Source organism: Amycolatopsis sp. NPDC024027 (assembly GCF_040638975.1).
Taxonomy (GTDB): Bacteria; Actinomycetota; Actinomycetes; order Mycobacteriales; family Pseudonocardiaceae; genus Amycolatopsis.
On the sequence record NZ_JBEZYY010000010.1, the window covers coordinates 1 to 54750 of the forward strand.

Sequence of the window (54750 nt, forward strand, 5' to 3'; positions counted from 1 at the left end):
ACCCGACCACCCCGAACCCGCTACCCCACCCACCGCAAAAACAGCCGACAAGGCAAGAAGACCACCACACGTTAAAACCCAAGGACTCATTCCTGACGTCAGACGTCAGGAATGAGTCATTCACGACATGCGCTCAGCCCACGTAGCGGCGGGCCTTCGACTCACGCTGGGGTGCTTCCAGCAGGCGCAGGCCGTGTTCGACGTGGTGCGGGACCACCCGGCGGTCCCGCAGCACCGACGGGAGGCCGCGGGCCACGTCCAGCAGCGCCGCCGCCGTGGCCAAGTCCGCCGGCGCGGACCGCAGCACGTCACGGCCGCGGCGGAACACCGCCGGCCAGGGGCGGCGCAGCAGGAGCGTCCACAGCGTGTTGCGGATGCCGAGGCGGCGGCGGTGGCGCGGGTCGCGCAGCTTCGAGGGCGCGTGGTGGATCACGACGTCCTCGGCCCAGCACATCCACCAGCCCCGCGCGGCCAGGTCCAGGGCGAACAGCTCCTCCTCGCCGCCGAGCCACATCCGCGTCGAGAAGCCGCCGACCTCGCGGAACGCGCTGACGCGCACCGCCGTCAGGCCCGCCATGATGCCGAGCAGCGCCGGCCCCGGCAGCCAGTCCGGCCCCGGCACCGGCGACTCGCGCAGCTCCGGGGTGATCGGGTCCTCGGCCAGGCCGGGCTCGACCAGGCAGCGCCCGGTCACCGAGCCGAGCCCCGGATACGCGTCCAGCAGGTCGGCGGCCCGGGTCAGGGCGCCGGGTTGCCACGTCGTGTCGTCGTCGCAGAAGGCCACGTACGGCGTCGTCACCTCCTCGACGGCGATGTTGCGCCCCACCGCGCCGAGGTTCTCCGCCAGCGGGAACAGGCGGACGCCGGGGAATTCGCGGGCGACCATGCCGGCCGTGCCGTCCGCGGATCCGTTGTCCGCGACGAAGACCGGCGCGGCGTCCGGCAGGGACGTCATGTGCGCCAGCGTCTCGCGCAACTGCTCGCGGCGGTTGCAGGTGATGATCACGACCGAGATTCGCGCCATTCGGCGGTCCTTTCCAGAGTCCGGGCCTGGTGTTCGACGTGGGCGGGCAGCACGCGCCGCGAGCTCAGCGCGCGCGGCAGCCGCGGCACCGCACCGAGGACGGCGCCGGGGGCCCGCACCAGCGTCCGCGCCACCTCGCGGCGGCAGACCCGCGGTGGGCGGCGCAGCAGGGCGATGAGCAGCCGGTTGCGCAGTTCGGCCCGGCGGCGCCACGACGACGGCGGCCGCGACCGGGACGGGTGGTGGTGGGCGCGCAGGCGCCCGACGTAGCAGACCTCCCAGCCGCGGGCGGCCAGGTCGTAGGCGAGCAGCTGCTCCTCGGCCCCGAAGTGCAGCAGCGGGCTGAACCCGCCCACCTGCAGGTACGCCGTGCGGCGCACGATCGCGGAGCAGGCGAGGAAGCCGAGCACCAGGGGCCCGGGAGCGCCGGCCGGGTGGCCCAGCGGGCTGCGCTCCATTTCGGGCGTCACCGGGTCGTCCCGGCATTCCGGGCCGACGAGGGTGCGCGCGGCGAGCAGGCCGGTGCGCGGGTGCTCGTCGAAGATCCGCTCGGCTTCGGCCAGCGCGTCCGGCGCCCACCACGAGTCGTCGTCGCTGAAGGCGATGTACGGCGTGTCGGCCGCGATGACGCCGAGGGTGCGCGCGGCGGCGCCGAGGTTCTGGGGCAGCCGGATCACGCGCACGTTCTCGTGCCGTCCGGCGACGTCGGCCGTGTCGTCCTCGGAAGCGTTGTCCAGCACGATGACCGGCGGCCGGGGGTCCAAGGAGGACAACCGGCCGAGGGTGCGCGCCAGCTCGGTGGCGCGGTTGCGGGTGGCGATGACGACGGTCGTGCGCGCGCTCATCGCGATCCCACCAGCTCGTCCACCAGCGCGGCCAGGGACGCCGGGTGCGCGGGCGGCCGCACCGGGGCCGGCAGGCACCACTCCAGGCGGGCGTCGAGCAGCGCGGTGTCGCCGGCGTCCTCGGCCGCCACCACCGGCCAGTCCAGCGCCTTCCCCTGCGCGGTCACCTTCCCGCCGCCGGCCACCGGGTCGACGGCGAGCACCGGCACCCCGGCCTTGAGCCCGAAGACCAGCCCGTGCAGCCGGGTCGTCACCACGGCGTCCATTTTGGACACCAGTGCGGCGAACTGGTCCGGGGTGGCGCACCGCTCCCAGTCCGCGTGCGCGAGCCGGGTGTCCAGCGGCACGCGGGCGCAGTCCAGGCCGGCGAGCCAGCCGGTCAGTGCCTCGTGGACGTCGCCGTGGCGCCCCGCGCCGCCGTATTCCGGCTGGTGCGGCGCCAGGATCACGCCGAGCACCGGCGTGGGCGACACCGGCGCGCCCAGTGCCAGGTCGAGCTCGGCGGTGACGCCGTCGTCGCGCGCAATGACCCGGTGGAACCCGGTGACCGCCGGGTCTTCGGCATCGGGCACGGACACGCCGACCGCGATCCGGCGGCAGGAGGCATAGCGCTCGTGCAGCGAACGCACCTGCGGCCCGTGCACCGGGCCGCAGGCGAACACCACGTGCGTGTAGTCCTCGGGTGGCGCGTCGGGCAGGTGCAGGGTGCCGGGCCGGAAGCCGGGGCTCCACGCGACCCGGTGGTCGATCCCCGCCTCCGCCAGCGCGTTCCCGGCCGCGCGCAGGCTGAGGACGTCCCCCGCGGTGGCTTCGCCGTGCAGAAAACTGGCCCAACCGGTGAGCAGAACTCGCATGGTTCGGGCGTTTACCCGCTCTCCACCGCCTTACACGGTTTTGCGGCCGCCGGGGCCGGGTAGCCGCCACGGCATGACGGATCCGGGAGTGACCAGGCGGTTCGGGCGTGCGGTGGTGACCGGGGGTGCCGGCTTCGTCGGCGCGCACCTGTGCGAGCTGCTGCTCGAAGAGGACATCGAAGTCGTCGCCGTCGACAACCTCGCGACATCGTCGGCGGACAGCCTGGACCACCTGCGCCGCCACGAGGGGTTCCGGTTCGTGCGGCACGACGTCACGCAGCCGATGCCGCTGAGCTGCGAAGCCGACGTCGTCTTCCACCTGGCTTCGGCCGCGTCGCCCCGCGACTACCTGGCCCTGCCGCTGGAAACCCTGCGCGCGGGCTCGCGCGGCACCGAGAACGCGCTCGAGCTGGCCCGCCGCGACGGCGCCCGGTTCGTGCTCGCTTCGACCAGCGAGGTGTACGGCGATCCCCTGGAACACCCGCAGCGCGAAGGGTATTGGGGCAACGTCAACCCGACCGGCCCGCGCAGCGTCTACGACGAAGCCAAGCGCTACGCCGAAGCGCTGACGTCGGCCTACCGCCGCGAATACGGCGTCGACACGGCGATCGCGCGGATCTTCAACACCTACGGCCCCGGCATGCGCCCCCACGACGGCCGGATGATCCCGGCGTTCCTCGGCCAGGCGCTCAAGAACGACCCCATCACGGTCACCGGCACCGGCGAACAGACCCGGTCCATCTGCTACGTCGAGGACACCGTCCGCGGCCTGCTGGCCCTCGCGCGGGCGGACCACCCGGGGCCGGTCAACATCGGCAACCCGGGCGAACTGACCGTCCGCCAAGTGGCGGAACGCATCAAGGACATCACCGGGTCCGGCTCCCCGATCGAATACGTCGACGCCGTCGTCGACGACCCGCAGCGGCGGTGCCCCGACATCTCCCTCGCGCGGGACGTCCTCGGCTGGGAACCGAAGATCGACTCCGACGACGGCCTCCGTCGCACTGCGGCGTGGTTCCGCCGGGCGCCGTCGCGCTGAGTAGCGACGCCCAGGGCTTATGCGCGCCATCGTTTATCAACGACTTCGCCGGGTAGCGCTATAGGCGAGAGCGGGCCCCACGAGTCCGCACCGGAACGCCAGAGGCAGGTCGATGCGCATACTCGGGATCAATGCCGTCTTCCACGACCCGGCCGCCGCGCTGGTGGTGGACGGGGAGATCGTCGCCGCGGCGGAGGAAGAGCGGTTCAGCCGCCGCAAGCACGGCAAGCAGGCGGTGCCGTTCTCCACGTGGGAACAGCCCGCCCAGGCCGCCGCCTGGTGCCTGGCCCAGGCGGGGTTCTCCGCGAAGGACCTCGACGCCGTCGGATACTCCTACGACCCCGCACTCGTGGAGCCGGGCCTGGCCGGGCACGACCCGAGCGGCGAGGAGCTGCGGACGGAGTTCGCGAAGCGGGCGCCGCTGTTCCTGAAGTCCGCGCTGCCCGGGCTCGACCCGGGCATCGTCAAGTTCGTCCGGCACCACGTCGCGCACGCCGCGTCGGCCGCGCTCGCCGCGCCGTTCGGTGACTGCGCCGTGCTCGTCGCCGACGGCCGCGGCGAGAGCACGTCCTATTTGGCCGGCGAGTACCGCGACGGGCGGTTCAAGGAACTGGCGGCGCAGAAGCTGCCGCACTCGCTCGGCCTGCTCTACGAAGACCTCACCGAGCACCTGGGCTTCGCGCGATCCAGCGACGAGTACAAGGTCATGGCGCTCGCCTCCTACGGCAAGCCGGAGTTCCTCGACGAACTCTGCGAGCACGTCCACGTCACCGGCGACGGCGGCTTCCACGCCTCCGGCGTCGACCTGGCCTCGCTGGCCCCGCGCCGCGAAGCCGGCCAGGAGCTGACGTCGCGGCACGCTGATCTGGCCGCGAGTGTCCAGAAAGTCCTCGAAGACATCCTGCTGGAGCTGACGGACTGGCTGCACGAGGCCACCGGCCAGCGCGACCTGGCGATGGCGGGCGGGATCGCGCTCAACTGCGTCGCGAACAGCCGGCTGCACGCGGAAGGCCCGTTCGACCGGATCTGGGTGCAGCCCGCCGCCGGGGACGCGGGGACCGCGCTCGGCGCCGCGCTGCAGCTGGCCGCCGAAGCCGGGGAACGCGGGACTCCCATGGGGGACGCCGGCCTCGGTCGCGGGTGGACCGACGAAGAGCTCGAAGAGATCCTGATCAAGGCGAAGCTGCCCTACGAACGGCCGGACGACCTCGCCGAGACCGTCGCCGAAGCGCTGGCGAACGACGAGGTGATCGCCTGGTTCCAGGGCCGCGCCGAGTTCGGCCCGCGGGCGCTCGGGCACCGGTCGCTGCTGGCCCACCCGGGCCGCAAGGAGAACCTGGAACGGCTCAACGACGTCAAGGGCCGCGAGCAGTTCCGCCCGGTGGCGCCGATGGTGCGCGCCGAGCGGGCGGCCGAGATCTTCACCCGCGGCCCGCTGCCCAGCCCCTACATGCTGTTCGTGCACGACGTCGCCGAAGAATGGCGCGACCGCATCCCGGCCGTCACCCACGTGGACGGCACGGCCCGGGTGCAGACCGTCGAAGAACGCGAAAACCCGGTGCTGGCCCGGATGCTGGCCGGGTTCGAGCGCCGGACCGGCCTGCCGGTCGTGATCAACACCAGTCTCAACACCGCGGGCCGCCCGATGGTCGACTCGCCCCGGGACGCGCTGGAGTGCTTCGGCTCGGCCCCGATCGACCTGCTCGCGCTGGGGCCGTTCGTGCTCCGGCGTCCCCGACCCACCCGAACCGGCGCGGCGTCGCCGGAGGAGAAGGAGGTGCCGTGATGGAAGACCATCTCGCCGCGCTGGCCGAAGCCGCCGGCCGGGCCCGCGAATCCGCCCCCAAGATAACCGCGTGGGGCCGGCACCTCGCCGGGGTGTTCGAGGCCGGCGGCAAGCTGCTCGCCTGCGGCAACGGCGGCAGCGCGGCCGAGGCACAGCACCTGACCGGCGAGCTCGTCGGCCGGTTCCGCCACGAACGCCGTCCCCTCTCGGCCATCGCGCTGCACGCGGACACGTCCGCGACCACGGCGATCGTCAACGACTACGGCGACCACGAGGTCTTCGCCCGCCAGGTGCACGCGCACGGGCGGCCGGGTGACGTCCTGGTGTGCCTGTCCACCAGCGGTGGCAGCCAGAACGTCGTCGCCGCCGCGAAGGCGGCGCACGAACTGGGCGTGACGACGTGGGCGCTGACCGGGCCGGCCCCCAACCCCCTCGCCGCCCTGTGCGACGACGCGGTGACGGTCGAAGCGCCGACCGTCGCGACCGTGCAGGAAATGCACTTGGCGCTGGTGCACGGCCTGTGCGCGGCCCTCGACCACGCGCTCGGAGTGACCGCGTGAGGCCGCTGGTCGTCCTCGGCGACACGCTGCTGGACGTCGACCTCGAAGGCACCGCCGAGCGGCTGTGCCCGGAGGCGCCGGTGCCGGTGGTCGATCTGACGGCCCGGCGCCGCCGCCCCGGCGGGGCCGGCCTGGCCGCGCTGCTGGCCGCGCGCTCGGCGGCCGAGGTCGTGCTGGTCACGCCGCTCGGCGACGACGAAGGCGGCCACGCGCTCACCGGCCTGCTGGAACCGGACGTCACCGTGCTGCCGCTGCCGCTGGGCGGCACCACGGTGTGCAAGACCCGGATCCGCGCGGGCGGGCAGTCGTTGCTGCGCCTGGATTCCGGCGACGGCACGGCGACCGCCGACCCGCTGCCCGCCCGGGTGCACGACGTCCTGGCCGAGGCCGGCGCGATCCTCGTGGCCGACTACGGCCGCGGCCTGACGCGCAACCCGGACGTCCGGCGGCTGCTGCGCGAGCTGGCCGAGCGGATCCCGGTGGTCTGGGACCCCCACCCCCGCGGCGCCCAGCCGGTGCCCGGCACGCGGCTGGTCACCCCGAACCTCGCCGAGGCGCGCGCGGTGCTCGCCGGGCACGAGGAGCCGGCCGAGCTCGCCAAGCTGCTGCGCGGCCACTGGCACGCCGACGCGGTCGCGGTGACCACCGGGGCCCGCGGTGCGGTGCTGGCCGACGGCCTCGGCGAAACGACCGTCCCGATCCCCGCCGCGGCGCGGCTGCCGGGCCACACCGCGCCCGACACGTGCGGTGCGGGCGACCGGTTCGCCGCCGCGGCCGCCGCCGCCCTGCTCGGCGGCGCGGACACGACCGAAGCCGTGGTGACCGCGGTCGAGGCGGCCGCCCGGTTCGTCGCCGCCGGCGGTGCGACCGCGCTGTCCACGGACGAGGGCCCGGTGCCCGACCCGCAGCCGGCGACCGACGCCTTCGGCCTCGCCGAGCGGATCCGCGGAACCGGCGGCCGGCTGATCGCCACCGGCGGCTGCTTCGACCTGCTGCACCCCGGGCACGTGAGCCTGCTGCGGCAGGCCCGCGCCCTCGGCGACGCACTCGTCGTCTGCCTCAATTCCGACGCGTCGGTGCGGGGTCTCAAGGGTCCCGGCCGGCCGCTGGTCCACGACCGCGACCGCGCCCGGCTCCTCGCCGCTTTGTCCTTTGTGGACGCCGTCGCCGTCTTCGACGAGCCGTCGCCCACCGCCGTCCTGGAGAAGCTGCGCCCGGACGTGTGGGTGAAGGGCGGCGATTACGCGGAAGCGGACCTGCCCGAACGCGAAGTGGTCGAACGGCACGGCGGCGAAGTCGTGCTCGTCCCGACCGTGCCCGGCTACTCGACCTCCCGGCTGGTCGCCGCGGCGGCCAGTGCCTGACCCCCTCGCCCGCGAAGGAGAGCGATGCGACCCCTCGGCAACGTCCTGATCACCGGTGGCGCGTCCGGCCTCGGCGCCGCCACCGTCGACGCCGTCCGCAAGGCCGGCGGCACCCCGTACGTCCTCGACCGGGTCCGTCCCGACGACCCGGCGGAATACGTCGAGGCCGACCTGACCGACACCGCCGCGACCGAGGCCGCGGTGCGCGAGCTGGCCGAGCGCGCGGGCGGCCTGGACGGTGTCTTCACCGCCGCCGGCACCGACGCCTGTGGCCCGCTCGGCGAAGTGCCGACCGAAGACTGGGAGCGGGTCGTCAAGGTGAACCTGTTCGGCACGGCCGCGGTGATCCGCGCCGCGCTCCCCTCCCTGGAACGCTCCCGCGGCACGGTCGTCACCGTCGCCTCCACCCTGGGCATCAAGGCGGTGAGCGACGCGACCGCCTACTGCGCCTCGAAGTTCGGCGTCGTCGGCTTCACCCGGGCGCTCGCCGCCGAGCTGGCCGGGCGCGTCGGCGTCACGCTGCTCATCCCGGGCGGGATGTGGACGCACTTCTTCGACGACCGCACCGACCAGTACAAGCCGCCGCCGGACGCCAAGCTCAACCAGCCCGAGCACGTCGCGAACACCGTGGTCTTCGCGCTGCAGCAGCCGCCGGGCGCCGAAGTCCGGGAACTGGTCGTGTGCGCGTCGGAGGAGGGATCGTGGCCGTGAGTGCCGCGGTCCTCGTGCTGCGCGCGCTCGGCGTCGGGGACCTGCTGACGGCGGTGCCCGCGTTGCGCGCCCTGCGGGCGGCGTACCCCGGTGACCGCCTGGTGCTGGCCGCGCCCGAGAGCCTGCGGGACCTGGTGGAGCTGATCGACGCGGTCGACGAGCTGCTGCCGACCCCGAAGCTCGGCGAGCTCGCCTGGCCCGGCCCGCCGCCACGGCTCGCCGTCAACCTGCACGGCAGCGGTCCGGAGAGCATCCACGACCTCATGGCCGCCGATCCCGCCGAGCTGCTGACCCACCGCCACCCCGACTTCCCCGACGTGCCCGGTCTCGAGTGGCGCGACGACCTGCACGAAGTGGACCGCTGGTGCCGGCTCGTCGAATACCACCACGTGGCGGCGGACCGGTCGGCGCTGGCCCTGCCCGTGCCGCCGGGCCCGAGTCCCGCCCCGGACGCCGTCGTGGTGCACCCCGGGGCGGCGTTCCCGGCCCGGCGCTGGCCGCCCGGGCGGTTCGCGGCCGTCGTGCGGGACCTCGCCGCGCGCGGGCACCGCGTCGTGCTCACCGGCAGCGCCGCCGAACGCGACCTGGCGGTTTCGATCGCCGAGGCGGCCGGGCTCGGCGAGGACGCCGTGCTGGCCGGGCGCACCGGCCTGGCGGAACTGGCCGCGCTGGTGGCCGGGGCGGCGCTCGTCGTCTGCGGCGACACCGGTGTCGGGCACCTCGCCACGGCGTTCGGCACGCCGTCGGTGCTGCTGTTCGGCCCGACCCCGCCCCGGCTGTGGGGCCCGCCGCCGTCCGCGCGGCAGCACGTCGTGCTCTGGGCCGGGAACGTCGGCGATCCGCATGGCGAGGAGCCCGACGGCGGCTTGCTGCTGCTCGGCGAAGAGCGCGTGCTCGCGGCGACGCGGTCGGCCCTGGAAATGCGGGTGGCGCATGGCTGACCACATCGGGATCGTCGGTGCGGGCTACGTCGGGCTGACGAGTGCCGCGTGCTTCGCGCGGCTCGGGCACCGCGTCACCTGCGTGGACGCCGACGAGTCCAAAGTGGACGATCTGAGCCGGGGCGTGGTGGCCATCGCCGAACCCGGCCTGGCCGAGCTGGTCGGCCATGGCCTCGCCGACCGGACGCTGAGCTTCACCACCGCCCAAGCGGAGCTGTACGGCACGGACCTCGTCTTCCTGTGCCTGCCCACGCCGCCCGCCGAGGACGGCCGCCCCGACCTGGGCGTGCTCGAACACGTCGTGCCGCAGCTCGGGCGGCTGCTGCGGCCCGGCTGCGTGGTGGTCACCAAGTCGACCGTGCCGGTCGGCACCGCGGCGCGGCTGCCCCGCCTGCTGGGCCGCGACGACCTGCCGGTCGTGGCGAACCCCGAGTTCCTCCGCGAAGGGCACGCCGTCGACGACTTCCTGCACCCGGACCGGGTCGTGGTCGGCACCGACCCGGCGGACTCACCGGCGGCCCGGCGGGTCGCCCGGCTGTACGAGCCGACCGGCGCCCCGGTGGTGGCGACCGACTCGGCCAGCGCCGAACTCGCGAAGTACGCGAGCAACGCGTTCCTCGCCGTGAAACTGTCCTACGTGAACGTCCTGGCCGAACTGTGCGAGCGGTTCGGCGCGGACGTCCGCGAGGTCTCGCGCACCATGGGCCTCGACGCGCGGATCGGCCCGGAGTTCCTCGCCCCCGGCCCCGGCTGGGGTGGTTCGTGCCTGCCGAAGGACACCTCGGCCCTGCTGCACGCGGCCGAGGCGGCGGGCGTCGACTTCGGCATCCTGCGCGACGCGGTCCGCGTCAACGCCCGGCAGCGCGCCCGGGTGGTGCGGGCCGTGCGGCAGGCCGTGACGGGTACTCCCGCCGGGTCCCTCGCCGGAGCCCGCATCGGCCTGCTGGGCCTGGCCTTCAAGGCGGGCACCGGCGACCTGCGCGACTCCCCCGCCCTCGCCGTGGCGGCCGAACTCGCCCGCGCGGGCGCCGAACTGACCGCGCACGACCCGGCCGTCAGGTCCGTGCCCGACACCGAAGCGGTCCAGGTCGTCGACGACCCGTACCTGGTGGCCAAGGCCGCCGCGGCCCTCGTCGTGCTCACCGAGTGGCCCGAGTTCCGGGAGCTCGACTGGGCCCGGCTGGCGGCCGCGGCCGACCGGGCGGTCGTCGTCGACACGCGCAACCTGCTCGATCCCGATGCCCTCGCCGAGGCCGGGTTCGCCCACATCGGCGTCGGCACCCATCCCAGGAGGCAGTCATGACCCTGCGCGTCCTCGCGCTGACCTGCACGCTCAAGCCGTCGCCGTCGAAGTCGAGCAGCGATCTCATCGCGCGGCAGCTGCTCGACCTCTTCGCCGAACGCGGCGCCACCGGCGAGCTGGTCCGCGTGGTCGACCACGACGTCCGCCCGGGCGTCGAGGCCGACATGGGCAACGGCGACGAATGGCCGGGCATCCGGCGCAAGATCGCCGCCGCCGACGTCCTGCTGATCGCCACCCCGACGTGGGTCGGCCACATGTCGAGCGTGGCGCAGCGGGTCCTGGAGCGCCTCGACGCCGAGCTGTCCGAAACGGACGACGAGGGCCGGCCGGCGATGTTCGGCAAGGTCGGGGTGGCCGCGGTCGTCGGCAACGAGGACGGCGCCCACAAGATCATCGCGGACCTGTTCCAGGCGCTGAACGACGTCGGTTTCACCGTCCCGGCCCAGGGCGCGACCTATTGGAACGGCGAAGCCATGCAGGGCGGCGACTACCAGGACCTCGACGAGACGCCGGAGGCCGTGGCCTCGACGAACGCGACCCTGGTGCGCAACGCCGTCCACCTGGCCACAGTGCTGCGCGAACAGCAATACCCGACCAAGTGACTACGCCATTCGAGTGATATCGCTGCGCCGGACGAGTGTGGCGCAGGCCACGTGGGCAACCCCCCGGCGTCGTCCGTCCGCGTCAGGGGGTTCCACCATGCCGAACCGTGTCATGATCAGCCGCGACAGCAAGCCGATCCCCTGCGAAGAATGCGGGCTGCCCACGTTGCACGTCGCGCGGCTGGTGTCCGGTGACGGCACGCTGCTGGGCCAGACGATGGTGTGCACGGCCTGCCGCCGGCACCGGTCCGAAGCCGAAGCGGTCGCGGTCCAGTAGCTTTCAGCGTCTCTCCAGCTGCTCCAGGAGCAGCCGCGCGGGCAGCGTCAGGGTCCCCAGGCCCAGCCGGGCCGGGACGCCGTCTTCTTCCGCCGTGACCAGGCGCTTCTCGAGCTTTTCGAGCAGTGCGCGGCATTCGTCCAGCTCGACCGGTTCCCCGGCCATCGCCACCGACTGCACGGCTCCGGCCAGGTGGTGCATGAGGTCGGCCAGCAACTCGCGCGCGTCCGGCCAGGGGTACTCGAACGGGTGCTCCCGCCGGCCCGCCGTCGTGCGGACCGCGGCGAGCAGCTGCGACACCGCGGGCCAGAGCCCGATGAGCGTCCGAAGCGGACGTTCGTGGCGCGTCCCGGCGGAGGGCCGCGTGCGGCGCAGGTTCAGCATCCGCCCTTCCCGCGTCAGGCCGACGGCCTCTTCGGCCGCCAGCACCTGGCTGCGCGTGTCCTGCTCGTGGGACAGCAGGCCGTCGAGGTCTTCCGGCGGCTCGTCCCGGCGGATCAGGTCGGACAGCGACTCCAGGAGGTCGGCCAGCGCTTTCCCGAGCCGCCCGGCCGCCGCGGCCAGCCGTTCGCCGTAGAGGGGCGGGAAGATCAGGGTGTTGACCGCGACGCCGATGGCCGCGCCCAGCGCCGTTTCGAGCAGGCGGTCGCCGAGCAGGACGGGTTCGCGGGCGGTGCCGTAGGAGATCACGAGCATGCCGGTGACGCCGACCCAGACGCCGGAGTCGCCGAACCGCCGCCAGCTGCCGGCGAGCAGGCCCAGGAAGACAACGGTGGCGAGGGCGACGGCCTGCCACGGGATGAACTGGCCGGCCACGGCGGCGAGGACGACACCGGAGGTGACCGAGCCGACCTGCTGGAGCCACCCCCGCAGCGACCGGTAGACGGTGGCTTCCACGAGGAAAACGGCCGCGTAGGGAGCGAGAAAGGGTTGCGGCAGCCGGAGGACGAGGGTGGCCAGCAGCCAGGCGGCGGTCGCGGCGAGGGTGGCTTTGGCGCTCTGGACGAGGATCCGGCGTTCGCGGCCGGGGACGCGGAGAGCGCGGGCGACCCAGCCGACGGGGGTCCGGTCGTGTCGCTCGTCGTCCGATGAGGAGTTTTCGGGGCGCGGCAGCCGGAGCATACGAGCGAACCGGCGCGCTGGGGTGCGGCCGTGGCGCTGCCCATCCGGCGAGGAATCGGGGGTCCGCTCATCCTGGGCCGCGCGAGCAGCCCCGCCGCCGGAAGTCGGATCGTGCCGCTCCCCTACCGGGGAGGAACTGCCGCTCCGCTCATCCCGGACCGCGCGGGCAGCCCGGCCGCCGGAGGCTCGATCGTGCCGCTGCCCATCCGGCGGGGAATCGCCGCTCCGCCCATCCGGCACCGCGTGGCCCTCCCTGCCGTCAGAACCCAGGCCGTGCCGCTCGCCCTCGGGCGAAGAGCCAGCGCTGCTCTTCGCGCGGCCTCCCCGATCCGCCTCCCCCGGCGAACCGGGCCCTTCCTCCTCCGCCGGCCGGTCCTCGCCCGGTCTTTCGCGCTGTCCGGTCATGCGGGCGGGGCGATGTGCACGAGCTTCGTCTGGGTCATCTCGTCGAGCAGCTCCGGCCCGTAGCCGTACCCGTTGCCGCTTCGGGCGCGTGGGTGCGCCGCTCCGCCGGGGGCGCCGCCGAACACGTTGTTCACCTTGACCGTGCCCGCCGGCAGCTCGCGCCACGCTCGCTGCGCGTGGGCCATCGAAGCCGTCAGCACCGTCGCCGCCAGTCCGTAGTCGCCCGTGGCCGCTTCGGCCAGGCCCTCGTCGAAACTCTCCACCACCCGGACCGGCGCCACCGGGCCGAACGTCTCTTCCGTCATCACGCGCAAGTCCGGCGCGCAGCCGGTCAGGACCGTCGCCGGGTAGTGCGCTCCGGGACCGTCCGGAACCGAACCTCCCGTCAGCAGCCGGGCGCCGCGGGCGACCGCGTCGGACACGTGGGAATGCACGTGATCGCGGTGCCGGCGGTCGACCAGCGGGGCCAGCGTCCGCGACTCGGCCTCCTTCACCAGGGCCGCCAGGAACGGCTCGGCGATCGCCGCACACACGTAGATCCGCTCGACCGCCACGCAGATCTGGCCCGAGTTGGCGAACGCCCCCAGCGCCGCCTGGCCGGCCGCCCACGCCGGGTCGACGTCCTCGTCGATCACCAGCGGGTCGTTGCCGCCGTTCTCCAGCAACGTCTTCGCGCCCGTCGCGGCCGCGCTGGCGGCGATCGACCGGCCGGTCGCCGTGCTGCCGACGTGGGCGATCACGTCGACGTCGTCACGCATCGCGAGGATCGCGCCGACCCCGCCGTCGCCGTGCAGGGTCTGCAGCACGCCCTCCGGGAAGACGCCGCCGAGCACCTCGCCGAGCAGCTGCCCGGTGTGCGGGGCACGCTCGCTCGGCTTGTGCACCACCGTGTTCCCGGTGGCCAGCGCCGCGCCCAGGAGCCCGCAGGCGACCGCGACCGGGTCGTTCCACGGGGTGAGGGCCACGACCACGCCGTGCGGCTCGGGCACCATCAGATCCGTCGCGCCGACGTCGCCGAGCAGGCTGCGGCCGCGGTGGACCGGGCCGAGCTCGGCGTACTGGGCCAGCGTGCCCGCCCCGGCGAGCACGCCTTCGCGGGCTTCGTCCCGGGGCTTGCCGGTCTCCGCTTCGTTCGTCTTCGCCAGCTCGTCGGCGTGGGCCCGCAGCCGCTCCGCCGCGGTGTGCAGCAGCGCCCCGCGTTCGGCGGCCGGGGTCCGGGCCCACTGCGCGCGGGTCCGGCGGGCCAGCGCGAGCGCCGCGTCGATCTCGGCTTCACCCGCGGCCGGCACAGTGCCCACCACGCTGCCGTCGGCCGGGTTCCGGATTTCGATCGTCCCCGCGGTCATCCGCACCTCCTTCTCGTCGCTCGCCGGTTACCCGCGCGCGACGGCTTCGACACGCCGTTTGATCACCCCCGCCCCGGGTATCCGGTTCCGGTGACTGCTTCGCTCGACTACACCGTGGTGATCCCCACGACGGGCCGCGAGACGCTTCGGCCACTCCTGGAAACCCTCCTCGGCGGGCCCGACCCGCGGCCGGCGGAAATCCTCGTCGTCGACGACCGCCCTGGCGGGTCCGATCTCGACGTCCCCGGTGGGGTCCGCGTGCTCCGCTCCGGCGGGCGCGGGCCGGCGGCGGCGCGGAACCTCGGCTGGCGCACCGCGAAGAGCGAGTGGATCGCGTTCGTCGACGACGACGTCGTGCTCGCCGCCGACTGGGCGCGGCAGCTCGCCGCCGACCTCGGCTCGCTGCCGCCGGACGTGGCCGCCTCCCAGGGCCGCATCACCGTCCCGCTGCCGGCGGACCGGCGGCCGGCCGACGACGAGCGCGGCACCGCCGGCCTCGAGCACGCCCGGTGGATCACCGCGGACATGGCCTACCGCCGTCGCGCACTCGTCGAGGCGGGCGGTTTCGACGAGCGGTTCCCACGCGCCTTCCGCGAAGACTCCGACCTGGCGCTGCGGGTCGCCGAGGCCGGGCACCGGATCGACCAGGGCGAACGGCTGACCACGCACCCGGCCCGGCGGGCCGGGTTCTTCTACAGCCTGAAAGCCCAGCGCGGCAACGCCGACAACGCGCTGATGCGGGCCAAGCACGGCGTCCTCTGGCGGCAGCGCACCGGCGCCGGGCACGGCCGGCTCGGGCTGCACGTACTGTCCACAGTGGCCGGTCTGGCCGCGCTCGCGCTGCCGGTGCTGCGCCAGCGCGGCAAGGCGCTGCTCGCGGCCGGGGTCTGGGCCGGGCTGACGGCGGAGTTCGCCACCCGCCGGATCCTGCCGGGCCCGCGGACACCCGGCGAAGTGGCGCGCATGGTCGTCACCAGCGCCCTGATCCCGCCCGCCGCGTGCTACCACCGGCTGCGCGGGGAGATCGCGGCCCGGCGGCCGCGGCCCGAGGTCGCGGTGCTGTTCGACCGGGACGACACGCTGATCGTCGACGTCCCCTACCTCAACGACCCGGACGGCGTCCGCCCGGTGCCCGGCGCGGTCGAGCTCGTCCGCGGGCTGCGGGAGCGCGGCATCCCGATCGGGGTGGTGAGCAACCAGTCCGGTGTCGCGAAAGGACTGATCACGCCCGAGCAGCTCGACGCGGTGAACGCCCGCGTCCAGGAGCTCTTCGGCCCGTTCGGCACCTGGCAGGTCTGCGTCCACGACGACGGCGACGGCTGCGCGTGCCGCAAACCCGCGCCCGGCATGGTGTTGCGCGCCGCCGGGGAGCTCGGCGTCGACCCCGCCTCGTGTGTGGTCATCGGCGACACCGGCGCCGACGTCGAGGCCGCGCTGGCGGCCGGCGCCCGAGCGGTGCTGGTACCGACGCACCGCACGCTCGAACCGGAGATCGCCCGGGCCCGCCGGCACGCCGCCGTCGCGCGGGACCTGTCCGAGGCGCTGCGCGTCGCCGGGGTCGCCGGATGACCCGGGTGCTCGTCGCCCGCCAGGACAACCTCGGGGACGTCCTGCTCGCCGGGCCCTGCGTCCGCGCGGTTGCGGCGTCCGGGGCGCAGGTCACGCTGTTGACCGGACCGCACGGCCGCGCCGCCGGCGAACTGCTGCCGGGCGTGGCCGAGGTGCTCACCTGGACCGCACCCTGGATCGACCCCGACCCGCCGCCGGTGACCGCCGAGGACACCGGCGCGTTCGTCTCGCTGATCCGGTCGAAGTCGTTCGGCCGCGCGCTGATCCTGACGTCGTTCCACCAGTCTCCGCTGCCGCTGGCGCTGCTGCTGCGGCAGGCCGGGGTGCCGTGGATCGGCGCGATCTCCGAGGACTACCCGGGCAGCCTGCTCGACCTGCGCCACCGCGTCGACGGCGATCCGCCGGAGCCGGTCCGCATGCTGTCGCTCGCCGAAGCAGCCGGGTTTTCGCTGCCACCGGACGACCACGGCGCCCTGGCGCTGCGGCGCCCGCTGCCGAACACCGCCCGGCTGACCGGCGGCGGGGCGTACGTCGTGGTGCACCCCGCGGCGTCGGTGCCCGCCCGCCAGCCGTCGGCGGCCTGGAGCCGCGAAACGGTACAGGCGCTGGCCGCCGACGGGCACCGGGTGCTCGTGACGGGCGCGCCGTCGGAGCGCGCGCTGACCCAGGAGGTGGCCGGGACGTCGGCGGTCGACCTCGGCGGCCGGACGACCGTGGCGGAGCTGGCGGCGGTGCTGTCCGGCGCTCGCGTGGTGGTGGCGCCCAACACCGGCCCTGCGCACCTCGCCGCGGCGGCGGGCACCCCGGTGGTGTCGCTGTTCGCCCCGGTCGTGCCGCAGGAGCGGTGGGCGCCTTACGGTGTCCCCACGGTGGTGCTCGGCGACCAGCACGCCCCCTGCCGCGCCACCCGCGCCCGCGTCTGCCCGGTCCCGGGCCACCCCTGCCTCGACACGATCGACCCCGCCGACGTCTGCCGCGCGGTGACGGCCCTCGCGCTGCCGGGGGTCGTCTCGCCGGTCCCGGCCGCCGCAACGCAATGAATGACTCATTCCTGGCGTCGGACGCCAGGAATGAGTCATTCAAGACGACCGGCGTCAGCCGCCGATCTCCTTGCTCACGCCGCTGGGCCCCTCGTAGGTCCGGTCCGGCAGGCCGCGCACGACGTCCAACGTGGCCGGGTCGGCGCCGTTCTTCTCGGCCGCCCGCACCAGGTCGGCCCGCTTCGCCGGGTAGTCGACGCCGGAGAGGTACTTCTGCAGTTCGATCGGGTTCGGCTTGCTCACGGGAACTTTCCTTCCGTTCGGGAGCGGCGCGGTTACCCCGCTGTCCGGCCGACACACGCCGGCCGCCGGGGTTTAGTCCCCGGCGGGGGTGGTAGCCGACCGGGAACGAAAGGAGCCGCCCGTGTCGCTCCCGGCGCCCCTACCCGCCGAAGCCGCTTCGCCGCGGCGTGCCGTCGTCACCGGTGCCGACTCCGGGATCGGCCGCGCGGTCGCCGCCGCCCTCGCCGGCGGCGGCCTGGACGTCGGCATCACCTACCACTCCGACGCCGACGGCGCGGAGGAAACCGCCGCGGAGGTCCGTTCGCACGGCGTGACCGCGCACGTCCGGAAGCTCGACCTGACCGAGTTGCCCGGCGCCGCCGACGTCGTCGACGCGTTCGCCGAGGACCTCGGCGGCATCGACGTCCTGGTCAACTGCTCCGGCACGGGCAGCAGCGAACTCGCCGTGGACCTCGGCTACGAGAAGTGGCGCCAGGTCCTCGACGTCGACCTCGACGGCGTCTTCCTGCTTTCGCAGCGCGCGGCCCGGCACATGATCGACGCCGGGCACGGCGGCCGGATCATCACGATCACCAGCGTCCACGAGCACGTGCCCCGCGTCGGCGCCGCGCCCTACTGCGCCGCGAAGGCCGGCGCGGGCGCGCTGACCCAGGTGCTCGCCCTGGAGCTGGCCCAGCACGGCATCACCGTGAACTCCGTGGCCCCGGGCGAAATCTCGACGCCGATGACGGGACAGGCCGACGCCGACCCGCGCGAGCAGGACCGGCCAGGCATCCCACTGGGCCGCCCCGGCCACGCGGCCGAAGTGGCGGCCGCGGTCGCGTTCCTGGCGACCCCGGCGGCCGGCTACATCACCGGCACGTCGCTCGTCGTCGACGGCGGCCTGCTGCTGATGGGCGCCCAGCACGGGACCGCTTACCGCGGTCACGACTGGCGTTCCCCCTGAGACCAGGGGCCCGCGTCCTGGCTGCAGGGACCGGCGCGGGCCCCGGCCGTGGGCCGGACGGCGGACCCCCCAGCCCGCCGTCCGGCCCCTTCCACTTGTCCGTTTTCCGCACGCGTGACGGGGTATCCGGCCGCGAAGGAAGGAGACCCCCATGTCGTCCGCCGAAATCCGCTCCCGGAGCGCAGCGTCCTGGCTCCGCCCGGTCGTCGCCGTCCTCGGGCTGCTCTACCTCGCGCTGGGCATCGCCGGGTTCCTGACCCCGGAAACCGCCGCGGTCGGCCACGAGACCGGCCGCGCCGTCTGGATCTTCAGCGCGACCCCGCTGCTCAACCTCGTCCACACGGCGGTCGGGGCGCTCGGGCTGCTCGCCGCGACCCGGCGCAGCGGAGCGCTCATCTACTGCTGGGTGCTGTTCGTCGGTTTCACCGGGATGACCGCCTACGGCATCCTCGCCACCGCGCTCGTCAACCCCGAGGACCCGATCAACCTGAACTGGGCGGACAACTGGCTGCACGGGCTGACCGCGGCCGCCGCGCTGGTGCTCGGCATCGTCGCGGCGCGAGCGGTCAACCGGACCGCCGCGCGCTCGCGGTGATCCCGGTCGTTTCGGCCCGTGGTCACCGGGTAGCCGGGGAAGGACACCGCGTCAAGGAGGTTCCCCATGCACCGCGAACCAGACTTCCCGCCGCGGGGCGGCGGCGCATGACCACGAGTGAGGCGGCGGTGGGTGAACCCGCCGTCGTCGTGCACTACCGGCTGCACGCGGGCTTCGCCGTCGGATTCCCGTGGGTGCGCCGGATCCTGGGCGCGCGAGCCGGGCTGGAGCTGGACGCCGCCGGCCTGCGGGTCCGGTTCGGGCCGTGGCTGGTCGAGACGCCGCTGAGCAACCTCGCCGGAGCGGAAGCCACCGGCCCGTACCGCGCTCTCCGCGTCTTCGGCGTCCGGCTTTCGCTGGCCGACCGCGGCCTGACCTTCGGCACGACCACGCAAGGCGGCGTGTGCCTCCGGTTTCGGGAACCCGTCCGGGGCATCGACCCGTGGGGACTGCTCCGCCACCCGGGGCTGACGGTGACGGTGTCCGAACCGGAACTGGTCGCCGAAGCCATCAACCGGATCGTGGCGGACTCGTGACGGCGGCCCGCATCCTGGCCGTGGCGATCGACTGCCGCCAGCCGGACCTGCTGGCCGAGTTCTGGGCCGCGGCAGTGGGCAACGGAAAGACCCGCACGTGGACCGACTCCCACGGCCTCACGTACCGCCAGGTCGACTTCGACGACGGACCGGCGCTGTTGTTCCAGCCGGTGCCCGAGGAGAAGACCGTCAAGAACCGGCTGCACCTCGACCTCGCGCCGGTGGCGGGCGACCAGCGGGCGGAGGTCGAACGCCTGGTGATGCTCGGGGCGAAGGTCCTCGACGATCCGGACGACGACCCGTGGATCGTGCTCGCCGACCCCGAGGGCAACGAATTCTGCGTGCTGCCGGCCCGCTGACGCCGTCCACGGTTTCGAGTTGAGTCTCCCTCGAGGGGAGACGGCAGGCTGTGGTCATGAACGACGAGAACCTCCTCACGATCGGGGCACTGGCGGCGCGGACCGGGTTGTCCGTCAAGACGATCCGGTTCTACTCCGACAAGGGGATCGTGCCGGCGACCTGCCACAACCCCGCCGGCTACCGCCTGTACGACGTGGCTGCCCTGGCCCGCCTGGAACTGGTCCGCACGCTCCGTGCCTTGGACGTCGATCTGCCCACCGTCCGGCGCGTGCTGGCCGATGAGACCTCGCTGGCCGAGGTCGCCGCGGCGCATGCGGCGGCGCTCGATGTGCAGATCCGGGCCCTGCGTCTGCGGCGTGCCGTGCTGGCAGCGGTCGCGAACCGGGAATCGAGCCCTCAGGAGATGGAGCTGATGCACAAACTGGTGAACCTGTCCGACGCCGAACGGCGCCGCTTCGTCCACGACTTCATCGATGACACCTTCGGCGGTGTGGACGCCAATCCGGCCATGGTGGAGCTGCTGCGTTCGAGCATGCCGGAGCTGCCCGATGACGCCACGCCCGAACAGGTCGAGGCGTGGATGGAGCTCGTGGAGCTGGTCCAGGACACCGGGTTCCGGGCCGCTGTCCGGCGGATGGCCGAATACCAGGCGGCCCAGCGCGCCGAGGGGGACACGACCGGCCTGCACCACGAACTGACCGAGGCCGTGCGCGAAGAAGTCGGCCGGGCACTGGCCGCGGGGATCGCCCCGGACTCGGAGCAGGCGGGCGGCATTGTCGCCACGCTCAGTGCGCGCTACGCCGAGACTTTCGGCAAGGCCGACGACGATCGGCTGAAGGAGTGGATCCTCGAACGGCTCGACGTCGCCAACGATCGTCGGGTCACGCGGTACTGGCAGCGGGTGGCCGCCATCAACGGCTGGCCTGCGCTGCCGGATCTGGAACCGGTGTTCACCTGGTTCGGCCGGGCACTGCGGACTCGGCTCGACGGACGGGAGGCCCGCGCGGGTCAGGCTTGCCCGACCGGGTCGCCGGCGTAGGCGGCCAAGCGGTCGTCGAAGCCGTCCGCGGTGCCGGGTCTGCGGAAATCCGGGGGATCCGGCCGGCCGGGGTACTTTTCGCCGTACAAGCCGGTCACGAACTCCACGACGGCTTCGGGCGGCGGCAGCACGTCCTCGCCCAGGTAGGCCAGCACGATGACGTCGTCGCCGGTCGCCGACTCGACCGCGGCGGCCCAGCCGTCGCGTTCGTCCCACAGCAGCGCCGTCTCGTGGGCGGGGAACCGCGCGAGCCGCCGCTCCAGCGCGACGTACGCACCGGCCGGGACGTCCACCTCGCAGAACCAGGCGGGTGCGTCCAGCTTGGCCGCGACGGCCAGCAGGTACTGCCGCAGCCCGCGCGCCGCCGCGCCGAGCCCGTCCCGTTCGCTCATCCCGCTCCCGCCCCTTCGGTCGGTGCCCCATCGGGTGATACCCCGTCACCCACAGGGTCAACCCGGGGCGCCCCGAGTGGAGCAGCACGTCACCGGCGGTCCTCTTAGGAGCGCACCGGGTCACGAACCGAGCAGCTCCAGCACATCGTCGTCGCCCAGCTGGCGGAAATCGGCGTACCACTGACCGACCGCGCGAAAATCCGGCGGTTCCGCGACGCAGACGACGTCGTCGGCTTCGGCCAGCAGCCGCGCGACCGCACCGGGAGCGGCGACGGGTGCCGCGAAGACGAGCGTCCGCGGCCGGGCCGCGCGGATGTCGCGCAGCGCCGCCGTCGCGGTGACGCCGGTCGCGAGCCCGTCGTCCACGAGGAGGACGTCACGGCCGGTGAGACCGGCGGGTGCCCGGCCGGCGCGGTAGCGCTCGAGCCGGCGGCACGCTTCCGCCCGTTCCCGGGTCTCGGCCCGGGCCATCCGCGCGGCGGTCAGCCTCAGCGCGTGCAGGCCGGCCTCGTCGTAGATCGCCGGTCCGTCCGGGGTGACCGCGCCGACGCCGTACTCGCGGTGGCCCGGCGCGCCGATCTTGCGGGCGACCGCGACGTCCAGTTCGGCACCGAGCCGCCGCGCCACGACGGCGGCCACCGGCACGCCGCCGCGGGCGAGCCCGAGCACGACCGGGTCGGCCCAGGCCCGGCGCCGCAGCTCGGCCGCGAGCCGGCGGCCGCCGTCCTCCCGGTCGGCGAAGACCCGCGGACCGGCCTGCCGCGCGGGCATCAGGTCACGGGCGCCACTCGTCGCGCCAGTCGGGGTGGGCTTCGTACACCGACGCGACGAGCTTGACGGAGGCGTCGTCGTGGACGTCGCGGATTTCGCGGCGCAGGAACTCGGCCTTCTCGGCGAACGGCACCGGGTGCCGGTCCTCCATGGCCTCGACCGGCCCGCCGACCAGCAGCAGGCCGTCGTCGTCGTCGGCGTACATGATCCGCAGGCGCCCGCGCCGCTCGGCCTCGTCGATCTGCGGCAGTTCACCCGCCCGGACGCGCTCTTCGTCCTCCGCGAGCCGGGCGAGCACGAATTCGTCGAGCTTCGCCGTCGTGGTGTCGTCCAGATTCGTCATGGGCGCGGGATACCCGCGGGGCCACGACCTCAAGCGTCCGCGCGGCTCAACCGCCTGGCGACCGCGAACCCGGTGCCGAGCAGGACGGCGCCCCCGGTGAGCCACGGCCACAGCGGCATCGAGCCGTCCGAGTCCGGGCGGTCCACCGCGGCGGCGGCCGGCACCGCGGCCGCCGGGCCCGCCACGGTGAGCCGGAACGGGACGGTGCCGGAGACCGGGTGGCCGTCGGCGGAGGTGACGCGGTACCGGATGGTGTAGGCCCCGGCCGGGCCGAGCGGACGCAGCGGCGCGGAGACCCGGGCGTCCACAACGGACACCGGACCCGCCTCCCAGTGCGAAGTCCCGTCGGGCCCGAGCACCGCGAGTTCGGTGAACCGGTTTTCCACCGGCTCGTTGAACTCGAGCACGGCCTCGGCCGGGCCGGCGGCGACCGACGCGTCCGCGGCCGGCGAACTGGACACCAGGACGCTGTGCGCGTCCGCCGCGGGCGCGCCCAGCAGCACCGCGCCGCCGGCGGCCGCCAGCGCGGCGGCGATCCGGACCGGGAAAGACCAGCGGGAAGTCATGTTTTCTCGCCTTCTCGGGAATTCGAGCGATGCCGGAACCGTAGCGAGCCGATCCGGGGTCATGACGGGAGGTCGTGAAACGGCTGTGTTAACCAATTCTCACCGTCGCGGCGCACCGCCACCCGAGGATCGGGCAAACCGGGCAGCTACTCCGACAGTTAGCCTGCCCGGTCACCCGAACAGTCCAGCAAAGGCGGCTTTCGGCCCAACAACTCACCGCGTCACGCCGTCTGCGGGCCGCTCGACTTAACCTGTCCTTCACGTGAAGATCACCCCGCGAAACGTGGCGGCTGGTTTATTGCTCCCACATCCCGCTTTTCCCCACCGCTGGCGGAATTGCCGTTTCCCGCGAGCGAATTCCCCATTCCCTGGAGGACGAAACCGTGCGAGGACCCGCCCTGCGCCGTGACCACGTCATCGCCGCGAGCCTGGCCGGCGCCGTCGTGATCGTCGTCGGCTACGCCTCCGGCCTCGGCCTGCGGCCGGGCACCGCCGCGGCCACCCCGCCCGCGGTCGCGGACGGCGGCCACCCGGCCACGCCGCAAACCCCCGGCGCGCAACCGGTTCCGGCCGGCCAGCTGCCCGCGGGCGGGCCGGTGTCCCCGCTGCCCGCCATCCCGGTGGGCGACCAGCCGGCGGACCCGGTGCCGTCGATGCCGTCGATGCCCGGCGACACCGGCGTGGTTCCGGTCCCGGATCCGGGATCCTCCGAGCCCGGCACCCCGCCTCCCCCGGTGGCCTCGCCAGAGCCGACGACACCGGCGCCACCGCCGCCCGGAACCGACGTGCCCGCGTGTCAAGCCGGTGTGCCGCAACAGGTCCTCGACACCGTCGGCGGGCTGCCCCTGCTCGGCTCCCTCACGACCGGGCTCGGGGTGACCGGGCCGGACGGGGCCGCCGCACTGATCCTCGGCTACTGCCGCTCGGCCGACGGCGGGCTGACGCCCGCGATGGTGCCGGTACCGACGCTCACCGTCCCCAGTGGACGGTGAGCCGTGGACCCCGTCAAGGGCTGGTACGTGCTCGCCCGCACCGTCGACTACGCCGGTCTCACGCTGTTCGCCGGCGGGCTGCTGTTCCTCGCCGTGCTCTGGCCCGCCGGCGCCGGCCACCGCGGGGCTCGTTCGGTGCTGGTCACCGGATGGGTCCTCGGCCTGGCCGGCACGCTCGCCGGCCTGGGCCTGCAGGCGGCGTGGGCCGCGCAGCGCCCGCCCGGCGACTTCCTGGCCTGGGACCTGATCGGCCAGGCGCTGGACAGCCAGTTCGGGCGCATCTGGTTCGCCAGGGCACTGCTGTGGCTGCTCGGCGGGGTGGTGCTCGCCTGGCTGCTGCAACGCGGCCGGGACGCGGCCACGGCGTTGCCCTGGCGCGTCGGGGCCGGAGCGATCCTGCTCGGGCTGCTCCGCACGACCGGGCTCACCGGCCACGCGGTGGAGAGCACCCGGCCCTGGCTGACGCAGCTGGCGGACTTCGCGCACCTCGCGGGCGCTTCGGCGTGGATCGGCGGGCTGGCCGTGCTGCTGTTCGGCGTCCTGGCCCGCCGTGACCCCGAAGAGCTCGCCTCGGTGATCCCCCGCTACTCGAAGCTGGCGATGACGTCGGTCGCCGTCGTGGTCGCCGCGGGCGTCGTGCTCGCGTGGCAGACCGTCGGCAGCGTCGGCCGCGTGTTCGGCACGGCCTACGGGCGGACGCTGCTGGTCAAGCTGGCCGTGCTCGCCGTCGTGCTGCTGGCCGCGCAGTTCAGCCGCAGCTGGGTGGGCCGCCGCCTCGACTTCGCCGTCGTCCTGCGCGGGGACACCGCCACCGTCCGCCCCTTCGTCCATTCCGTCGCCGCCGAGACCACGCTCGTGCTCGTGGTCCTCCTCGCGGCGAGCTTCCTCGTCACGGCCAGCCCCGGCCGCTGATGGCCCTGCGAAAGGAGTCCTCGATGGACAACCCCACCCCCACCGCCCCCGAGCAGCCGGAGGTGGTGCGGCGACGGCGGAGCTGGCCGGTCGCCGTGGCGGTTCTCGCACTGGCGACGGCGTTGTTCAGCCTCGCCACGCTGCGCGGCGACCGGACCGAGCAGGCCGCGCCGGGCCAGGCCGCGAACGTCGACCTGGCCGCCCTGGCCCGGCAGGGTCCCCTGGCCGTCCCGCTGTACCAGGGACTCGCGCAGGAACAGGCGGGCGGGGCCGCCCCGGCCGCGGCGCCGTCCACCAAGTCGGTGGACGCCATGGGTTACAAGTTCTCGCCGGCCGACCTCACGATCGACGTCGGGGACACGGTGACGTGGACCAACCACGACACCGCGCCGCACAACATCGTGGTCACCGACGGGCCGGAGAAGTTCACCTCGCCGACCCTGCAGACCGGCCAGACCTTCAGCCACACCTTCACCAAGGCGGGCAAGTACTCGTACTACTGCTCGATCCACCCGGACATGAAGGCGACCGTCACCGTGACCGGCGCGGCCCCGACCAGTGCACCGCCGACCGCCACCCCGACGTCCGCTCCGACGTCCGCCCCGACTTCGGCACCGAGCCACTCGATGCCGATGCCGTCCACCCCGGCCGGCGGCGGCTCCTGCGTGCCGAAGGCGGTCCTGCAGCCGATCCTCGACCACATCAAGAGCGCGCACCTCGAGACCTCACCCGGTCAGCAGGTGCAGGACATCCTCAACCTGGACCAGTACCTCAAGACCCACACGGTGTGGCTGGAAACCGTGCTCGCCCCGGTGTTCGACGGATCGGCGGGCCAGGTCGCCACCGACACGCTCGCGCCGATCATCGCGCACATCAAGAGCGCACACCTCGAGGAGTCGCTGGGCCAGCAGGTGACCGATCTGCTGAACCTCGACCAGTACATCAAGACGCACACGGTGTGGCTCGAGAACGTGCTCACCCCGTTGCTGAACCAGGCGAGCTGCTGACGCTCGCCGTCGTCACGGGTGGCCCGGTTCCCGGCCGGGCCACCCGCTCCCATCCCCGGAGGCCACTCTTCATGTCCGACACCGCCGTCCTGCCCCGGACCGGCTACACCCTGCGCCGCGACCGCTGCGTCATCGAGATCTCCTCGCGGCCACCGCTGATCCGCGGGCGGCTCACCGCGACCGGCGGGCACTGGACGCCCGGCTCGGCGCTCACGGTCACCTTCGACCCCGGCTCGCTGCGGACCGGGATCCCCTTCCTCCGCCGGGCGTTCCGCGGCGACGAGCTCACCTTCACCGCCGAAGAAGTCGCCGAGGACCCGTTCGTCGTCGATGGCAGCGTGGCCGGGCGGGCGGTGCGCCTGCGCGGCGACGTCCGGCACCGGGACTCCCGCGGCGTCGTCGTCTGGGCCGCCGGAGCCGTCCTCCCGGCCCGCCGGAAACCACCGCGCGCGGGCCGGTTCGGGCGGCTGCTGGCCCGCCGGCGCCTGCGCGTCGAGATCGCGATCGAGTTCGTCCGATGAGGCGCGCCGCCCTGGCCGTGGCCGGTCTGCTCGTGTTCCTGAACGTACCGCTCGCGAGCCCCGCCGCCGCGGCGACGCAGCAGGTCATGATGCAGGGCTACGCCTTCTCCCCCGCCGCGCTGACCGTCCGGGTCGGCGACACGGTCACCTGGATGCAGCACGACGAAGCCCCGCACGACGTCGTCACGACGAGCGCGCCGGTGGCGTTCCGCAGCCCGCAGCTTTCGGCCGGGCAGAGCTGGAGCTACACGTTCCGGCAGGCGGGCACGTACCAGTACTACTGCTCGGTGCACCCCGACATGCGGGCCTCGGTGACCGTGCTGCCGGCGCCCACGACCGCGCCGCCGAGCACGGCTACCCGGCCGCTGCCGTCCCGGACCGTGGCCGGCGCGGTGCCGGTGGCCACCACACCTCCGGGGAGCACTCCCCCGGCGACCACGTCCGCGGCCGCCGTCACCCCGGCAGCTCCGGCCACTTCCGCCGCCGCCGAGCCGCCGCCCGTGGTCCAGCAGGCGACCGCGGCGACACCGGCGACCCTGGACCCGATGCTGCTGGTCGCCGGGCTCGTCACCGGGATCGCGGTGCTGTGCCTGCTGCTGCTGAGCTCGCGGCGGGCGTGAATTCCTGTCCGGAACCTGTCCCAATAAAGGACTGGACCAATAATATCGGCTCGGCAGAATGGGAGCATCGCCCTTCAGCGCGGAAGGTGACCGATGCACTTCCTGGCTTTCCTGACGACCCTGGCCCTGGCCGCCGCTCCGGCCGCCCCGGCCACCCCGGCTACCCCGGCCTCCCCGGCCGCGGCCCCGGCCGCCGCTCCGATCTGCGACAAGTACTGCGACGCCCGGGATCCGGCGCTGTCGCCCGGTGACCGCGAAGGGAGCGCGGCGACCACCGGGTCACGCCGGATCTCCCTGCACCTCGACGACGGCGACGACATGGGCTGGGCGGTGATCACCGGCGGCGGCGCCGGCGACCACGTCTGGCTGGACCGCTCGTTCGACGCCGGGCGCACGTGGGCCTCGGGCAGCAAGCTCGGCGACACCGCGACGCCGTCGGGCGCGACGGGCTACCGGACGCTGATGTACAACGCCGACGACTGGGCGAACAAGGGCGTGGGACTGCTGCGCGCCTGCGGGCAGCCCGCGGGGTCGGGAACCATCGCCTGCACCGGCTGGGCCCGCCCGACCTGGAACGCCTGGGACCGCCGCACCGCGGCGGCGACGGCCCTGATGGAGCGGTACAACCTCGGCACCGGCCTCTTCGACACGACCGGGTGGTGGAACTCGGCCAACGCGCTCACCGCGGTCATCGACAACGCCCGGATCAGCGGCATGGGCAGCTACCGCTACGCGATCGACACGACGTACACGAAGAACCTGTCGGCGCAGGGCGGCAGCTTCCGCAACGACTACCTGGACGACACCGCGTGGTGGGGCCTGGCGTGGGTGGACGCCTACGACCTGACCGGTGACGGCCGCTACCTGAACACCGCCCGCGCCGACGCCGACCACATGTACGCGTACTGGGACGGCGTCTGCGGCGGTGGGGTCTGGTGGAACACCTCGCGAACGACGAAGAACGCCATCCCGAACTCGCTGTACATCCAGCTGAACGCGGCCTTGCACAACCGCATCCCCGGCGACACCGCATATCTGGCGCGCGCCCGCGCGGGCTGGACGTGGTTCTCGGGCAGCGGCGTGATCAACAGCGGGAACCTGGTCAACGACGGCCTCAACACGGCCACGTGCGCCAACAACGGCCAGCCCGTCTGGACCTACAACCAGGGTGTGCCCCTGGCGGCCCTGACCGAGCTCCACCGCGCCACCGGCGACGCGAGCCTGCTGACCAAGGCTCGCGCGATGGCGAACGCGTCGACGACGAACGCGGCCCTCAACCCGGGCGGGATCCTCCGCGACCCGGGCGAGACGGCGGGCGGCGGCGGCATCGACGGCCCGACGTTCAAGGGCGTGTACGTCCGGGACCTGGCGGTGCTGAACGCGGCGCTGCCGGATCACCCGTACACGGCATATCTGCAGCGGCAGGCGAACGCGGCGTACGCGAAGGACCGGAACAGCGCGGAGGCGTACGGGCTGTTGTGGGCGGGCCCGTTCGACCAGACCGACGCGGCCCGGCAGCAGAGCGCGCTGGACCTGATGAACGCGGCCCCCTGACGCCGCGGCGGCCGAGCGGGCACCGGCCATGCGGTGAATGACTCATTCCTGTCGCCGGACGACAGGAATGAGTCATTCACTGCGTCAGAGGGTTTTCTCCAGCCGGCCGGACAGCAGCTTGATGAACCGCGACGGGTCGGCCAGCTCGCCGCCCTCCGCCAGCAGGGCCATGCCGTAGAGCAGCTCGGCCGTCTCGGCCAGGCCCTCGTCGTCCGGCCGGGCAGCGTGCGCCTCGCGCAGCCCCGTCACCAGCCCGTGCTCCGGGTTGAGCTCGAGGATGCGCTTGATCGGCGGCAGCTCCTGCCCCATCGCGCGGTACATCTTCTCGAGCGTCGGGGTCAGGTCGTGCGTGTCACCGACGATGCACGCGGGCGACGTCGTCAGCCGCGACGAGAGGCGCACCTCCTTGACGGTCTCGCCCAGCGCCGTCCCCATCCAGGTCAGCAGGCTCTCGAAGTCCTTGTTCTGCTGCTCGCGAGCGACCTCGGTGGCCTTCTTGTCCTCTTCCGACTCGAGGTCGACCTGGCCCTTGGCGATCGACTGGAACTGCTTGCCGTCGAAGCCCGGCACCGAGTCGACCCACATCTCGTCGATCGGGTCGGTCAGCACCAGCACCTCGAAGCCCTTGGCGCGGAACGCCTCCATGTGCGGCGAGTTCTCGATCGCGGACCGCGATTCGCCGGTCATGAAGTAGATGTGCTCCTGGCCCTCCTTCATCCGCGAGACGTAGTCGCGCAGCGAAGTCGGCTTCTCGGCGTCGTGCGTCGAGGCGAACGAGGAGATCTCGAGGATGGCTTCGCGGTTCTCGAAGTCGTCGAGCAGGCCCTCCTTGACCGCCCGGCCGAACTCGCGCCAGAACGTCGCGTACTTCTCGGCGTCGGCGGTCATCATCGTCTTGACCGTCGAAAGGACCTTCTTCACCAGGCGGCGGCGGATCAGCTGGATCTGCCTGTCCTGCTGGAGGATCTCCCGCGAGACGTTGAGCGAGAGGTCCTGCGCGTCGACGACGCCCTTGACGAACCGCAGGTACTCGGGGACGAGCGACTCGCAGTCGTCCATGATGAACACGCGCTTGACGTAGAGCTGGACGCCGCGCTTGCGCTCGCGCAGGAACAGGTCCATCGGCGCGTGCGAGGGCAGGAACAGCAGCGCCTGGTACTCGAACGTCCCCTCGGCCTGCAGCCGGATCGTTTCCAGGGGGTCCTGCCAGTCGTGGCTGACGTGCTTGTAGAACTCGTGGTACTCGTCCTCGGTGACCTCGCTCGACGAGCGCGCCCACAGCGCCTTCATCGAGTTGACGGTCTCGACCTCGGCGGCTTCGCCCTCGCCCGTCATCCGGATGGGCCAGGTGATGAAGTCGGAGTACTTCTTGACGATCTCGCGGATCTTCGCCGCGGACGTGTAGTCGTAGAGGTGGCCCTCGGTGTCCTCGGGCTTGAGGTGCAGGGTGACCGCGGTGCCCTGGGGCGCGTCTTCGACCGGCTGGATCGTGTACGTGCCCTCGCCGGCCGACTCCCAGCGGACGCCTTCGGTGGTGCCGGCGCGGCGCGTCACGAGGGTGACCTTGTCCGCGACCATGAAGCTCGCGTAGAACCCGACGCCGAACTGCCCGATGAGGTCCTGCGACGCCGCCGCGTCCTTCGCCTCCTTGAGCTTGGTCAGGAAGTCGGCGGTGCCGGACTTGGCGATCGTCCCGATCAGGGCGACGACCTCCTCGCGGGTCATGCCGATGCCGTTGTCGCGCACCGTCAGGGTCCGCGCCTCCGGGTCGGTCTCGATCGCGATGTGCAGGTCGGACGTGTCCGCCTCGAGGTCCTTGTCGCGGTACGACTCCAGCCTCAGCTTGTCGAGGGCGTCGGAGGCGTTGGACACGAGCTCCCGCAGGAACGTGTCCTTGTTCGAATAGATCGAATGGATCATCAGCTGGAGCAGCTGACGCGCTTCCGACTGGAACTCCAGCGTCTCGATCGGGGCAGTCACTTCCATCCCTTTCCGCATGTCCGACGGCCGTTGTTGGGTCGATCCTACCGAGTGGGTCCGACAGTTCCGACCGCGCACTTTATGAACGCAATCCCCGAGCCGGCGGCTCCCGGTGTGATGCTGGCCACGCCCCGCTGCCGATCAAGGAGGATCGAGTGCCCGGACGCTTCCCCCGATGGGCGGCCGTGTTCGCCGCGGCCTGTGCCCTGACCACCGCCTTCGCCGCGCCCGCCGCCGCGGGCGGCGTCGCCGACCACCCCGTTCCCACCACCGGCTGCGGGCGCGCGCCCGGGTTCCCGGCCGGCGTGACGACCACCCGGCACGTCACCTCGGGCGGCCTCGACCGCGAGTACACCGTCCACCTGCCCGCCGGGTACCACCCGTGGCGGCCGTACCCGCTCGTCCTGTCCTTCCACGGCCACAAGCGGACGTCCCAGTACCAGGAGGAGCTGTCCGGCTTCTCGGCGCTGGACACGATCGCCGTCTACCCGCAGGGCCTGATCGGCACCGACGGCGAATCCGCCTGGACCGGGGCGCCCTACTCGGCCGCCGCGGACGACGTCCTGTTCACCAGTGACCTGCTGACCGCGCTGCAGCGCACGCTGTGCGTCGACCCCGGCCGGATCTTCGCGGCCGGCAAGTCCAACGGCGGCGGGTTCACCGGCGTGCTCGCCTGCCGGCTGGCGGGCCGGATCGCCGCGTTCGCGCCGGTGTCCGGCGCGTTCTACCCGCAGGGCGGCGCCTGCCACCCGAGCCGGCCCGTGCCGGTCCTCGACTTCCACGGCACGGCCGACACGACGATCCCCTACGCCGGCAATCCGGCGAAGGGCCTGCCCGCGATCCCGGACTGGCTGGCCGCCTGGTCCACAAGGGACGGTTGCCGGCCCGCTCCGGTGTCGTGGACGCCGGTGGCGGGCGTCGTCGCGCAGAAGTGGCTCGGCTGCGCTCTCGAGCACTACCGCGTCGAAGGAGCCGGACACGTCTGGCCCAGCACCCGGCCCAACAACGACTCCGCGACGCCGACGGTGATCGACGCGACCCCGGTCATCTGGCGGTTCTTCCGCAGCCATCCGCTGCGGTGAAACACGATTGACGCAGGTCAGGCCGCTCGGCGACGATGTTGCGCACAAGTTTCCGGCTTTCACGAAGGAAAAGGTGCGCCATGAAGGTTCTCGTTCTCAACGCCGGCTACGAGCCGCTGCAGACCGTTTCGGTCCCGCACGCGATCCGCATGCTCGTGCGCCACGTCGCCGAGATCCACGAAGCCGAGGAGGGCCTCGCCTACGGGCTGTTCCCGCGCCCGAAGATCGTGCGGTTGCTGCGGTACGTCGTCATGAAGTGGCGATATACGCAGCCGCCGCGCTGGTCCCGGCGCGGCGTGCTGGTCCGTGACGGCTACCGCTGCGCCTACTGCGGGCAGCGCGCCACCACCATCGACCACGTAACGCCGCTGAGCCGCGGCGGCGCCCGGACCGACTGGCTCAACACGGTCGCCGCGTGCGGGGGCACGGCCCGCAGCTGCAACGCCCGCAAGGCGGACAAGCTGCCGGGCGAGGCCGGGATGAAGCTGCGCTTCACCCCGTACGTCCCGGCGTGGGAGCAGCTGCACCGGCCCGGCGCTTGACGCGGCCTGCCCGCCTGCACACCGGCGGGCAGGCCGTTAGGCTCGAACCGATCGCCACCCGCATCCGTGTGTGCTGTGTGCTCTGGGGAAGGCCGGGGAGGTCGCCGTGACCGACGCAGGAGAGCTGATCGCCGGGCGCTACCGGCTGGCGATGAGGATCGGCCAGGGATCGATGGGCGTGATCTGGCGCGCCCGCGACGAGCGGCTCGACCGCGTCGTCGCGGTCAAGCAGCTGGACTACGACGCGGCCATCGGGCCGGCGGCCAGCCAGCAGGCGAGCCAGCGTGCCCTGCGCGAAGCGCGGTTGACCGCGCGCCTGCGGCACCCGCACGCGATCACGGTGCACGACGTCGTCGAGGCACCCGGCGGGCCGTACCTCGTCATGGAGTACCTGCCGTCGCGCAGCCTCGCGGAGATCCTGCTGGACCGGGAGACCCTCCCCGCCGAAGAGGTGGCGCGCATCGGCCTGCCGGTCGCGTCGGCGCTCGCGGCCGCCCACGCCGAGGGTGTCGTGCACCGCGACGTCACGCCCGGCAACGTCCTGCTCGGGGAGTCCGGCGTCGTCAAGATCGCCGACTTCGGCATTTCCCGCGCCACCGGCGAAGGCACCGTGACCGGCGGCGGGTTCATCGCGGGCACGCCGGCCTACCTGGCACCCGAAGTCGCCGGCGGCCACGAAGCCGAATTCCCGGCCGACGTCTTCTCCCTCGGGGCGACGCTCTACCGCGCGCTGGAAGGCACGCCCCCGTTCGGCAACGACGACAACGCGATCACGCTCCTGCTGCGCATCGCGAAGGAGGAGACCGTCCCGCCGCGGCACAGCGGGCCGCTCGCCGAAGTGCTCACCCGCATGCTGCAGCGGGAGCCCGAAGCGCGCCCGTCGATGGCCGAGGTCCAGGAGCTGTTCGAAGCGGTCACCGGCGGCCGTCCCCTGCCGCCGCCCCGGCCGCGGCCCCGCGCCGGGACCCGGCTGCTGCGCGTCCGCCGCCCCCGGCGCCGGCTCGTCCTGGCGTCGGCCGCCGGCGCGGTCCTGCTGGCCCTCGGCGTGGTGATCGGCACGGTGCTCGTCCCCGGCGGCACGACGACCGTCGCCGCACCGGTTTCGTCCGTTCCCGCGGCCTCTCCCCCGGCCTCGACGCCCGCGAGCCCGACGACGCCGGCCGACCTGGGCTGCGCGGCCCGCTACGAGGTGACGAACTCCTGGCCCGGCGGCTACCAGGTGCAGGTGACGGTGCGCAACGACCGGACCGCGGGCCTGTCCGGCTGGCGCGTCCGCTGGCAACTGCCCGCCGGTCACCGCATCAGCGGCTTGTGGAACGGCACCTTCACGGTCGATGGTTCGACGGTGACGGTCGAAAACGCCGGCTGGAACGCCAAGCTCGACGCGGACGCGACGACGACGTTCGGCCTGATCGCCTTGACGCAGAACGGAAGTGCCGACGCCCGGCCGGCGCTCACCTGCCGGACGCTCTGACCATCGGGAGGTCCCGTGCGGCCCCACCACGTCCGGGACCGGCGCCGATCGATCCACTTCGACGGCCGGACCGTCACACTCAAGGTCGCCACGAAGTCGCTCGGCTTCCTCCCCAGCGACACCCCGCATCGGTTTCCGGTCGCGAAGCTGACCGACGTCCGGCACACCGCGGCCACCCGCGGGAAGCCCGGCGAGATCGTCTTCGTGGCCCCGGACGCCCCCACGGAGGTCGTCGCGAACGTGCCCTACGGCTGCGACAAGCTGCCGGGCAACACGTTCCGCTACGGCTACTCGAAGCTCGCCGCCGTCAAGGAATTCCTGGAAGCCGTCGAAAAGGCGCGGAAGAAGTAGCGCGTTGGCCCGATCGGAGGCAATTCGCCGAACATCCTGACCCGGCTCAACAGTCCGGGCGGCCGGCCCGTCGGTAGTGGTGATCACTCACCACACGGAGGCGCCAGTGCGAAGAAGATTTTCGATGTTCGCGGTCCTGCTCGCCGGTGCGGCGGGCGTGGCCGGGCTCGCCCCGCCGTCCGCGGCCGCCGCGGTTTCGTCCTCGACCGTCACGCTCGTCACCGGGGACCGGGTGACCGTCCGGACCGCCCCGGACGGCCGGGACACGTTCGACGTGCAGCCGGCCGCGGCCAAGGGCATGGCGCGGGCGCTGGTGCACCTGCGGCTCGCCGGCCGGGACTACGAGGTGCCCGGCACCGCGCTGCCCTACCTCGGGCGCGGACTCGACCTGAGCCTGTTCGACGTCAAGGCGCTGCTGGCCGGCGCCCGGGCCCCGGTGGACACCGCGACCTTCGGCGCCGCACTGGCCAAGCAGTTCAAAGAGGACAGCGCCCGCGGCCGGTTCGGCGGCCAGGGGTTGTTCGCCGGCGGCGTCCGGTACGCCCTCGCGGGAGCGCCGAAGCGGCAGGCCGCCCAGCCGCGGTCGGTGATGCGGACGGTGTCCGTCGACGCCACGGACATCGCGGGCAAGCCCGCCGACACCGGTATCGCGTTCCTCTACAACACCGACGACGGCGACACGCTCGCCGCCGACGAGAACTTCAACTACTTCTCCGGCGGGACGGCCAAGTTCAGCGTGCCGGACGGCAACTACAGCGCGCTCGGGGTGTTCTGGACGTCCGACGCCGACGGCAACCCGACCGAGCTGCGGTTCAGCGCGCAGCCGGAGTTCGCGGTGAAGGCGGACGGAGGAGTCCGCGTCGACGCGAAGCGGGCGTCCAGCAAGCTGACCTGGGTGACCCCGCGCCCCGCGTTGCTCGACGACACCGGCTTCCTGTTCCGCCGGGCCGCCAAGACCGGCCCGGCGCTGCTCGTCGACTTCGACGCCGGGCCCGGTGTGCCGATCTCGGTGTCGCCCACCAGCGCCCCGGTGCGCACCGGGGCGCTGCAGACCTATCCGTACAGCAGGCTCGTGTCCCCGCCCGGGCCGGGCACGCCGTACGAATACGTGCTGCAGAAGGCCAGCATCGGCGTGATTCCGCAGCAGCGGTACGTGATCACGGCGAAGGACGTCGCGGCGGTCGACGCCACCTACTTCAGCGAGTACTCCTCGCTCGGCCTGCGCCAGCGCAGCGGGATGTTCTCGTTCGAGGACGTCAGCGGCCATCCGTCGCACCCGATCCAGCTGCCGCGGAAGCAGACCGAGTACGTCTCGGCCGGGCCGGATCTGGCGTGGTTCGGCGGGTTCTCGAAGTACGTGCTGCCCGGGCCGTTCCCCGGCTGGGCCGGCGGCCAGCACGAGCAGTTCCACACCTACCGGGGCGGCTCGTCGGTCACCGAGGACTGGAACCGCTTCCCGCTGCACCCGGCGGGCGAGGTGGCGCTGCTGCCGCTGACCGACGGCCGCGCCTACACGCTGCCGGGCGCGACGCGGGCGGGCGACCTGGTGCGGATCGCGATCACGCCGTTCAGCGACAACCAGCCCGGCCACACCGGTTTCGGCTTCATCGGCGAGCCCCGGGACACCATCGCCGGGTCCTACCGGTTCACCCAGGACGGCACCACTCTGGCCGAAGGCAGTCCGCGGAGTGTCGCTACGGTCGGCTTCGACCAAGAGGTCACGCCCGGCCCATCGACGCTGGGGCTGACGATCGACGCCGGGCGCACCGGGCCGATGTACCGGCAGAGCACCGCGACCCACACGGAGTGGACGTGGCGGTCGCAGCACGTCGAAGGGGTGACCCTGCCGCCGACGCTGTACTGCGCCCGCGGCGCGGACGGGCCGGACCGGGACTGTGCGGTCGAACCGCTGCTGACGCTGGGGTACGCGGTCGGCGGGCTGCGGCCGGACGGGTCCACGCCGTCCGGCCCGCAGGGCCTGGACCTCACGGTCGGGCACCTGCAGCAGAGCACCGGTTCGCCGGTGACGGCCGCGACCGTGCAGTACTCGACCGACGGGACGACCTGGCAGGACGCGACCGTCACCGCCCGCGGCGACGGTGTCTTCCACGCGGGCTTCACCGCGACCACGGAGGCGTTCCGGGGCACGGACGTCTCGCTGCGCGTCACGGCGGCCGACGCCGCCGGGGCGACGATCGCCGAAACGATCACCGCCGCCTACCACGTCTACGTGTCATGAGGGGACTGTCCACAGTGAACAGGAGATGGCTGGGAGTGCTGGCCGCCGCGGTGGCGGCGATCGGACTGGTCACGCCGGCGGCGAGCGCGGCCCCGGCGCCGCGGGCGGCGTGCCCCGAACGGCCGGGCGTGCTGCGCTGCCTCACCACCTACACGTCGGGCGCGGCGCGCGCCTTCGGACCGGCCGGCTGGGGCGCCGACGACCTGGCGTCGGCCTACGGGCTGCCCGCCTCGGCGGGGCCGGACACCGTCGTCGGCATCTCGATCGCCTTCGACGCCCCGAACCTGGAGGCCGACCTGGCCGCGTACCGCGCGCAGTACGGCCTGCCGCCGTGCACGACGGCGAACGGCTGCTTCCGCAAGGTCAACCAGCAGGGGGTGGCCACGCCGCTGCCGGAGACCGACTTCGGCTGGGCCATGGAGTCCACATTGGACGTGTCGATGGTGTCCGCGGCGTGCCCGTCGTGCCGGATCCTGGTCGTGGAGGGCAACTCGCCGGGGTTCGCCGACCTGGCGGAGACGGCGGACACGGCGGTGCGGCTGGGCGCGAAGGTGGTGTCGAACAGCTACGGCGCCCGCGAAAACGGCGCGGCCCTGGCGTACGCGAGCCACTACCAGCACCCGGGCGTGACGGTGGTGGCCTCCTCCGGCGACCGCGGCTTCACGGCGGCGAGCTACCCGGCGGTCCTGGCGTCGACGATCGCGGTCGGCGGGACGTCGCTGGCCCGAGACCCGGACTCCGCGCGCGGCTGGACGGAGTGGGCCTGGCCGTACGGCGGCAGCGGCTGTTCGGCGTACATCGCGAAGCCGAAGTGGCAGCGGGACACCCATTGCGGCAAGCGAACGGTCGCGGACGTCTCGGCCGCAGCCGAGGACATCGCGATCCACTACGCGGACGCGGGCGGCTGGACCCGGGTCAGCGGCACGAGCGCTTCGGCGCCGTTCATCGCGGGCCTGATCGGCCGTTCGGGCCACGCGGGGGCAATCGGACCGGCGGACGTGTACGCCAACGCGGCCTCGTTCACCGACGTGACCACGGGCCACAACGACCCGGCCGGAGCAGGCAAGAAGTGCGGCGGCGACTACCTGTGCGTCGCGGGCCCGGGCTACGACGCCCCGACGGGTGTCGGGGTACCGGACGGGCTGGCGGGCTTCTGAGGGAACCGGTGGCGTGGGCCGGCTGCCCGCGCCACCGGGACCGCCGGGCAGTTCCCGGGCACCTGGCGGCCCGTACCCTGGCGGCGCGGCCACCGGCGAGGGCGCAACGTCAGCCCGCCGTGCCCCGCACCCGACCGAGCAGCTCCCGGCCGCCAGACGGCCGGCCACGGCGACCCGCACCCCACCTCCGGCGCGGCCACCGGTGGAGGGGCACAGCGTCCGCCTCGCCGGGGCTCGCACCCGACCGAGCAGCTCCCGGCCGCCAGACGGCCGGCGACGGCGACCCGCCCGCACCACCGCCGCGCCGACCGGCCGCGGCGCCCAGAGCGCTGTCAAGCCCCGCCATGGCCCGGGCGGCACAGCCCGCGCTCGTAGGCCAGCAGCCCCGCGGCCGTCCGGTGCGCGCAGCCCAGCTTCCGCACCACCGTCGCCACGTGCTCCCGGACCACCGGTTCCGGCAGCTCGAGCCGCTCGGCGATCTCCGCGTTCGTCAGGGCCGCGCCGACCGCCGCGAGCACCTCGGTCTCGCGGGCCGACAACCGGTCCACCGCCGCCAGCCGTTCGTCGCGTGGGCCGGACAGCCGGGTCGCCGATGCCACCCAGCGGCGGGAGGCGTCCGGGGACAGCACCACGTGGCCGTCCGCGGCCAAGCGGACCACCTTGATCAGGTCGCGCCGCCGGGCCGATCGCAGCAGGAAGCCCGCCGCGCCGTCGCGGAGGGCGCGCAGGATGCCCGCGTCCGAGTCGAACGTCGCCAGGGCCACCACCGCCGGACGGCCGGTCAACGCGTCCGGCCAGCCCAGGCGCAGGTCCAGCAGCAGCACGTCCGGCAGGCGCCGGCGCAGGGTGACCCGGGCCGCCGTCGCGTCGGGGGCCGCGCCGACCAGCTCGATGCCGTCCGCCTCCTCGAGCACCGTGCTCAGGCGGGCTCGCACCGCCGGGTCGCGCTCGGCCACCAGGACCCGCACCGGTGGCGGCGCGAGCACCTCGTCAGTCCTTCGGCCGCAGGCGGATCAACGGCAGGTCGGTCTTCGACGCCCCGACCAGGTCCCGGCCGCCCGGGCCGCGCAGCCGCACCTCGCGGAACCGCACCGACGAAAGCTGCGCGGCTTCGATCGGGTAGACGTCGCCGTAGCGCTTGATCTTCGCCACCAGCTCCTTGCCGAGCAGCTCGACCAGACCGGCGTGCCGGGTCGCGCCGCCGCCCAGCGGCACGTCCAGCTGCTTGCGCACCTCGGGGAACCGCTGGTCCAGCTCGACGGCCAGCTGGTGGATCGTGACGTAGGCCCGGCCGAACTCCGAGGCGTCGGGACCCGGCGGGATCTCCTGGAGCACCTTGATGAGCTTGTCGTCCATCCCGAGCTTGTCCCACAACGTCACGTCTTAATCCTCCGCTCACGACCGCCGTTGGTCTACCAGAGGACCGGCACGCGGTCCACTCCCCCGGTGACACGGTTGGTCCGGACCTGGAGTTCATCGACGCCGACGGCCAGGCGCAGCCCCGGGAACCGCCGGAACAGCGAGCCGAACACGACGCGCAGCTCGGTGCGCGCGAGGCTGGCGCCGATGCAGAACCAGCCGCCGTAGGCGAAGGAAAGGTGCGAGGTCGCCTTGCGGCCGGGGTCGAACGCGGCCGCGTCGGGGAACACCGACGGGTCCCGGTTGGCGGCCCCGAGCGCCAGCACGACCGCGTCACCGCGGGCGATCTCCACGCCGCCGAGCTCGACGTCGTCGTGCGCGTACCGCAGGACGCCGAGCCCGCTCGGGGCGGACAGCCGCAGGATCTCCTCGACCACGCCGTGCACCCGCCCGTCGGGGTCGGCGGCCAGCGCGTCCCGGCGGGCGAGGTCGGTGAGCAGGTAGAGCACGCCGAGGTCGATCCGGTTGGACGTCGTCTCGTGGCCGGCGAACAGCAGGCCGGCGGCGAGCCGGGCGAGGTCGTCATCGCCGAACGACGGATCGCCGGCCTGCGCGCGGACCAGGTCCGAGACGACGTCCTGGCCGGGAGCGCGCCGCTTGGTGGCGGCGAGCCGGCTCATGTAGGCGGCGAACTCGTCGAGCGCCGCACCGGCGCCGTCGCCGATGTCCATCCGGCCCATCCGGTCCGACAGCACCCGGAAGGTGTCACGGTCTTCGGACGGGACGCCGAGCAGTTCGCAGATCACCAGCACGGGCAGCGGGAACGACAGGTGCTCGTGCAGGTCGACCGGGCCGCCGGCGGCGCGGGCCCGGTCCATGGCGTCGAAGCAGCCATCGGCGAGTTCCCGGACGTGGCCGGCGAGCCGCCGGATCCGGTTCGCGGAGAAGGCCGGCACGAGCATCCGCCGCATCCGCGCGTGGTCGGCGTGCTCGGTTTCGTGGTCCCCTTGCGGGCGGCTGAGGATCGCGGCGTCCGAAAGCGCCGACGCCTCCTCCGGCGCCGGGTGCGAGCGCCCGAACCGCGGATCGGTGAAGACGCTCCGGACCTGTTCGAATCCGGTGACCAGCCAGGCCGGATCCCCGGTGGGGGTGGTCACGGCGACCACGGGTCCCTGCCGGCGCAGCACCTCGAAGAGCGGCGCGATGTCCAGGACGTTCGGCCGTGCGAACGGCAGGCGCGGGCGATCCGTGGTGGCGGTCATGGGTTCTCCTCCCGGGCGCGCGGCCGATCGGCGCGGACACGGACGGGCCGGTCACCGGCCGCTCCCCCGGTCCCCCCGCGATCCACGGTACTCACCGGAGGCGGCCGCCGGGCCCGGAACACCGGTTCCCGCCCGATCGGGCCAGCGGACGTGCCCGGAGGACCGAATCTGTCGGTGCGCCCCGGTATCGTGGAACGCGGGGGCCCGGAGGCCAAGCCCCGGCTCGGGAAAACCGCGGCCCGAACCAGCCACGCGGCGCCCCGGATTCCGCCTGGCAGGCCCAGCCGACGATCCAAAGTGGACCGGAAGGCCGCCTCCCCGACAGCACGGATCCTCCCGCCGCCGGGGTCGCGATCAGCCTGCGCATCGCGGCGGCGATCGTCATCAGCGGCGGCCCTGGCCTGGCGCTGGATCATGACGGAGCCCGGTGCCGGAGAGTCGGCTCCGGCGGTTCGGCGTCGCCCGTCCGGGGTAACCCATCGGCGCTCAACCTTCGGGGCCGTTCACCCGTACTGATCCCCGGCAGGAAGTTCGGCGAAGGGGACGACGGATGCGCAGGACCGGGGTGGTGACCCTGCTGGGTGCGGTGCTGGTCACGGCCGCTTGCTCGGCGCCGCGCACCACGACACCGAGCCCGATCGCGGAGCCGGAGCCGCTGACCACCACTTCGGCCGCGCCACCCACGACCTCCACGACCACCCCGCCCCCACCCGCGCCGCCGTGCGCCGTCACCACCGGGGCGTGCGTGAGCCTGCCGCAGCGGCTGGCCTGGCTGCTGCGGGACGGCCGGGTGGTCCGCGGCCCGGTCCCGGCCGGGTTCGGGCCACCCGACCAGGCGACACCCGCCGGGTCGTTCCGCGTCGTCTGGAAGGACCGCGAGCACCGCAGCAGCCAGTACGGCACCGACATGCCCAACTCGGTGTTCTTCGCCGCCGGCGGCATCGCCTTCCACGCCGGGCCGCTCGACGCGCCCTCGCACGGCTGCGTCCACCTGACCGACGCCGATGCGGCGGCGTTCTTCGACGGGCTGAACGTCGGGGACGCCGTGCAGGTCTTGTAGGCTCCTTCCCCGTTGGACACTCCCACTGTCGTCTCCCGGCTGCGCGCCGCAGGCTGCGTGTTCGCCGAAGACGAGGCCGATCTCCTCGTCGCCGCGGCCACGTCCCCCGCGGAACTCGGTGCGCTCGTCGAACGCCGGGTCGCCGGGCTGCCGCTGGAACACCTGCTGGGCTGGGCGGAGTTCCACGGCCTGCGCGTCACCGTGCGGCCCGGGGTGTTCGTGCCGCGGCACCGCACCGGGTACCTGGTCGACGTCGCCGTCTCGCTCGCGCCGCCGGACCCGGTGGTGCTCGACCTCTGCTGCGGCTCCGGAGCACTGGGCGCCGCGTTCGCCGCCGCGCGGCCGCCGCGTGAGCTGCACGCCGCCGACGTCGAGGCCGCCGCGGTCGAGTGCGCCCGGCTGAACCTCCCGAATGCCCACGTCCACCGGGGCGATCTCTACGACGCGCTGCCGTCGTCCCTGCGCGGCCGGGTCGACGTCCTCCTCGCGAACGTGCCCTACGTCCCGACCGAGGCCGTCGCGACGATGCCGCCGGAAGCGCGCCTGCACGAGCCGCTGGTGGCGCTCGACGGCGGCGCCGACGGCCTGGATCTCGCCCGCCGCGTCGCCGCGGACGCGCCGGGCTGGCTCGCTCCGGGCGGGACCCTGCTGATCGAATCGAGCGAGCGGCAGGCGCCGGTGCTCGCGGAAATCCTTGCGGCGGCGGGATTGTCGCCCCGCGTGCACTCCTGCGACGAGCTGGGCGCGACCGTCGTGACCGGTACCGCGGAACCATGACCTCACGTTCCGGCGCTCCCGGACGTCTACCTGGTGTGATCGTGAAACCGTTCGAGCAAGTCGTGGCCGAGCACGGGCCGATGGTCCTCCGGGTCTGCCGGGCCGTGCTCGGGTCCGCCGATGCCGAAGACGCCTGGTCGGAAACCTTCCTGGCCGCGTTGAAGGCGTACCCGGAGCTGCCCGCCGACGCGAACGTCCAAGCGTGGCTCGTCACGATCGCGCACCGCAAGGCCGTCGACGTCACCCGCGCGCAGGCCCGCCGCCCGGTCCCGGTCGGGGACGTCCCGGACCGGCCCGGCCGCGCGGACGCGTGGAACGGCGACCTGTGGGACGCGCTGGCGAGATTGCCGGACAAGCAACGCCTCGCCGTGGCCTACCACTACCTGGCCGGGCTGCCGTACCGCGAAATCGCGGAGATCACCGGAGGCACCGCCGATGCCGCCCGCCGGGCGGCGTCCGACGGCGTCAAAGCGCTGCGAGCCTGCTACCCCCTGGAAGGAGCGCACTCATGACGGACATGTTCCAGTTCTTCACGAACGAGGTCCTGCTCGACCCGAACCCGATGCACGAGCGGCTCGTCGCCGACGCCGCCCGCCAGGGACTGCTGGACGTCGCCTACCACATCGTCGACTCCCCGGTGGGGCCGCTGCTGCTGGCGGCGACCGAGGAGGGCCTGGTGAGGGTGGCCTTCGACCGCCAGGACCACGACGGCGTGCTGGCCGAGCTGGCGGCGATCATCAGCCCGCGGATCCTCCGGGCCCCGGCCCGGTTCGAGCAGGTCACCCGCCAGCTCGAGGAGTACTTCACCGGCGAGCGGCACGCCTTCGACGTCCCGCTGGACCTGCGGCTGGCGCGGGGGTTCCGCCGGGCCGTGCTGGATCACCTGGCCGAGATCGCCTACGGCAACACGGAAAGCTACGCGCAGGTCGCGGCGGCGGCGGGGAGCCCGAAGGCGGTCCGCGCGGTCGGCACCGCGTGCGCGCTGAACCCGTTGCCGGTGGTGGTGCCGTGCCACCGGGTCGTCCGGTCCGACGGGTCGTACGGGCAGTACGCCGGCGGGGAAGAAGCCAAACGGGCCCTGCTGACGATGGAGGCGGCGTGACGGCCTTCGAGGAGCGCGTCGCCGCGGCCGACTGGGCCGCGGTGGCCGCCGAGGTCGACGACTACGGCAGCGCCCTCCTGCCGCGGCTGCTCAGCCCGGCCGAGTGCGCGCGGCTGGTCGAGCTGTGGGACGAACCAGCGCACTTCCGGGCGACGGTGAACCTGCGTCGCCACCGCTTCGGGGACAACGGCGACTACCACTACTTCGCTTCGCCGTTCCCCGAACCGGTGCAGCGGCTGCGGCAGGCGCTCTACCCGCGGCTGCTGCCGATCGCGCAGGACTGGGCCGCGCGCCTCGGGCGGCCGGCCGAGTGGCCGTCCACTTTGGACGAGTGGCTGGCGGTGTGCCACGCCTCCGGTCAGCGGCGGCCGACGCCGATCCTGCTGCGCTACGAAACGGGCGGCTGGAACGCGCTGCACCGCGACCTCTACGGCGACAAGGTGTTCCCGCTGCAGGTGGTGATCAACCTGAACGACCCGGGCACCGACCACACCGGCGGCGAGTTCCTCTTGGTGGAGCAGCGGCCACGCGCGCAGTCCCGAGGCACGGCAACGCTCATCCCGCAGGGCCACGGCCTGGTGTTCACCACCCGGGACAGGCCGGTCCGCTCGGCCCGCGGCTGGTCGGCGGCCCCGGTGCGCCACGGCGTTTCGGTGGTCCGGTCGGGCCGCCGCCACACGCTCGGCCTCGTGTTCCACGACGCGGCATGACCTCGCTCGAACTGGCGGCGCTGCTCGGCTTGCTCGGCCGGGCGCGGCACATCGTGATCGGCACGGATTCTGCCTCCCGGCCCGACGGCGAGCGGATCGCCGCGGCCTGGGGCGGCCTCGTGCTGGCCACGGTGACCTGGCCCGAAACAGCGGCGTCGTGGCTGCGCCAGGCCCGTCGCTTCGCGGCGCCGGAGCCGGACGCGTGGGTGGTCGCCACCACCCCGGCCGGCTGGGCCGGCATGACCCGCCGGCTGCTGCTGTCGACGTCGTGGAGTCCACATCGGACGATCGCGACTTCGGCGCTGGAGGGGTTCGCGCTCCCCGGCCTGCGCGGCGCCCGCGCCGACGGGACCACTTGGGAGAACCGATGATCGTGTCAAGCGACAGCTGCGGCTGTGACCGGTGGTGAGGGATGGAACTCACGGCTGTCGCGCAGCAGGGCCCAGATGACGTCGACCAGGCGGCGGGTCAGGGCGATCAGGGCTTGGGCGTGACCTTTACCCTCCAGTTCCAGCTCCTGCCGCGCCAGCCGCGCAGTCAACGGCGCGATCACCGATTCCCCCGCCAGGGCCACCGTGCCTTCGCCGGCGAACGCGACGGCCATCCGGTTGACCAACCGGCCCGGGACGTAGACCACGGGCTCTCCGGTGGCCGGCACCTCCAGGAACAGCGACCACACGCAGATCTCGATCAGCGGCCAGGGCGTCCAGAACATCCCGTCCTGAACACCACCAATCTTGGGAGAACCGATGAAACACGCTGTGGTGGATTCCCCGATCGGCCCGCTGACCGTCGTCGGCGACGGTGCCGTCGTGACCGGTCTGTACTTCCCGAACCACTGGACCCGCCCGGACCGCAGCACGTTCGGCGAGCGCGACGACACGGCGTTCCCGGAGGCGGCGCAGCAGCTTGCTGAGTACTTCGCCGGCCGGCGCACGGTGTTCGACGTGCCGGTGCGGGCGGACGGCCCCGGCTTCGACCGCGCGGTGTGGGCCGAACTCGCCAAGATCCCGTACGGCGGCACGGCGACGTACGGCGAGCTGGCCCGGGCGGTCGGCGGCCTGCCGCACGAGGTCGGCGCGGCGGTCGGGCGCAACCCGCTGAGCATCCTGGTGGCGTGCCACCGCGTCGTCGGCAAAGGCGGGAAGCTGACGGGCTACGCGGGCGGGGTGCCGCGGAAGGCGTTCCTCCTGGACCTGGAGCGGCCACCGGCCTCGGGGCTCTGGTGATCAGACCCGGCCGAGCAGCAGCGTCACTCCCAGCCCGGTCATCGTCACGGCGATCACGACGTCCAGCACGCGCCACGCCATCGGCTTCGCGAACACACCGGCCAGCCGTCGCGCCCCGAAGCCCAGGGCACTGAACCAGACGGCGCTGGCCACTCCGGCGCCGAGGCCGAACAGCCACCGCCCGTCGCCGTGGGCGACCGCGACCGAGCCGAGCAGCAGGACCGTGTCGAGGTAGACGTGCGGGTTCAGCCAGGTGAAGGCCACGCAGGCGAGCACGGCCTTCCGCAGCGGCGTGCGGTCCTCGCCGACGGTCATGACGGACGGCCGGAACGCCCGCCGCGCGGCCAGCGCGCCGTAGCCGAGCAGGAACAGCCCACCCCCGACGGCGATGACCCCGATGGCGGTCGGCCACCGCGCCAGCACGGCCCCGATCCCGCTGACCCCGAGCCCGATGAGCACGAGATCGGACACGGCACAGATCACGACCAGCGGCGCCACGGCCCCGCCGCGCAGGCCTTGCTGCAGCAGGAAAGCGTTCTGGGAGCCGATCGCGACGATCAGCGAGAGGCCGGTTCCGAATCCGGCCAGCAGAAGAGGCAGCACCCCGACACGGTATGACCGGCGAGCTGCATTACTCCAGCTAAAGATCCTTACGTAACGTCAGCGCTTCTAATGCCGATGGGTCGGCCCGTCAGTGCACCGCAGCCTGGAGCTGGGCGGCGTGCGCCTGGGCTTCAGGGAGAGCCGGGCTGCAGAACTCCGTCACCATCGCCAGGATGCGGCCGGACGCCGCAGCGGGTGATGCGGTCAGGTCCGGGCTGGACGCGACGGTGATCTGGCGGGTGGCCGTCTCTTCGCTCATGCTCCACGTGCTGTACCCCGGCACGTCCCCGGCGTGGCCCCAGACATCGGGTGCGCCGGGGCCGCAGATGCCGGCCAGGGAGAGGCGCATCAGCCCCAGCCCGTAGCTGAGCAAGCCGCCCTGTCCCGGCCACGGAACCGTGGTCTTCATCTGCGCGAGCACGTCGGCCGGCAGGAGTTCACCGTCGAACAGCGCGCGGAAGAAGCGGTTCAGGTCGGTGGCGCTCGAGATGATGTTTCCGGCACCGAAGTAGCGGCTGAGGTTGTAGACGGTGACGTCCGTCAGCCCGTGCGGCGCGGGGTAGAGCTGCTCGTAGCCGCGGATGGCCGGGTGCGGCACCAGCGGGAAGTCCCGCGGCAGGAACGTGTCGGCCAGGTGCAGCGGACCGGTGATCCAGTCGGCGAGCACCTGCTCGAACCGACGGCCGGTGAGCTTCTCCACCAGCAGGGCCAGCACGTTGTAGCCGGTGTTGGAGTACGACCAGCTCGTGCCGGGCGGGAAGAGCAGCGGCTGCACGGTGCTGTCGTGGATCGCCTCCACCTCGCCGAAGTGCTCGAACCGTTCGGTGTCCACCTCCGCCAGGGTCGTCCAGGTGTACTGCGGGGCCAGGTCCCGCGGCAGGCCGCTGGTGTGCTGCAGCAGCTGGCGGACGGTGATCGGCTCCGGGTAGGGCAGCAGGCCGGGCAGGTACTTCGCGATCGGCTCGTCCAGCCCCAGCCGGCCCTTCGCGGCCAGTTTCAACACGAGTGTCGCGGTGAACGTCTTGGAGACGCTGGCGATGCGGAACCGCCCGGCGGTGTCGGGCTTCGCCCCGGTGACGACGTCACCGAGGCCGGCGCGCCCCCGCCAGCGGCCGGCCGGATCCGCGGCGACGGCGATCATCCCCACGTTCCCGGCCTGCACAGCGGTATCCAGCGCGGTCTGCCGTGGGTCCGTGGCCGCGGCGGCGACAGCGGTGCCGCTACCGGTGAACACGAGCACGGCGCAAGCGGCGGAAACGACCAGTCGACGCATGATTCCCCCCGGATGTCTGCGGTCCCCCCGACGGTAGCGCAGTCCGGCCGGTGCGGTAAGGGAAGTGCGCGTCCCCAGCCTGTCGGACCGGAAATTCCGCGGCGTGCGGCAGGATCACCCCATGGACGACTACCCGAACCACGACGCGGTGGGCCTGGCCGCCCTGGTCCGCGAAGGCCAGGTCACCCCGGCGGAGCTGCTCGAGGCGGCCCAGGCCCGGCTGGCGCAGGTCAACCCGCGGCTGAACGCCGTCGTGCGTGCGGTGGACCCGCCCGCGGCCGCGCCGGACGGGCCCTTCGCCGGCGTTCCGTTCCTGATCAAGGACCTCCACCAGGACCTGGCCGGAACGCCCACCAGCGGCGGCTCGCGGTCGATGGCGGCGATACCCGCCGCCGAGACCAGCACCGTGGTGCAGCGCTGGCTCGATGCCGGGCTGGTCGTCTTCGGCAAGACCAACACCCCCGAATTCGGCGCCAAGGGCATCACCGAACCGGACCTGTTCGGGGCCGCCCGCAACCCCTGGAACACCGGCCACACGCCAGGCGGGTCCTCCGGCGGTGCGGCCGCCGCGGTCGCCGCCGGGATCGTGCCGTGCGCGGGGGCCAGCGACGGCGGTGGCTCCATCCGGATCCCGGCGTCGGCGTGCGGGCTGTTCGGGCTCAAGCCGTCACGCGGGCTGATCCCGGCCGGGCCGTCCCGCGCCGAAGGACTCGGCGGCACCGCCACCGACGGCGTGATCTCCCGCTCCGTCCGCGACACCGCGGCCATGCTCGACGTCCTCGCCGGCCCGACACCGCTCTCGCCCTACCTCGCCGCCGGTCCGCGGACTCCCTTCGCGGACGAGGCCGGGCGCGACCCGGGCCGGCTGCGCGTGGCGCTGTGCACGGCCAGTGCCATCAACCCGGCCCCGCACCCGGAAGCCGTCGCCGCCGCGCGCGCGGCCGGTGATCTGCTCGACGAACTCGGGCACGACGTGGTGGAACTGTCCGCGCAGCCGTTCGACGACGCCGCCCTGGCCCGCGACTTCCTGACCAGCTGGTTCGTCAGCTGCGCGCACGCGATGGCGGAATGCCGGGCGGCGAGCGGAGCCGGCGACGCGGCCTTCGAACTCGACACCCGCACCATGGCCGCGCTGGGGCGGGCCACCAGCTCGGTCGACCTGGTGCGCGCCATCGAACGGCGCCACGAGCACACCCGGCGGCTCGCCGGGTTCCACGAGTCCTACGACCTCCTGCTGACCCCGACGACGGCCACCCCGCCGCCGCGGATCGGCGCTTTCGAATCCCCGGCGCCGCTGCGCGCGGCACAGCGGGCCCTGCTCGCCGCCGGGGCGGCCGGGTTGCTGCGGCACACGCCGGTGGTGGAACGGATGATCTCCGACAACCTCGGCTGGGTGCCCTACACGCAGCTGGCCAACCTCACCGGCCGCCCCGCGATGAGCGTCCCCCTGCACTGGACCGCGGACGGCCTGCCGATCGGCGCCCAGTTCGTCGGCCGGCTCGGCGCCGACGACACGCTGTTACGGCTGGCGGGCCAGCTCGAACGGGCCCGGCCGTGGGCCGAGCGCCGACCACCGCTGAATTAGTCTCGCAATCGGGAAAACCGGCGCGTTCGTCACGGCCGACGGAAAAGTCACGAGACGACGGTGACGTCCACCCGAAACTTTCCGGCCGTCAATCCTTCGGTGTCGACGGCGATGTACCAATGCCCGTCGGACGGAACTCGAATGTCCAGCCGCCGGTTCGTCGCGACCCCGCCGACCATCCGATAGGCACTTCTCCGCCGATAGGATTCGACGTTCTCCGCGCTCAACAGGCGAACGTTCACCACGGCGTCAAGACGCACGCGCACCACGGCCGCCCGGTGGAGCCAACCCAAATCCACCACGACCGGTTCCCACCGCACCATAATCCCCACCGCGACGATTCATCACGCACCAGAGTCCCCCCCCCCCCCCCGGGAAACGCCAATACCTTGTGCGTATCGATCGCCACCGAATGACGCGGCGTTACAAAACAAGAAGGGCGAAACAAACGAACCGAAGACGGTGGAGTGGGATCGGCTTCACGCGCCGTTCTTCGCCGGAAACCGCGCCGGCGTCAGTCCGCCACACCCGGGAACGCACCCACGCCGTGTTCCACGAGGTCGAAGGCCTGGTCGATCACCGCCACCTGCTCCCGCCGGACCACTTCCGCGTCGTCGCCCGCGATGACCCGGCCCATGGCGTGCGCGAACACCGTCGTGATCGCCGTCGTCAGCAAGCCCGCCACCATCCGGGACCGGAACGCGTCACCCGTCTCCGCGACGAGCACCGAAGCGAAGGCGTCCGCGATCTCGCGCTCCTGCTCGTACCACCGCGCCATCAGCGCCGGGCTCGACGTCAGCACCCACCAGAAGCCCGGGCCACCGGCGATCGCGCCCGAGAGCGGGTGCCCCGTGGCCAGCAGCTCGCGCTGGTGACGACGCAGTGCTTCACACGGCGACACCCCCGCCGGCCGGGACCGCACCACCGCGGTCAGCTCCGCCAGGCGGTCGGCGTGGCGGTCCAGGAACAGGTCCTCCTTGCGCGGGAAGTAGTTGAACACCGTCATCTTCGAGACGCCCGCCGCCTCGGCGATCTCGGCCACGGTCACCTCCTCGAAGCCGCGCTCGACGAACAAGCCTGTGGCCACGTTGGAGATCAGCAGGCGCGTGGCCTGCTTCTTCCGCTCGCGCAGTCCCGGATCCGGCATGCCCCGAGTATAGACCGAGCCCAAAGTTTGACTCGGTAAAAGTTTCCCGGCATCATCGGAGCCATGAACAGGGATGTGGTGATCTCCGGGGGCGGACCGGTCGGCTTGATGCTGGCCTGTGAACTGCGGCTGGCGGGCGTGGACGTGCTCGTCGTCGAACGGCTGCCCGAGCCGGACCAGACGATCAAGGCCGGGTCGGTCAACCTGACCACGGCCGAAGCCTTCTACCGGCGGGGGCTGCTGCCCGCCATGGACGAAGTCGTGCAGCAGAACTTCGCGCAGATCCAGAAGTTCCTCGAATCACGCGGCGGAGGTGGGCCCAAAGCCGTCCCGGTGGGGCACTTCGCCGGGATCATGGTCACCTCGGGCGGCGTCGACTTCGCCGACCCGGCCTTCCGGGACGTCGGGCCCGCCGCCCGGGTGGTCGTCATCCAGCAGCAGGCCGTCGAGGCGATCCTCGCCGCGCGGGCCGCCGAACTGGGGGTCGAGATCCGGCGCGGTGCCGAGCTCACCGGGTTCGACGCCGACGACGACGGCGTGACCGTGCAGCTCGGCGATCGGGAAACCGTGCGCGCCGGGTGGCTCATCGGGTGCGACGGCGGACGCAGCCGGGTCCGCAAGCTGGCGGGATTCGAGTTCCCCGGGACCGATCCGGCCATCACCGGGCGGCAGGCGATGGCCGACCTGACCGGCGCCGACGCGCTGCCCGCCGGGTGGCAGCACGGCACCGGCGGCCTCTACGTCGTCGGGCCGACCCCCGGCCGGTTCCTCACCGTCGAATTCGACGGGCCGCCCGTGGACCGGGACGCGCCGATCACCGCGCAGGAGCTCGAAGACAGCCTCCGGCGGGTGTCCGGTGCGGACGTCCGGGTGACGAAGGTCCACAGCGCGACGCGCTTCACCGACAACGCGCGCCAGGCGACCTCCTACCGCCAGGGCCGCGTGCTGCTGGCCGGGGACGCGGCGCACGTGCACTCCCCCTTCGGCGGGCAGGGCCTCAACCTCGGCATCGGCGACGCCGTCAACCTGGGCTGGAAACTCGCCGCCACCATCCACGGCTGGGCCCCCGGCGGCCTGCTCGACACCTACACGACCGAGCGGCACCCGATCGGCGAGTGGGTCCTCGAGTGGACCCGGGCGCAGGTCGCGCTGATGCGCAGCGACGTGCGGACGAAGGCGCTGCGCCAGGTCCTCACCGATCTCCTGCTCACCGGCGACGGCGCGACCTACCTCGCGAAGAAGCTGTCCGGGGTTCTGCACCGGTATCCGATCGACGGCGAGCACGACCTCACCGGCCGCGCCGCGCCCGACTTCGCGTTCGCCGACGGCACCCGGCTCGGCGAACGCCTCCAGGACGGCAAGGCGCTCCTGCTCGACCTCGCCGACCACGGCGACCTGCGCGAGACGGCGAGCGGCTGGGCCGGCCGGGTCGGGGTGCTGACCGCGAAGTGCGACAGCGAACCGGCGCTGACGGGCGTGCTGGTCCGGCCGGACGGGCACATCGCCTGGGCGCGCGAGGACGGTTCCACCGCCGGCCTCGACGCGGCGTTGCGCAGGTGGTTCGGCGCACCCGCCTGAGGCGCGGACCGGGCAGGATGGGCGGGTGATCGGACTCCACCCGCCCATCGAGCCCTACGAGCACGGGCTGCTCGACGTCGGCGACGGGCACCACGTGTACTGGGAGACCTGCGGGAACCCGGACGGCAAACCGGCGGTCGTGCTGCACGGCGGCCCCGGCCAGGGCTGCCTGCCCGGCATGCGGCGGATGTTCGACCCGGCCCGGTACCGCGTCGTGCTGCTGGACCAGCGCGGCTGCGGCCGGAGCCTGCCGCACGCGGCCGACCCCGCGACGTCACTGCGGCACAACACCACGAGCCACCTCGTCGCCGACCTCGAACGGCTGCGGGAGCACCTCGGCATCGAACGCTGGCTGGTGACGGGTGGCTCGTGGGGCACGACGCTCGCGCTGGTGTACGCCGAGCGCTTCCCGCACCGGGTGACCGAGATCGTGGTCAGCGCGATCAGCACCACGCGCCGATCGGAGATCGACTGGCTGTACCGCGGCGCCGGCCGCTTCTTCCCCGAGGCGTGGCAACGCTTCCGCGAGGTTGCCGGGGACGACGACGTCGTCGGCGCCTACGCCCGGCAGCTGGCGGACCCGGACCGGCGGGACCCCGCCGCCCTCGCGTGGAACGCCTGGGAAGAGACGGTGCTGTCCCTCGAACCGGGCGCTTCAGGAGGCGTCCACAGTGGACCGCCGGACGACGCGCTGCTGGCGTTCGCCCGGCTCACCACGCACTACTACGCGCACGTCGGCTGGCTCGAGGAAGGCGCGGTGATCCGCGACGCCGGGCGCCTCGCGGGCATCCCCGGCGTGCTGATCCACGGCCGGCTCGACCTCAGCTGCCCGGTCACGACGGCGTGGGAGCTGGCCGAGGCGTGGCCGGGCGCCGAACTGCTCGTCGACGACCGGTCCGGGCACCGGGCGAGCGATGTCCAACGCGCCTGGAAGCTCGCCGCGTTGGACCGTTTCGCGCGCTGACCGCGGCGACTGTCAGGCCTGGCCCTCCGCGGCCAGCTGCACCGCGACGTCGATGATCATGTCCTCCTGCCCGCCCACCAACGCGAGCTCGCCGCACCGGCGCAAGATCGCCTGCGCCGGGACGCCGTAGCGCTCCGCCGCGCGCTCGGCGTGCAGCAGGAAGCTCGAGTAAACCCCGGCCCAGCCCTGGACGATCGCGTTGCGGTCCATCTTCGGCCAGCGGTGCAGGTACGGGCGGACCACCTCCTCCGCCGCGTCGAGCAGGGCGCCGACGTCGAGGCCCGTGTCGATCTCCAGGCGGTCGAACACCGCCGCCAGGACCTCCGTCGGCGAGTTGCCCGCGCCCGCGCCCAGTGCGCACAGCGATCCGTCGATGTAGCGGACGCCCGCTTCGTACGCCAGGACCGAGTTCGCGACGCCGAGGGAGAGGTTCTGGTGCCCGTGGTAGCCGACCCACGCCGTGTCGCCCACCTCGGCGACCAGGGCTTCGAAGCGGGCGCGGGCCTCGTGCATCAGCAACGCGCCCGCCGAGTCCGTCACGTACGCCGCCTGGCAGCCCGCGTCCACCATGATCCGGGCCTGCTTCGCCAGGTCTTCCGGCGGTGTCCGGTGTGCCATCATCAGGAAGCCGGCCGTCTCCATCCCGAGTTCGCGCGCCAGGCCGAAGTGCTGCGGCGAGACGTCGGCTTCGGTGCAGTGCGTCGCCACCCGGACCATCTCCGCGCCCGCGTCGAACGCGCGCCGCAGGTCTTCGGCGGTGCCGATCCCCGGAACGAGCAGCACCGCGATCTTCGCCTGCTTCGCCTCCTCACGCGCCGCGGAGATCAGCTTGAGCTCGTCGACGGCGGAGAAGCCGTAGGTGAACGACGAGCCGCCGAGGCCGTCGCCGTGGGTCACCTCGATCACCTCGACACCCGCACGGTCGAGCGCGCGCACCGTGTTCCGGACCTGCTGCTCGGTGAAGCGGTGCGCCATCGCGTGGCTGCCGTCGCGCAGCGTCGTGTCGATGATCCGCACGTCGTGCTTCAGTTCTGGGCGGCCGGTGTCCACTGATTCGTTCGCAAGCTCACTCATGCCGGCACCTCCTGCTTCGCGCGAGCCATCAGCTCGCCCACCCGGGCGGCCGCGGCGGTCATGATGTCCAGATTTCCGGCGTACTCGGGCAGGTAGTCGCCGTTGCCGCGGACCTCGAGGAAGATGCCGACCCGCGCGTTGCCGTCCCACTCCTCCCGCGCGTCGTCGAACTGCGGGTCCGCCCGCAGCGCGTACCCCGGCACGTACTGGCGGACCTGGTCGACCATCTCGTGGATCGACGCGGTGATCGCCTCGCGGTCGGCGTCGAGGCCGATCGCGCAGAACACCGTGTCCCGCATGATCATCGGCGGCTCGACCGGGTTCAGGATGATGATCGCCTTGCCCCGCCCGGCGCCGCCGATCTCGGCCACCGCCTGCGACGTCGTGCGCGTGAACTCGTCGATGTTCGCCCGCGTCCCGGGTCCCGCTCCGCGCGAAGCGACCGACGCGACGATCTCGGCGTACGGCACCGCGGTCACCCGGGAAACGGCGTGCACCATGGGGATCGTGGCCTGGCCGCCGCAGGTGATCATCGAGACGTTCGGCGCGTCGAGGTGCGCGCCGAGGTTCACCGGCGGGCACACCATCGGGCCGAGGTGCGCCGGGGTCAGGTCGATCGCCTGGATGCCGGCTTCGGCGTACCGAGGGGCGTTCGCGGCGTGCGCCTTCGCCGACGTCGCCTCGAACACCAGCTGGGGCAAGCGATCCTGGCGCAGCAGCCAGTCGACGCCTTCCGCGGATGCCTCGATCCCCTGTGCCCGGGCGCGCTCCAGCCCGTCGGACTCGACCACACCGACCATGTAGCCGACTTCGATCACTTCACTGCGTCGCAGCTTGGCCAGCAAATCGGTGCCGATGTTGCCGGGGCCGACGATCGCCGCCATCACGGGAGCCATGTCCCCGACGGTCGCACCGTGGCCACGGCGGACGACAGTCAGGCGTTCCGTTCACCGGAACGCCCGGTCCGGCGCCGGACGGCCGGCGCCGTGAATCACCACCGCGGCGAGCAGCGCGGCCACTCCCCCGCAGGTCATCACGGCCGGGACCGGCACCGCGCCGTAGGCCGTGCCCCACGCCACGAGGGTCACGAGCGCGCCGATCGGCCCGGTGTGCGGCAGGGCGAAGACCGCCAGCGCGATCACCGCCGCCGCGAGCGCGAAGCCCTTGCCGTGGCGCCCCGTCAGGACAGTGCCCGCGATCCCGGCGACGCCGTACGCCAGCAGGTAACCGCTGAGCACCTCCGGCCGGACGACGTCCCGCAGCAGCGGCGTGACGTAGGTGTAGGTGCCGAAGTGGGCGAGGACGACGAGGAAGGTCACCAGCAGTCCACTTCGGACACCGCGGCGCCGCAAGAGTCCACTCAGGACGCTCAGCCGGGTGGCTTCCGACGGCGGCAAGGGCGGGGTGAGGAGGACCAGGGCGACGGCGGTCGCGAGGCTCAGGACGCCCAGGAGGCAGAACGCCGTCCGCCAGCCCGCGAGCTGCCCGGCCAGGGTGCCGAGCGGCACGCCCAGCACCGAACCGAGGGGCACCGCGGCGAAGATCACCGACGTCGCTCGCGCGGCGGCGGCCGTCCCGACCAGCCGGGGCGCCAGGCCGGCGCCGAGCGACCAGAAGCCGCCGATGACGACACCGACGAGGAACCGCCCGGCCAGCAGCACCCCGAACGCGGGCGCGGCGGCGGTGAGGAAGGCGGCGGCCGCGAGCAGGCCCAGGAGACCGCCCAGCAGCAGCCGCCGGTCGACCCGGCCGGCCGCGACGGTGACCACCGGCGCGGCGACGGCGGCGACGAAGCCGGGCACGGTCATGGTCCAGCCGGCGGTCCCGGCCGAGACGCCGAACCCGGCCGCGATCGGCGTCAGCAGCCCGATCGGCAGGATTTCGATCGTGACGATGGCGAAAATCCCGACGGTGACGGCGAAGACGGCGGGCCACCGCGGCGGTGAGGCGTTCATGGGGCCAGTGAACCGGCGGCGAATCGCGGAAGCCGGCAGGTTTGCGACGGCTTGATCGCCGG

General features: G+C 73.3%; 60 protein-coding genes. 38 read left to right on the forward strand and 22 right to left on the reverse strand.

Annotation, left to right across the window (positions count from 1 at the left end):
• Positions 1-133: 133 nt before the first annotated feature.
• The 3 genes from AB0F52_RS24130 to AB0F52_RS24140 are packed head-to-tail and all read right to left on the reverse strand — an operon-like array spanning position 134 to position 2723.
• A complete protein-coding gene (locus AB0F52_RS24130; protein WP_360175050.1) occupies positions 134-1024 on the reverse strand; it encodes a glycosyltransferase in 891 nt (296 codons plus the stop codon).
• Positions 1003-1869: a glycosyltransferase gene (locus AB0F52_RS24135; protein WP_360175053.1), complete on the reverse strand. Its 867-nt coding sequence runs from the start codon at positions 1867-1869 to the stop codon at positions 1003-1005. The genes AB0F52_RS24130 and AB0F52_RS24135 overlap by 22 nt, the downstream gene beginning before the upstream one ends.
• Positions 1866-2723, reverse strand: coding sequence for a polysaccharide pyruvyl transferase family protein (locus AB0F52_RS24140; protein ID WP_360175056.1), 858 nt, complete (start codon positions 2721-2723; stop codon positions 1866-1868). Before AB0F52_RS24140 ends, AB0F52_RS24135 begins: the two co-directional genes overlap by 4 nt.
• A gap of 73 nt (positions 2724-2796) precedes the next feature.
• Between AB0F52_RS24140 and AB0F52_RS24145 the strand changes: the two genes are divergently transcribed.
• The 9 genes from AB0F52_RS24145 (at position 2797) to AB0F52_RS24185 (ending at position 11306) form a co-directional block, all read left to right on the forward strand.
• A complete protein-coding gene (locus tag AB0F52_RS24145) occupies positions 2797-3762 on the forward strand; it encodes a UDP-glucuronic acid decarboxylase family protein (RefSeq protein ID WP_360175059.1) in 966 nt (321 codons plus the stop codon).
• A gap of 112 nt (positions 3763-3874) precedes the next feature.
• On the forward strand, positions 3875-5548 hold the full coding sequence (locus tag AB0F52_RS24150) for a carbamoyltransferase C-terminal domain-containing protein (RefSeq protein ID WP_360175062.1): 1674 nt from the start codon (positions 3875-3877) through the stop codon (positions 5546-5548).
• A complete protein-coding gene (locus AB0F52_RS24155) occupies positions 5548-6108 on the forward strand; it encodes an SIS domain-containing protein (protein ID WP_360175065.1) in 561 nt (186 codons plus the stop codon). Before AB0F52_RS24150 ends, AB0F52_RS24155 begins: the two co-directional genes overlap by 1 nt.
• Positions 6105-7472 carry a PfkB family carbohydrate kinase gene (locus AB0F52_RS24160; protein WP_360175068.1) on the forward strand — a complete coding sequence of 456 codons (1368 nt, stop codon included), beginning with the start codon at positions 6105-6107 and terminating at the stop codon, positions 7470-7472. The genes AB0F52_RS24155 and AB0F52_RS24160 overlap by 4 nt, the downstream gene beginning before the upstream one ends.
• 24 nt (positions 7473-7496) lie before the next feature.
• The gene (locus AB0F52_RS24165) at positions 7497-8183 is read left to right on the forward strand and encodes an SDR family oxidoreductase (protein ID WP_360175071.1); all 687 of its coding nucleotides are present in this window, start codon (positions 7497-7499) and stop codon (positions 8181-8183) included.
• Positions 8174-9124, forward strand: a complete 951-nt coding sequence (locus tag AB0F52_RS24170) for a glycosyltransferase family 9 protein (RefSeq protein ID WP_360175074.1) — start codon at positions 8174-8176, stop codon at positions 9122-9124. The genes AB0F52_RS24165 and AB0F52_RS24170 overlap by 10 nt, the downstream gene beginning before the upstream one ends.
• Positions 9117-10427 (forward strand): UDP-glucose/GDP-mannose dehydrogenase family protein, encoded by a 1311-nt coding sequence (locus AB0F52_RS24175; RefSeq protein ID WP_360175077.1) that lies wholly within the window; start codon positions 9117-9119, stop codon positions 10425-10427. Before AB0F52_RS24170 ends, AB0F52_RS24175 begins: the two co-directional genes overlap by 8 nt.
• On the forward strand, positions 10424-11029 hold the full coding sequence (locus tag AB0F52_RS24180; RefSeq protein WP_360175080.1) for an NAD(P)H-dependent oxidoreductase: 606 nt from the start codon (positions 10424-10426) through the stop codon (positions 11027-11029). The genes AB0F52_RS24175 and AB0F52_RS24180 overlap by 4 nt, the downstream gene beginning before the upstream one ends.
• Positions 11030-11126: 97 nt before the next feature.
• Positions 11127-11306, forward strand: a complete 180-nt coding sequence (locus AB0F52_RS24185) for a hypothetical protein (protein ID WP_285991339.1) — start codon at positions 11127-11129, stop codon at positions 11304-11306.
• A 3-nt stretch (positions 11307-11309) separates the two neighbouring features.
• On the opposite strand, the gene AB0F52_RS24190 is transcribed toward AB0F52_RS24185, so the two are convergent.
• Positions 11310-12428 carry an aromatic acid exporter family protein gene (locus AB0F52_RS24190; protein WP_360175083.1) on the reverse strand — a complete coding sequence of 373 codons (1119 nt, stop codon included), beginning with the start codon at positions 12426-12428 and terminating at the stop codon, positions 11310-11312.
• Positions 12429-12829: 401 nt separating this feature from the next.
• Complete coding sequence (locus tag AB0F52_RS24195; protein WP_360175086.1) at positions 12830-14179, reverse strand: aldehyde dehydrogenase family protein; 1350 nt, start codon at positions 14177-14179, stop codon at positions 12830-12832.
• Positions 14180-14269: 90 nt separating this feature from the next.
• On the opposite strand from AB0F52_RS24195, the gene AB0F52_RS24200 reads away from it, so the two are divergent.
• Positions 14270-15748, forward strand: coding sequence for an HAD-IIIA family hydrolase (locus AB0F52_RS24200; RefSeq protein WP_360175090.1), 1479 nt, complete (start codon positions 14270-14272; stop codon positions 15746-15748).
• On the forward strand, positions 15745-16788 hold the full coding sequence (locus AB0F52_RS24205) for a glycosyltransferase family 9 protein (RefSeq protein WP_360175093.1): 1044 nt from the start codon (positions 15745-15747) through the stop codon (positions 16786-16788). The genes AB0F52_RS24200 and AB0F52_RS24205 overlap by 4 nt, the downstream gene beginning before the upstream one ends.
• A 54-nt stretch (positions 16789-16842) precedes the next feature.
• On the opposite strand, the gene AB0F52_RS24210 is transcribed toward AB0F52_RS24205, so the two are convergent.
• On the reverse strand, positions 16843-17031 hold the full coding sequence (locus AB0F52_RS24210; RefSeq protein ID WP_360175096.1) for a DUF2795 domain-containing protein: 189 nt from the start codon (positions 17029-17031) through the stop codon (positions 16843-16845).
• 121 nt (positions 17032-17152) lie between these two features.
• On the opposite strand from AB0F52_RS24210, the gene AB0F52_RS24215 reads away from it, so the two are divergent.
• The 5 genes from AB0F52_RS24215 (at position 17153) to AB0F52_RS24235 (ending at position 20507) form a co-directional block, all read left to right on the forward strand.
• Positions 17153-17977: an SDR family oxidoreductase gene (locus AB0F52_RS24215; protein ID WP_360175099.1), complete on the forward strand. Its 825-nt coding sequence runs from the start codon at positions 17153-17155 to the stop codon at positions 17975-17977.
• 151 nt (positions 17978-18128) lie between these two features.
• On the forward strand, positions 18129-18572 hold the full coding sequence (locus tag AB0F52_RS24220; protein WP_360175102.1) for a DUF4383 domain-containing protein: 444 nt from the start codon (positions 18129-18131) through the stop codon (positions 18570-18572).
• 107 nt (positions 18573-18679) lie between these two features.
• Positions 18680-19108 (forward strand): hypothetical protein, encoded by a 429-nt coding sequence (locus AB0F52_RS24225; protein ID WP_360175105.1) that lies wholly within the window; start codon positions 18680-18682, stop codon positions 19106-19108.
• Positions 19105-19467 carry a VOC family protein gene (locus tag AB0F52_RS24230; protein ID WP_360175108.1) on the forward strand — a complete coding sequence of 121 codons (363 nt, stop codon included), beginning with the start codon at positions 19105-19107 and terminating at the stop codon, positions 19465-19467. The genes AB0F52_RS24225 and AB0F52_RS24230 overlap by 4 nt, the downstream gene beginning before the upstream one ends.
• Positions 19468-19523: 56 nt before the next feature.
• On the forward strand, positions 19524-20507 hold the full coding sequence (locus tag AB0F52_RS24235) for a MerR family transcriptional regulator (RefSeq protein WP_360175111.1): 984 nt from the start codon (positions 19524-19526) through the stop codon (positions 20505-20507).
• Here the strand turns inward: AB0F52_RS24235 and AB0F52_RS24240 are convergent.
• From AB0F52_RS24240 to AB0F52_RS24255, 4 genes are all read right to left on the reverse strand, one after another.
• Positions 20477-20899, reverse strand: coding sequence for a DUF6292 family protein (locus AB0F52_RS24240; RefSeq protein WP_360175114.1), 423 nt, complete (start codon positions 20897-20899; stop codon positions 20477-20479). The genes AB0F52_RS24235 and AB0F52_RS24240 overlap by 31 nt on opposite strands.
• Positions 20900-21019: 120 nt before the next feature.
• Positions 21020-21670 carry a phosphoribosyltransferase family protein gene (locus AB0F52_RS24245; protein WP_360175117.1) on the reverse strand — a complete coding sequence of 217 codons (651 nt, stop codon included), beginning with the start codon at positions 21668-21670 and terminating at the stop codon, positions 21020-21022.
• A 4-nt stretch (positions 21671-21674) separates the two neighbouring features.
• Positions 21675-22013 carry a hypothetical protein gene (locus AB0F52_RS24250; protein WP_360175120.1) on the reverse strand — a complete coding sequence of 113 codons (339 nt, stop codon included), beginning with the start codon at positions 22011-22013 and terminating at the stop codon, positions 21675-21677.
• Positions 22014-22042: 29 nt separating this feature from the next.
• Entirely contained in the window at positions 22043-22579 is a 537-nt protein-coding gene (locus AB0F52_RS24255; protein WP_360175123.1) for a copper resistance CopC family protein, read from the reverse strand.
• 383 nt (positions 22580-22962) lie between these two features.
• Here AB0F52_RS24255 and AB0F52_RS24260 point away from each other — a divergent pair, with 383 nt between their 5' ends.
• The 6 genes from AB0F52_RS24260 to AB0F52_RS24285 all read left to right on the forward strand — a co-directional run bounded on the left by AB0F52_RS24260 (position 22963) and on the right by AB0F52_RS24285 (position 28185).
• A complete protein-coding gene (locus AB0F52_RS24260) occupies positions 22963-23571 on the forward strand; it encodes a hypothetical protein (protein ID WP_360175126.1) in 609 nt (202 codons plus the stop codon).
• 3 nt (positions 23572-23574) lie between these two features.
• Positions 23575-24483: a CopD family protein gene (locus tag AB0F52_RS24265; protein WP_360175129.1), complete on the forward strand. Its 909-nt coding sequence runs from the start codon at positions 23575-23577 to the stop codon at positions 24481-24483.
• A gap of 23 nt (positions 24484-24506) precedes the next feature.
• On the forward strand, positions 24507-25490 hold the full coding sequence (locus AB0F52_RS24270; protein WP_360175132.1) for a plastocyanin/azurin family copper-binding protein: 984 nt from the start codon (positions 24507-24509) through the stop codon (positions 25488-25490).
• A gap of 71 nt (positions 25491-25561) precedes the next feature.
• On the forward strand, positions 25562-26011 hold the full coding sequence (locus AB0F52_RS24275) for a hypothetical protein (protein WP_360175135.1): 450 nt from the start codon (positions 25562-25564) through the stop codon (positions 26009-26011).
• On the forward strand, positions 26008-26631 hold the full coding sequence (locus tag AB0F52_RS24280) for a cupredoxin family copper-binding protein (RefSeq protein ID WP_360175138.1): 624 nt from the start codon (positions 26008-26010) through the stop codon (positions 26629-26631). Before AB0F52_RS24275 ends, AB0F52_RS24280 begins: the two co-directional genes overlap by 4 nt.
• A 93-nt stretch (positions 26632-26724) precedes the next feature.
• Positions 26725-28185, forward strand: coding sequence for a glycoside hydrolase family 76 protein (locus AB0F52_RS24285; protein ID WP_360175141.1), 1461 nt, complete (start codon positions 26725-26727; stop codon positions 28183-28185).
• An 84-nt stretch (positions 28186-28269) separates the two neighbouring features.
• Here AB0F52_RS24285 and htpG read toward each other — a convergent pair whose 3' ends face one another.
• A complete protein-coding gene (htpG, locus tag AB0F52_RS24290) occupies positions 28270-30165 on the reverse strand; it encodes a molecular chaperone HtpG (protein WP_360175144.1) in 1896 nt (631 codons plus the stop codon).
• Positions 30166-30320: 155 nt separating this feature from the next.
• Here htpG and AB0F52_RS24295 point away from each other — a divergent pair, with 155 nt between their 5' ends.
• The 6 genes from AB0F52_RS24295 to AB0F52_RS24320 all read left to right on the forward strand — a co-directional run bounded on the left by AB0F52_RS24295 (position 30321) and on the right by AB0F52_RS24320 (position 37010).
• Entirely contained in the window at positions 30321-31247 is a 927-nt protein-coding gene (locus AB0F52_RS24295; protein ID WP_360175147.1) for a ferulic acid esterase, read from the forward strand.
• Positions 31248-31327: 80 nt separating this feature from the next.
• On the forward strand, positions 31328-31789 hold the full coding sequence (locus AB0F52_RS24300; protein ID WP_360175150.1) for an HNH endonuclease: 462 nt from the start codon (positions 31328-31330) through the stop codon (positions 31787-31789).
• Between the two features lie 106 nt (positions 31790-31895).
• Positions 31896-33263, forward strand: a complete 1368-nt coding sequence (locus AB0F52_RS24305; RefSeq protein ID WP_360175153.1) for a protein kinase — start codon at positions 31896-31898, stop codon at positions 33261-33263.
• A gap of 15 nt (positions 33264-33278) precedes the next feature.
• Positions 33279-33614, forward strand: coding sequence for a hypothetical protein (locus tag AB0F52_RS24310; protein WP_360175156.1), 336 nt, complete (start codon positions 33279-33281; stop codon positions 33612-33614).
• Positions 33615-33738: 124 nt separating this feature from the next.
• On the forward strand, positions 33739-35853 hold the full coding sequence (locus AB0F52_RS24315) for a hypothetical protein (protein ID WP_360175159.1): 2115 nt from the start codon (positions 33739-33741) through the stop codon (positions 35851-35853).
• Positions 35854-35867: 14 nt separating this feature from the next.
• Entirely contained in the window at positions 35868-37010 is a 1143-nt protein-coding gene (locus AB0F52_RS24320; RefSeq protein ID WP_360175162.1) for a S8 family serine peptidase, read from the forward strand.
• Between the two features lie 332 nt (positions 37011-37342).
• Here AB0F52_RS24320 and AB0F52_RS24325 read toward each other — a convergent pair whose 3' ends face one another.
• From AB0F52_RS24325 to AB0F52_RS24335, 3 genes are read right to left on the reverse strand one after another with little or no spacing between them, the layout of a single operon-like run.
• The gene (locus AB0F52_RS24325; protein ID WP_360175165.1) at positions 37343-37996 is read right to left on the reverse strand and encodes a response regulator transcription factor; all 654 of its coding nucleotides are present in this window, start codon (positions 37994-37996) and stop codon (positions 37343-37345) included.
• 4 nt (positions 37997-38000) lie between these two features.
• Positions 38001-38390 (reverse strand): hypothetical protein, encoded by a 390-nt coding sequence (locus tag AB0F52_RS24330; protein WP_360175168.1) that lies wholly within the window; start codon positions 38388-38390, stop codon positions 38001-38003.
• A 32-nt stretch (positions 38391-38422) separates the two neighbouring features.
• Positions 38423-39631 (reverse strand): cytochrome P450, encoded by a 1209-nt coding sequence (locus AB0F52_RS24335; protein ID WP_360175171.1) that lies wholly within the window; start codon positions 39629-39631, stop codon positions 38423-38425.
• Between the two features lie 550 nt (positions 39632-40181).
• Here AB0F52_RS24335 and AB0F52_RS24340 point away from each other — a divergent pair.
• From AB0F52_RS24340 to AB0F52_RS24365, 6 genes are read left to right on the forward strand one after another with little or no spacing between them, the layout of a single operon-like run.
• Positions 40182-40691 carry a L,D-transpeptidase gene (locus tag AB0F52_RS24340; protein WP_360175174.1) on the forward strand — a complete coding sequence of 170 codons (510 nt, stop codon included), beginning with the start codon at positions 40182-40184 and terminating at the stop codon, positions 40689-40691.
• Positions 40692-40703: 12 nt separating this feature from the next.
• Entirely contained in the window at positions 40704-41468 is a 765-nt protein-coding gene (locus AB0F52_RS24345) for a putative protein N(5)-glutamine methyltransferase (protein WP_360175177.1), read from the forward strand.
• Positions 41469-41503: 35 nt separating this feature from the next.
• Entirely contained in the window at positions 41504-41980 is a 477-nt protein-coding gene (locus tag AB0F52_RS24350; RefSeq protein ID WP_360175180.1) for a sigma-70 family RNA polymerase sigma factor, read from the forward strand.
• Entirely contained in the window at positions 41977-42570 is a 594-nt protein-coding gene (locus AB0F52_RS24355) for a methylated-DNA--[protein]-cysteine S-methyltransferase (protein ID WP_360175183.1), read from the forward strand. Before AB0F52_RS24350 ends, AB0F52_RS24355 begins: the two co-directional genes overlap by 4 nt.
• Complete coding sequence (locus tag AB0F52_RS24360; protein ID WP_360175186.1) at positions 42567-43280, forward strand: 2OG-Fe(II) oxygenase; 714 nt, start codon at positions 42567-42569, stop codon at positions 43278-43280. Before AB0F52_RS24355 ends, AB0F52_RS24360 begins: the two co-directional genes overlap by 4 nt.
• Positions 43277-43651, forward strand: a complete 375-nt coding sequence (locus AB0F52_RS24365; RefSeq protein ID WP_360175189.1) for a hypothetical protein — start codon at positions 43277-43279, stop codon at positions 43649-43651. The genes AB0F52_RS24360 and AB0F52_RS24365 overlap by 4 nt, the downstream gene beginning before the upstream one ends.
• Before the next feature lie 5 nt (positions 43652-43656).
• Here the strand turns inward: AB0F52_RS24365 and AB0F52_RS24370 are convergent, their stop codons facing one another.
• Complete coding sequence (locus AB0F52_RS24370) at positions 43657-43995, reverse strand: hypothetical protein (protein ID WP_360175916.1); 339 nt, start codon at positions 43993-43995, stop codon at positions 43657-43659.
• Between the two features lie 34 nt (positions 43996-44029).
• On the opposite strand from AB0F52_RS24370, the gene AB0F52_RS24375 reads away from it, so the two are divergent.
• The gene (locus AB0F52_RS24375) at positions 44030-44509 is read left to right on the forward strand and encodes a methylated-DNA--[protein]-cysteine S-methyltransferase (RefSeq protein ID WP_360175192.1); all 480 of its coding nucleotides are present in this window, start codon (positions 44030-44032) and stop codon (positions 44507-44509) included.
• Here the strand turns inward: AB0F52_RS24375 and AB0F52_RS24380 are convergent, their stop codons facing one another.
• Entirely contained in the window at positions 44510-45112 is a 603-nt protein-coding gene (locus AB0F52_RS24380) for a LysE family transporter (protein ID WP_360175195.1), read from the reverse strand.
• A gap of 88 nt (positions 45113-45200) precedes the next feature.
• Entirely contained in the window at positions 45201-46385 is a 1185-nt protein-coding gene (locus AB0F52_RS24385) for a serine hydrolase domain-containing protein (protein ID WP_360175198.1), read from the reverse strand.
• A 121-nt stretch (positions 46386-46506) separates the two neighbouring features.
• Between AB0F52_RS24385 and AB0F52_RS24390 the strand changes: the two genes are divergently transcribed.
• Positions 46507-47970 (forward strand): amidase, encoded by a 1464-nt coding sequence (locus tag AB0F52_RS24390; protein WP_360175201.1) that lies wholly within the window; start codon positions 46507-46509, stop codon positions 47968-47970.
• Positions 47971-48017: 47 nt separating this feature from the next.
• Here the strand turns inward: AB0F52_RS24390 and AB0F52_RS24395 are convergent, their stop codons facing one another.
• Both AB0F52_RS24395 and AB0F52_RS24400 read right to left on the reverse strand, forming a co-directional pair.
• The gene (locus AB0F52_RS24395; protein WP_360175204.1) at positions 48018-48293 is read right to left on the reverse strand and encodes a DUF1883 domain-containing protein; all 276 of its coding nucleotides are present in this window, start codon (positions 48291-48293) and stop codon (positions 48018-48020) included.
• A 191-nt stretch (positions 48294-48484) separates the two neighbouring features.
• A complete protein-coding gene (locus AB0F52_RS24400) occupies positions 48485-49117 on the reverse strand; it encodes a TetR/AcrR family transcriptional regulator (protein ID WP_360175207.1) in 633 nt (210 codons plus the stop codon).
• 63 nt (positions 49118-49180) lie between these two features.
• Here AB0F52_RS24400 and AB0F52_RS24405 point away from each other — a divergent pair, with 63 nt between their 5' ends.
• Together AB0F52_RS24405 and pip are read left to right on the forward strand one after the other, a co-directional pair.
• Positions 49181-50695, forward strand: coding sequence for an FAD-dependent monooxygenase (locus AB0F52_RS24405; RefSeq protein WP_360175210.1), 1515 nt, complete (start codon positions 49181-49183; stop codon positions 50693-50695).
• A gap of 25 nt (positions 50696-50720) precedes the next feature.
• Positions 50721-51659, forward strand: coding sequence for a prolyl aminopeptidase (gene pip, locus AB0F52_RS24410; RefSeq protein ID WP_360175213.1), 939 nt, complete (start codon positions 50721-50723; stop codon positions 51657-51659).
• Between the two features lie 12 nt (positions 51660-51671).
• Here the strand turns inward: pip and dmpG are convergent, their stop codons facing one another.
• Genes dmpG through AB0F52_RS24425 form a run of 3 tightly spaced genes read right to left on the reverse strand, consistent with a single transcriptional unit; the run spans position 51672 to position 54688 of the window.
• The gene (gene dmpG / locus AB0F52_RS24415) at positions 51672-52733 is read right to left on the reverse strand and encodes a 4-hydroxy-2-oxovalerate aldolase (protein WP_360175216.1); all 1062 of its coding nucleotides are present in this window, start codon (positions 52731-52733) and stop codon (positions 51672-51674) included.
• Positions 52730-53629: an acetaldehyde dehydrogenase (acetylating) gene (locus AB0F52_RS24420; protein WP_360175219.1), complete on the reverse strand. Its 900-nt coding sequence runs from the start codon at positions 53627-53629 to the stop codon at positions 52730-52732. The genes dmpG and AB0F52_RS24420 overlap by 4 nt, the downstream gene beginning before the upstream one ends.
• A gap of 51 nt (positions 53630-53680) precedes the next feature.
• Positions 53681-54688 carry an MFS transporter gene (locus AB0F52_RS24425; RefSeq protein ID WP_360175222.1) on the reverse strand — a complete coding sequence of 336 codons (1008 nt, stop codon included), beginning with the start codon at positions 54686-54688 and terminating at the stop codon, positions 53681-53683.
• Between the last annotated feature and the right edge of the window lie 62 nt (positions 54689-54750).

Bases quoted from the DNA above. Each gene is read 5' to 3' on its own strand.
- AB0F52_RS24395 (WP_360175204.1), bottom strand. From the start codon at position 48,293: ATGGTGCGGTGGGAACCGGTCGTGGTGGATTTGGGTTGGCTCCACCGG.
- AB0F52_RS24420 (WP_360175219.1), bottom strand. From the start codon at position 53,629: ATGGCTCCCGTGATGGCGGCGATCGTCGGCCCCGGCAACATCGGCACC.
- AB0F52_RS24250 (WP_360175120.1), bottom strand. From the start codon at position 22,013: ATGACGAATCTGGACGACACCACGACGGCGAAGCTCGACGAATTCGTG.
- AB0F52_RS24390 (WP_360175201.1), top strand. From the start codon at position 46,507: ATGGACGACTACCCGAACCACGACGCGGTGGGCCTGGCCGCCCTGGTC.
- AB0F52_RS24140 (WP_360175056.1), bottom strand. From the start codon at position 2,723: ATGCGAGTTCTGCTCACCGGTTGGGCCAGTTTTCTGCACGGCGAAGCC.
- AB0F52_RS24280 (WP_360175138.1), top strand. From the start codon at position 26,008: ATGAGGCGCGCCGCCCTGGCCGTGGCCGGTCTGCTCGTGTTCCTGAAC.
- AB0F52_RS24385 (WP_360175198.1), bottom strand. From the start codon at position 46,385: ATGCGTCGACTGGTCGTTTCCGCCGCTTGCGCCGTGCTCGTGTTCACC.
- AB0F52_RS24175 (WP_360175077.1), top strand. From the start codon at position 9,117: ATGGCTGACCACATCGGGATCGTCGGTGCGGGCTACGTCGGGCTGACG.
- AB0F52_RS24270 (WP_360175132.1), top strand. From the start codon at position 24,507: ATGGACAACCCCACCCCCACCGCCCCCGAGCAGCCGGAGGTGGTGCGG.
- AB0F52_RS24135 (WP_360175053.1), bottom strand. From the start codon at position 1,869: ATGAGCGCGCGCACGACCGTCGTCATCGCCACCCGCAACCGCGCCACC.
- AB0F52_RS24205 (WP_360175093.1), top strand. From the start codon at position 15,745: ATGACCCGGGTGCTCGTCGCCCGCCAGGACAACCTCGGGGACGTCCTG.
- AB0F52_RS24425 (WP_360175222.1), bottom strand. From the start codon at position 54,688: ATGAACGCCTCACCGCCGCGGTGGCCCGCCGTCTTCGCCGTCACCGTC.
- dmpG (WP_360175216.1), bottom strand. From the start codon at position 52,733: ATGAGTGAGCTTGCGAACGAATCAGTGGACACCGGCCGCCCAGAACTG.
- AB0F52_RS24400 (WP_360175207.1), bottom strand. From the start codon at position 49,117: ATGCCGGATCCGGGACTGCGCGAGCGGAAGAAGCAGGCCACGCGCCTG.
- AB0F52_RS24235 (WP_360175111.1), top strand. From the start codon at position 19,524: ATGAACGACGAGAACCTCCTCACGATCGGGGCACTGGCGGCGCGGACC.
- AB0F52_RS24375 (WP_360175192.1), top strand. From the start codon at position 44,030: ATGAAACACGCTGTGGTGGATTCCCCGATCGGCCCGCTGACCGTCGTC.
- AB0F52_RS24185 (WP_285991339.1), top strand. From the start codon at position 11,127: ATGCCGAACCGTGTCATGATCAGCCGCGACAGCAAGCCGATCCCCTGC.
- AB0F52_RS24180 (WP_360175080.1), top strand. From the start codon at position 10,424: ATGACCCTGCGCGTCCTCGCGCTGACCTGCACGCTCAAGCCGTCGCCG.
- AB0F52_RS24155 (WP_360175065.1), top strand. From the start codon at position 5,548: ATGGAAGACCATCTCGCCGCGCTGGCCGAAGCCGCCGGCCGGGCCCGC.
- AB0F52_RS24225 (WP_360175105.1), top strand. From the start codon at position 18,680: ATGACCACGAGTGAGGCGGCGGTGGGTGAACCCGCCGTCGTCGTGCAC.
- AB0F52_RS24130 (WP_360175050.1), bottom strand. From the start codon at position 1,024: ATGGCGCGAATCTCGGTCGTGATCATCACCTGCAACCGCCGCGAGCAG.
- AB0F52_RS24255 (WP_360175123.1), bottom strand. From the start codon at position 22,579: ATGACTTCCCGCTGGTCTTTCCCGGTCCGGATCGCCGCCGCGCTGGCG.
- AB0F52_RS24335 (WP_360175171.1), bottom strand. From the start codon at position 39,631: ATGACCGCCACCACGGATCGCCCGCGCCTGCCGTTCGCACGGCCGAAC.
- AB0F52_RS24220 (WP_360175102.1), top strand. From the start codon at position 18,129: ATGTCGTCCGCCGAAATCCGCTCCCGGAGCGCAGCGTCCTGGCTCCGC.
- AB0F52_RS24150 (WP_360175062.1), top strand. From the start codon at position 3,875: ATGCGCATACTCGGGATCAATGCCGTCTTCCACGACCCGGCCGCCGCG.
- AB0F52_RS24340 (WP_360175174.1), top strand. From the start codon at position 40,182: ATGCGCAGGACCGGGGTGGTGACCCTGCTGGGTGCGGTGCTGGTCACG.
- AB0F52_RS24245 (WP_360175117.1), bottom strand. From the start codon at position 21,670: ATGCCCGCGCGGCAGGCCGGTCCGCGGGTCTTCGCCGACCGGGAGGAC.
- AB0F52_RS24240 (WP_360175114.1), bottom strand. From the start codon at position 20,899: ATGAGCGAACGGGACGGGCTCGGCGCGGCGGCGCGCGGGCTGCGGCAG.
- AB0F52_RS24315 (WP_360175159.1), top strand. From the start codon at position 33,739: ATGTTCGCGGTCCTGCTCGCCGGTGCGGCGGGCGTGGCCGGGCTCGCC.
- AB0F52_RS24300 (WP_360175150.1), top strand. From the start codon at position 31,328: ATGAAGGTTCTCGTTCTCAACGCCGGCTACGAGCCGCTGCAGACCGTT.
- AB0F52_RS24195 (WP_360175086.1), bottom strand. From the start codon at position 14,179: ATGACCGCGGGGACGATCGAAATCCGGAACCCGGCCGACGGCAGCGTG.
- AB0F52_RS24355 (WP_360175183.1), top strand. From the start codon at position 41,977: ATGACGGACATGTTCCAGTTCTTCACGAACGAGGTCCTGCTCGACCCG.
- AB0F52_RS24285 (WP_360175141.1), top strand. From the start codon at position 26,725: ATGCACTTCCTGGCTTTCCTGACGACCCTGGCCCTGGCCGCCGCTCCG.
- AB0F52_RS24190 (WP_360175083.1), bottom strand. From the start codon at position 12,428: ATGCTCCGGCTGCCGCGCCCCGAAAACTCCTCATCGGACGACGAGCGA.
- AB0F52_RS24165 (WP_360175071.1), top strand. From the start codon at position 7,497: ATGCGACCCCTCGGCAACGTCCTGATCACCGGTGGCGCGTCCGGCCTC.
- AB0F52_RS24370 (WP_360175916.1), bottom strand. From the start codon at position 43,995: ATGTTCTGGACGCCCTGGCCGCTGATCGAGATCTGCGTGTGGTCGCTG.
- AB0F52_RS24275 (WP_360175135.1), top strand. From the start codon at position 25,562: ATGTCCGACACCGCCGTCCTGCCCCGGACCGGCTACACCCTGCGCCGC.
- AB0F52_RS24365 (WP_360175189.1), top strand. From the start codon at position 43,277: ATGACCTCGCTCGAACTGGCGGCGCTGCTCGGCTTGCTCGGCCGGGCG.
- AB0F52_RS24405 (WP_360175210.1), top strand. From the start codon at position 49,181: ATGAACAGGGATGTGGTGATCTCCGGGGGCGGACCGGTCGGCTTGATG.
- AB0F52_RS24145 (WP_360175059.1), top strand. From the start codon at position 2,797: ATGACGGATCCGGGAGTGACCAGGCGGTTCGGGCGTGCGGTGGTGACC.